The 41,502-nt window shown below is 70.8% G+C and carries 35 protein-coding genes and 1 pseudogene (1 of these 36 only partly in view); 15 read left to right on the top strand and 21 right to left on the bottom strand.

The features are described 5' to 3' along the window. Nucleotides 1-189 precede the first annotated feature (189 nt). Together ACGFIE_RS29725 and ACGFIE_RS29720 are read right to left on the bottom strand one after the other, a co-directional pair. Nucleotides 190-1,140 carry a malate dehydrogenase gene (locus ACGFIE_RS29725; protein WP_393300768.1) on the bottom strand — a complete coding sequence of 317 codons (951 nt, stop codon included), beginning with the start codon at nucleotides 1,138-1,140 and terminating at the stop codon, nucleotides 190-192. Nucleotides 1,141-1,268: 128 nt separating this feature from the next. Beyond that, complete coding sequence (locus ACGFIE_RS29720) at nucleotides 1,269-2,129, bottom strand: bifunctional methylenetetrahydrofolate dehydrogenase/methenyltetrahydrofolate cyclohydrolase (protein ID WP_363680273.1); 861 nt, start codon at nucleotides 2,127-2,129, stop codon at nucleotides 1,269-1,271. Between the two features lie 447 nt (nucleotides 2,130-2,576). Here ACGFIE_RS29720 and ACGFIE_RS29715 point away from each other — a divergent pair, with 447 nt between their 5' ends. From ACGFIE_RS29715 to ACGFIE_RS29695, 5 genes are all read left to right on the top strand, one after another. Continuing rightward, complete coding sequence (locus tag ACGFIE_RS29715; protein WP_393300765.1) at nucleotides 2,577-4,178, top strand: ABC transporter substrate-binding protein; 1,602 nt, start codon at nucleotides 2,577-2,579, stop codon at nucleotides 4,176-4,178. A gap of 200 nt (nucleotides 4,179-4,378) precedes the next feature. Beyond that, nucleotides 4,379-5,317 (top strand): ABC transporter permease, encoded by a 939-nt coding sequence (locus ACGFIE_RS29710; RefSeq protein ID WP_007465003.1) that lies wholly within the window; start codon nucleotides 4,379-4,381, stop codon nucleotides 5,315-5,317. A gap of 72 nt (nucleotides 5,318-5,389) precedes the next feature. Continuing rightward, nucleotides 5,390-6,346: an ABC transporter permease gene (locus ACGFIE_RS29705; protein WP_363680278.1), complete on the top strand. Its 957-nt coding sequence runs from the start codon at nucleotides 5,390-5,392 to the stop codon at nucleotides 6,344-6,346. Nucleotides 6,347-6,414: 68 nt separating this feature from the next. Further along, a complete protein-coding gene (locus ACGFIE_RS29700) occupies nucleotides 6,415-7,443 on the top strand; it encodes an ABC transporter ATP-binding protein (protein ID WP_363680280.1) in 1,029 nt (342 codons plus the stop codon). Further along, entirely contained in the window at nucleotides 7,427-8,461 is a 1,035-nt protein-coding gene (locus ACGFIE_RS29695; RefSeq protein ID WP_393300760.1) for an ABC transporter ATP-binding protein, read from the top strand. The genes ACGFIE_RS29700 and ACGFIE_RS29695 overlap by 17 nt, the downstream gene beginning before the upstream one ends. 101 nt (nucleotides 8,462-8,562) lie before the next feature. Here ACGFIE_RS29695 and purH read toward each other — a convergent pair whose 3' ends face one another. Together purH and purN are read right to left on the bottom strand one after the other, a co-directional pair. Beyond that, nucleotides 8,563-10,134: a bifunctional phosphoribosylaminoimidazolecarboxamide formyltransferase/IMP cyclohydrolase gene (gene purH / locus ACGFIE_RS29690; RefSeq protein ID WP_393300757.1), complete on the bottom strand. Its 1,572-nt coding sequence runs from the start codon at nucleotides 10,132-10,134 to the stop codon at nucleotides 8,563-8,565. Further along, nucleotides 10,131-10,751, bottom strand: coding sequence for a phosphoribosylglycinamide formyltransferase (purN, locus tag ACGFIE_RS29685; RefSeq protein ID WP_393300754.1), 621 nt, complete (start codon nucleotides 10,749-10,751; stop codon nucleotides 10,131-10,133). Before purN ends, purH begins: the two co-directional genes overlap by 4 nt. Nucleotides 10,752-10,958: 207 nt before the next feature. On the opposite strand from purN, the gene ACGFIE_RS29680 reads away from it, so the two are divergent. Further along, entirely contained in the window at nucleotides 10,959-11,546 is a 588-nt protein-coding gene (locus ACGFIE_RS29680) for a DUF4190 domain-containing protein (protein ID WP_344354619.1), read from the top strand. Between the two features lie 143 nt (nucleotides 11,547-11,689). Here ACGFIE_RS29680 and ACGFIE_RS29675 read toward each other — a convergent pair whose 3' ends face one another. Continuing rightward, nucleotides 11,690-13,009 (bottom strand): DUF6350 family protein, encoded by a 1,320-nt coding sequence (locus ACGFIE_RS29675; protein ID WP_393300751.1) that lies wholly within the window; start codon nucleotides 13,007-13,009, stop codon nucleotides 11,690-11,692. Nucleotides 13,010-13,211: 202 nt separating this feature from the next. On the opposite strand from ACGFIE_RS29675, the gene ACGFIE_RS29670 reads away from it, so the two are divergent. Further along, on the top strand, nucleotides 13,212-13,472 hold the full coding sequence (locus tag ACGFIE_RS29670) for a DUF4190 domain-containing protein (RefSeq protein ID WP_363680290.1): 261 nt from the start codon (nucleotides 13,212-13,214) through the stop codon (nucleotides 13,470-13,472). 63 nt (nucleotides 13,473-13,535) lie between these two features. On the opposite strand, the gene sucD is transcribed toward ACGFIE_RS29670, so the two are convergent. The 3 genes from sucD to ACGFIE_RS29655 form a co-directional block, all read right to left on the bottom strand. Further along, the gene (gene sucD, locus ACGFIE_RS29665; RefSeq protein WP_393300748.1) at nucleotides 13,536-14,423 is read right to left on the bottom strand and encodes a succinate--CoA ligase subunit alpha; all 888 of its coding nucleotides are present in this window, start codon (nucleotides 14,421-14,423) and stop codon (nucleotides 13,536-13,538) included. Between the two features lie 2 nt (nucleotides 14,424-14,425). Next, nucleotides 14,426-15,604, bottom strand: coding sequence for an ADP-forming succinate--CoA ligase subunit beta (gene sucC, locus ACGFIE_RS29660; RefSeq protein WP_007465023.1), 1,179 nt, complete (start codon nucleotides 15,602-15,604; stop codon nucleotides 14,426-14,428). Between the two features lie 430 nt (nucleotides 15,605-16,034). After that, the gene (locus ACGFIE_RS29655) at nucleotides 16,035-16,439 is read right to left on the bottom strand and encodes a cobalamin B12-binding domain-containing protein (RefSeq protein ID WP_203178796.1); all 405 of its coding nucleotides are present in this window, start codon (nucleotides 16,437-16,439) and stop codon (nucleotides 16,035-16,037) included. Nucleotides 16,440-16,866: 427 nt separating this feature from the next. Here ACGFIE_RS29655 and ACGFIE_RS29650 point away from each other — a divergent pair, with 427 nt between their 5' ends. Continuing rightward, complete coding sequence (locus ACGFIE_RS29650) at nucleotides 16,867-17,574, top strand: M23 family metallopeptidase (RefSeq protein ID WP_393300743.1); 708 nt, start codon at nucleotides 16,867-16,869, stop codon at nucleotides 17,572-17,574. A 273-nt stretch (nucleotides 17,575-17,847) separates the two neighbouring features. Continuing rightward, nucleotides 17,848-18,615 (top strand): M23 family metallopeptidase, encoded by a 768-nt coding sequence (locus ACGFIE_RS29645; protein WP_393300740.1) that lies wholly within the window; start codon nucleotides 17,848-17,850, stop codon nucleotides 18,613-18,615. An 85-nt stretch (nucleotides 18,616-18,700) separates the two neighbouring features. Here the strand turns inward: ACGFIE_RS29645 and pcrA are convergent, their stop codons facing one another. Then, nucleotides 18,701-21,106 carry a DNA helicase PcrA gene (gene pcrA, locus ACGFIE_RS29640; protein ID WP_363680298.1) on the bottom strand — a complete coding sequence of 802 codons (2,406 nt, stop codon included), beginning with the start codon at nucleotides 21,104-21,106 and terminating at the stop codon, nucleotides 18,701-18,703. A gap of 314 nt (nucleotides 21,107-21,420) precedes the next feature. Between pcrA and ACGFIE_RS29635 the strand changes: the two genes are divergently transcribed. Beyond that, nucleotides 21,421-21,807: a chorismate mutase gene (locus tag ACGFIE_RS29635; protein WP_393300737.1), complete on the top strand. Its 387-nt coding sequence runs from the start codon at nucleotides 21,421-21,423 to the stop codon at nucleotides 21,805-21,807. Nucleotides 21,808-21,941: 134 nt separating this feature from the next. Here ACGFIE_RS29635 and ACGFIE_RS29630 read toward each other — a convergent pair whose 3' ends face one another. The 8 genes from ACGFIE_RS29630 to ACGFIE_RS29595 form a co-directional block, all read right to left on the bottom strand. Further along, on the bottom strand, nucleotides 21,942-22,955 hold the full coding sequence (locus ACGFIE_RS29630) for an ABC transporter ATP-binding protein (RefSeq protein WP_393300734.1): 1,014 nt from the start codon (nucleotides 22,953-22,955) through the stop codon (nucleotides 21,942-21,944). After that, entirely contained in the window at nucleotides 22,948-23,976 is a 1,029-nt protein-coding gene (locus ACGFIE_RS29625) for an ABC transporter ATP-binding protein (protein WP_039909015.1), read from the bottom strand. Before ACGFIE_RS29625 ends, ACGFIE_RS29630 begins: the two co-directional genes overlap by 8 nt. Before the next feature lie 25 nt (nucleotides 23,977-24,001). Continuing rightward, complete coding sequence (locus ACGFIE_RS29620) at nucleotides 24,002-24,961, bottom strand: ABC transporter permease (RefSeq protein WP_393300731.1); 960 nt, start codon at nucleotides 24,959-24,961, stop codon at nucleotides 24,002-24,004. Then, on the bottom strand, nucleotides 24,954-25,880 hold the full coding sequence (locus tag ACGFIE_RS29615; RefSeq protein ID WP_007465043.1) for an ABC transporter permease: 927 nt from the start codon (nucleotides 25,878-25,880) through the stop codon (nucleotides 24,954-24,956). Before ACGFIE_RS29615 ends, ACGFIE_RS29620 begins: the two co-directional genes overlap by 8 nt. A 149-nt stretch (nucleotides 25,881-26,029) precedes the next feature. After that, nucleotides 26,030-27,670 (bottom strand): ABC transporter substrate-binding protein, encoded by a 1,641-nt coding sequence (locus ACGFIE_RS29610; RefSeq protein WP_393300728.1) that lies wholly within the window; start codon nucleotides 27,668-27,670, stop codon nucleotides 26,030-26,032. A 684-nt stretch (nucleotides 27,671-28,354) separates the two neighbouring features. Continuing rightward, complete coding sequence (locus ACGFIE_RS29605) at nucleotides 28,355-29,518, bottom strand: thioester domain-containing protein (RefSeq protein ID WP_393300725.1); 1,164 nt, start codon at nucleotides 29,516-29,518, stop codon at nucleotides 28,355-28,357. A 190-nt stretch (nucleotides 29,519-29,708) separates the two neighbouring features. Next, nucleotides 29,709-30,395, bottom strand: coding sequence for a response regulator transcription factor (locus ACGFIE_RS29600; protein ID WP_363680525.1), 687 nt, complete (start codon nucleotides 30,393-30,395; stop codon nucleotides 29,709-29,711). A gap of 2 nt (nucleotides 30,396-30,397) precedes the next feature. Continuing rightward, nucleotides 30,398-31,636 carry an ATP-binding protein gene (locus tag ACGFIE_RS29595; RefSeq protein ID WP_007465060.1) on the bottom strand — a complete coding sequence of 413 codons (1,239 nt, stop codon included), beginning with the start codon at nucleotides 31,634-31,636 and terminating at the stop codon, nucleotides 30,398-30,400. Between the two features lie 186 nt (nucleotides 31,637-31,822). Here ACGFIE_RS29595 and ACGFIE_RS29590 point away from each other — a divergent pair, with 186 nt between their 5' ends. The 3 genes and pseudogenes from ACGFIE_RS29590 (at nucleotide 31,823) to ACGFIE_RS29580 (ending at nucleotide 35,875) form a co-directional block, all read left to right on the top strand. Beyond that, complete coding sequence (locus ACGFIE_RS29590; protein ID WP_393300722.1) at nucleotides 31,823-33,802, top strand: PspC domain-containing protein; 1,980 nt, start codon at nucleotides 31,823-31,825, stop codon at nucleotides 33,800-33,802. Next, a pseudogene (locus tag ACGFIE_RS29585) lies at nucleotides 33,799-33,982 on the top strand (hypothetical protein); the annotation flags it as partial. The gene ACGFIE_RS29590 and the pseudogene ACGFIE_RS29585, both read left to right, overlap by 4 nt. 639 nt (nucleotides 33,983-34,621) lie before the next feature. Beyond that, complete coding sequence (locus tag ACGFIE_RS29580) at nucleotides 34,622-35,875, top strand: phosphatidylserine decarboxylase (protein ID WP_393300719.1); 1,254 nt, start codon at nucleotides 34,622-34,624, stop codon at nucleotides 35,873-35,875. 57 nt (nucleotides 35,876-35,932) lie between these two features. Here the strand turns inward: ACGFIE_RS29580 and ACGFIE_RS29575 are convergent, their stop codons facing one another. The 3 genes from ACGFIE_RS29575 to ACGFIE_RS29565 all read right to left on the bottom strand — a co-directional run bounded on the left by ACGFIE_RS29575 (nucleotide 35,933) and on the right by ACGFIE_RS29565 (nucleotide 39,210). Next, on the bottom strand, nucleotides 35,933-36,871 hold the full coding sequence (locus ACGFIE_RS29575; protein WP_393300716.1) for a CDP-alcohol phosphatidyltransferase family protein: 939 nt from the start codon (nucleotides 36,869-36,871) through the stop codon (nucleotides 35,933-35,935). A 346-nt stretch (nucleotides 36,872-37,217) separates the two neighbouring features. After that, on the bottom strand, nucleotides 37,218-38,102 hold the full coding sequence (locus ACGFIE_RS29570) for an NUDIX hydrolase (RefSeq protein ID WP_393300713.1): 885 nt from the start codon (nucleotides 38,100-38,102) through the stop codon (nucleotides 37,218-37,220). 157 nt (nucleotides 38,103-38,259) lie between these two features. Then, nucleotides 38,260-39,210 carry an NUDIX hydrolase gene (locus ACGFIE_RS29565; protein WP_393300710.1) on the bottom strand — a complete coding sequence of 317 codons (951 nt, stop codon included), beginning with the start codon at nucleotides 39,208-39,210 and terminating at the stop codon, nucleotides 38,260-38,262. Between the two features lie 144 nt (nucleotides 39,211-39,354). Between ACGFIE_RS29565 and ACGFIE_RS29560 the strand changes: the two genes are divergently transcribed. Further along, a complete protein-coding gene (locus ACGFIE_RS29560; RefSeq protein WP_393300707.1) occupies nucleotides 39,355-39,711 on the top strand; it encodes a PspC domain-containing protein in 357 nt (118 codons plus the stop codon). Between the two features lie 7 nt (nucleotides 39,712-39,718). Here the strand turns inward: ACGFIE_RS29560 and guaA are convergent, their stop codons facing one another. Further along, nucleotides 39,719-41,275: a glutamine-hydrolyzing GMP synthase gene (guaA, locus tag ACGFIE_RS29555; RefSeq protein WP_393300704.1), complete on the bottom strand. Its 1,557-nt coding sequence runs from the start codon at nucleotides 41,273-41,275 to the stop codon at nucleotides 39,719-39,721. Between the two features lie 174 nt (nucleotides 41,276-41,449). On the opposite strand from guaA, the gene ACGFIE_RS29550 reads away from it, so the two are divergent. Further along, nucleotides 41,450-41,502 carry the 5' portion of a GNAT family N-acetyltransferase gene (locus ACGFIE_RS29550; RefSeq protein ID WP_393300701.1) on the top strand. The gene runs 409 nt beyond the window's last position, so only the first 53 of its 462 coding nucleotides appear in the window; it begins with the start codon at nucleotides 41,450-41,452; its stop codon lies off the right edge, out of view.

The raw sequence follows: 41,502 nt of genomic DNA, 5'->3' as shown, positions 1-41,502 counted from the left end.
GAACATCGGTGGCGCCGAGGGCGACGCCTCCGCGGGTGAGCCGTTCTACGTGAACATGTTCCTCAAGAACTGACCTTCCGCATCCCCCGTCGTGGGGGGGGGGGGGGGGGGGGGGGGGGGGGGGGGGGGGGGGGGGGCGCCGCCCCCCCCCCCCCCCCCCCCCCCCCCCCCACGGCGGTGGTTCGGGGACTACATGCTGGCTACGTCGCCCTGCTTGGCGCGGACGGCCTCGGCGGCGGCCAGGAGGCTGGCCCGCTCGTCGGCGTCCAGGTCGGTCTCGATGACCCGACGAACACCCTCGGCGCCGATCTCGGCCTCGACACCCAGGTAGACGCCGGAGATGCCGTACTCGCCGTCGACCCAGGCACAGACCGGCATGACGTCGCCGGAGTCCTCGGCGACAGCCTTCGCCATCCGGGCGGCCGCGGCGGACGGGGCGTAGTACGCCGAACCGGTCTTGAGCAGCGCGACCACCTCGGCGCCACCGTTGCGGGTCTTGACGACCAGTTCCTCGATCTGCTCGGCCGGCATCGCGTCGCGCAGCGGCTTGCCGTTGACGGTGCTCTTGGACGGCACCGGGACCATCGTGTCGCCGTGCGAGCCCAGGGTCAGCGTGCGGACCGACGCCACCGGCACGTTGAGCGCCTCGGCGACGAAGTTGCTGAACCGGGCGGTGTCGAGCATGCCGGCCTGGCCGAGCACCCGGTTCTTGGGGAACTGGGTGGCGATCTGCGCCAGGGCGGTCATCTCGTCGAGCGGGTTGGAGACGACGATGACGACGGCGCTCGGGGCGTACTTGGCGACGTTCTCGGAGACCTGCCGCACGATCTTGGCGTTGGTCTCCAGCAGGTCCATCCGGCTCATGCCCGGCTTACGCGCCAGGCCAGCGGTGATCACGACGACATCGGAGCCCTCGATGGCCTCGTAGCCCTCGCCGTTCGGGCCGGTGGTCACGCCGACGACAGTGGTCTCGAAGCCCTCGATGGCCCGCGACTGGTTGAGGTCGAGTGCGAGGCCCGCGGGCTTGCCCTCCACGATGTCGGTGATCACAACGGTGTCGAAGACGTCGTACTCGGCCAGGCGCTGTGCGGTGGTGGAGCCGTAGAAGCCAGCCCCGACGACAGTGACCTTCTTACCCATGGTCGTCCCACTCCCTGATACCAGTCGGTTTTCCGGACCGTATCAGCCATCCTGGCACCGATCCGGCCAGGGGCGGACAGTTATGACCGGACGGACGCGAACGGCACTCGTGGGACGGCATCGACGCGTCAGCCCCGCTCGGCGCGCTCCACGACGTTGGTGAGAAGCATGGCGCGGGTCATCGGGCCGACGCCGCCGGGCATCGGCACCAGCGCGCCTGCCGTCTCGGCCACCTCGGGGTCGACGTCGCCGGTGTAGCGGCCCTTGCCGTCCGGGCCGACGACCCGGGTGATGCCGACGTCCACGACCACCGCGCCCGGGTTGATCATGTCGGCGGTCAGCAGCCCCGGTACGCCGGCCGCGACGATCACGATGTCGGCGGCCCGCGTGTGCGAGGCGAGGTCGAGCGTGCCGGTGTGGCACAGGGTGACTGTCGCGTTCTCGCTGCGGCGGGTGAGCAGCAGGCCGAGTGGGCGGCCGACCGTGTTGCCCCGGCCGACGACCGCCACGGTGGCACCGCGCAGCGCCACGTCGTGGCGACGGAGCAGCTCGACGATGCCGCGGGGGGTGCAGGGCAGCGGACCGTCGTAGCCGAGGACGAGACGACCCAGGTTGACCGGGTGCAGGCCATCGGCGTCCTTGGCCGGGTCGATCAGCTCCAGCACCCGCTGGGTGTCCAGGTGGGCGGGCAACGGCAGCTGGACGATGTAGCCGTGGCAGGCCGGGTCGGCGTTCAGCTCGGCCAGGACGTCGTCCACCTGCTGCTGCGTGGCGTCGGCCGGCAGTTCCCGGCGGATCGAGGCGATGCCCACCTCGGCGCAGTCACGGTGCTTGCCGTTGACGTACGCCTGGCTGCCCGGATCGGCCCCGACCAGGACCGTGCCGAGCCCGGGGGTGATGCCGCGCTCCGCGAGAGCCTTCACCCGGATCCGCAGCTCGTCCTTGATCTCCGCCGCGGTCGCCTTGCCGTCCAGAACCGTCGCCGTCACCATCAGATCGTCTCATGTCCGGCACCTGCCGATCCGGCGACCTCGCTGCGGCGGGCCACCGAGACCCCCGCCACGCCGTCGACGCTAACGATGAGTTACGTGTCTCTCATCACTGTGCGTGACAATCTGTGCAACTCGTCACCGGAAAAACGGTTGGACGCCCCAAGGTCTGCCGGAACCGGACCACTGGTCCGAGGCGGCCGAATCCATCCCAGTCAGCCACACGCCGCCCCCTCGCCGTCGACGAATGTGCAGCTCAGTGCCGACCGTCCCGTTTGGGGTAGCACGCGCGGCGGCACCCGACAAGGAAGGCGTCCTCGGACCGTTACGCACCCGCAACCGGGTCGTTGTCGACGGCCGGTATCGCGACCTACCGTTACCGCTTGTTGCGCAGCGTAAACCCAGCGTCGGGCCTGACTGCGCAGCGTGAGGAGATGAGGAGGCTCAATGCGAGTTCGTAGACTCGCCGCCTGGACCGCCCTCCCGCTCGCGGTGACGCTGGGCCTCGCGGCCTGCGGCAGCGGCGGAGATGGCGGATCCGGCGGCAGCGGCAATTCGGCGGTCAGCATCCAGATCGGCGAGCCGAAGCACCTGGTTCCCACCAACACCACCGAGACGGCCGGCGCGCAGGTGCTCACCGGCCTGTTCAGCCCGCTCGTCGACTACGACGCCCAGAACAAGCCGTACGAGGTCGCCGCGCAGTCGGTCACCTCGTCCGACAACAAGGTCTGGACGATCAAGCTCAAGGACGGCTTCACCTTCCACAACGGCCAGAAGGTGACCTCCGAGGACTACATCAACGCCTGGAACTACGGCGCTTACGCCCCCAACGGTCAGGACAGCAACTACTTCTTCGAGAAGATCGCTGGCTACCCGGACCTGCAGGGCAAGGAGCCGAAGGCCAAGGAGATGACCGGCCTGAAGAAGGTCGACGACCTCACCTTCACCGTGACGCTGGCCGAGCCGTACATCGACTTCCGGACGATGCTCGGCTACACCGCCTTCTACCCGATGCCGGAGGCCGCGTTCTCGGCCCCGGGCGTGCTCAAGGACTCCTACGAGCAGGCGCCGATCGGGCAGGGCCCCTTCAAGATGAAGGGCACCTGGCAGCACGACAGCAAGATCGATGTCGAGCGCTATGACGCGTACCCGGGCGAGAAGCCCAAGGTGCAGAACATCGAGTTCCGGATCTACCAGCAGCTCACCGCGGCCTACGCGGACGTCCTGGCCGACAACCTGGACGTGCTGCCGACGATCCCGAGCGAGAGCCTGAGCACCGCGCCGACCGACCTGGGCGACCGGTACCAGACCAGCCCGATGTCGTCGTTCCAGTTCCTGGCGTTCCCGACGTTCGACAAGGACTACGCCAACCCGGACGTGCGCAAGGCCATCTCGATGGCGATCGACCGTGACGAGATCACCAAGTCGGTCTTCAAGGGCTCGCAGCAGTCGGCGCGCTCCTTCGTCTCGCCGGTCCTGCCGGGCTACCGGGAGAACACCGCGGGCAAGGCGGGCGAGTTCAACCCGACCGAGGCCAAGAAGCTCTACCAGGCCGCCGGCGGCCCGAAGAAGATCGTCATCTCCTACAACGGCGACGGCGGTCACAAGGACTGGGTCGACGCCACGGTCAACCAGCTCAAGGCCAACCTGGGTGTCGACGCCGTCGGTGTCGCCGAGCCGAAGTTCGCCGACCTGCTGACCAAGGTCGAGAAGAAGACGCCTGTGGGTGCGTTCCGGATGGGTTGGGTCATGGACTACCCGACCATGGAGGACTACCTCGGCCCGCTGTACAGCACCAACGGCTCGTCGAACTACTACGGCTACAGCAACCCGGAGTTCGACAAGCTCGTCAAGGAGGGTTCCGCCGCCAAGACGCAGGACGAGGCGATCGCCAAGTACCAGCAGGCGGAGGACATCCTGGCCAAGGAGATGCCGGTGATCCCGCTCCGCTTCGGCGAGAACGTGTTCGGCCACTCGTCCAAGGTCAAGAACGTGCAGATGGACCTGTTCCAGCGGGTCAACCTCGTCAAGATCGAAGCGGCCAGCTGAGCTGACCAACGGTTGCGGGTCACCCGGGCTACGACGCCCGGGTGGCCCGGACCGCGCTATCCGGCGCGGGCCCGCACCTGGGCCGGGCCGCCGGTAGCGCCGGCCTCCCCCGGGCCGGACGGCACGTCTCGGATATTTCGGGTACGACCAGAGATGCCGTCCTGCGACCCTTTCGCATATTTCCGGAGAGACTGCTAAGCATGTTCCGCTACATCTTGCGGCGCCTACTGCAGATGGTCCTGGCGTTCTTCGGGACCACCCTGATCGTCTACGCGCTGATGTTCGCCGGCCAGGGCGACCCCATTCAGGCCCTCGCGGGCGAACGACCGGTGACCGCGGCCCAGCGGGCCTACCTGACGGAGAAGTACCACCTCGACGCGACAGGCGTCGGCGGCTTCTTCTACCGCTACTTCGACTACGTCAAGAGCCTGCTCCAGGGCGACCTCGGCCAGTCCCTGACCGGCCGTCAGATCGGTGACATCCTGCAGGCGGCCTGGCCGGTCACCCTCAAGCTCGCGCTCATCGCGCTCGCCGTGGCGATCATCTTCGGAGTCAGCGCCGGCGTGGTCGCCGGCATCCGCCGGGCCAGCATCTTCGACAACTCGACGCTGGTGCTGACCCTGCTGGTGCTGGGCATCCCGACCATCGTGCTGGCGCCGCTCGCCCAGTACTTCCTGGGCGTCAAGTGGCAGCTCTTCCCGCCCACCGCCGGATCCCAGCCGACGTTCTACGCGCTGCTGCTGCCGGGCATCGTGCTCGGCTCGCTGTCGCTGGCGACCGCGCTGCGGCTGACCCGTACCTCGGTGGCCGAGAACCTGCGCGCCGACTACGTCCGGACCGCGCGGTCCAAGGGCCTGGTCAAGCGCCGCATCGTCACCGTCCACGTGCTGCGCAACTCGCTCATCCCGGTGGTCACCTTCCTCGGTGTGGAGCTGGGCAACCTGATGAGCGGCGCGATCATCACCGAGGGCGTCTTCAACATCCCCGGCGTGGGCTTCAACCTCTTCCGCGGCATCCGCACCGAGGACGGCCCCCTGGTGGTGGGCATCGTCAGCGTGCTCGTCGTGGTCTACCTGGTCTCGAACCTGGTGGTGGACGTCCTGTACGCCGTACTCGACCCGAGGATCCGCTATGAGTGAGCGCAGCGAACGAATCATCAGCGCAGCGTGCCTGGGCTCTCATGCCGGCGCCGAGCGCAGCGAGGTGCCGGCATGAGTGACTTCGAAACGGTGGCGGCCAGCGAGAACCAGGCCGCCCGGCGTGGCCCCTCGGGTGAGCCGGGCACGCCCAACCAGGTAGGCGCCGCGAACAAGCCGCGCAGCCTGGCCGGCGACGCCTGGCGTGACCTGCGCCGCAACCCGATCTTCTGGATCTCGCTGGCACTTGTCGTCATCTTCACCGCGATGGCGCTGGCCCCCGGTGTGTTCACCGCCAACAGCCCGAACGACTGCCTGCTGTCCCGGCAGCACGCCGGGCCGTCCGGCGGGGCCATCTTCGGGTACGACTTCCAGGGCTGCGACACGTACTCCCGGGCGGTCTACGGCACGCGGGCCTCGCTGCTGGTCGGCGCGCTCGCCGCGCTCGGCACCGGCATCATCGCGCTTGTCGTCGGCATGCTGGCCGGGTACTTCGGCCACTGGGTCGACGCGGTGCTCTCCCGGGTGATCGACGTGGTGCTCGGCATCCCGCTGCTGCTGGCCGCGATCGTGCTGCTCAAGCGCGTGTCCAGCGACAGCGACAACGCGCGCATCGCCGCGGTGATCTTCGTGCTGGCCATCCTGGGCTGGACCACCGCCGCCCGGGTGGTGCGCTCCTCGGTGATCACCGCCAAGGAGCAGGACTACGTGGCGGCGGCCCGGATGCTCGGCGCCGGCAACGGCCGGATCATGTGGCGGCACATCCTGCCGAACTCGCTCGCCCCGGCCATCGTCGTGCTGACCATCGCGCTCGGCTCGTTCATCGCCGCCGAGGCGACGCTCTCCTTCCTGGGCATCGGCCTCAAGGCGCCGACCATCTCGTGGGGTCAGGACATCGACACCGGCCGCATCCACATGCGGGAGGCGGCCACGCCGCTGATCGTCCCGTCGGCCTTCCTCGCGCTGACCGTGCTGGCGTTCATCATGCTCGGCGACGCGATCCGTGACGCCTTCGACCCGAAGCTGCGGTGATCCCCCGTGAGAGCGCGAGGAGTGAGTGAAGCGAGTCCCGCAGTCGCGAGCGAAAGGCAGGCACAGCCATGACCGTTGATCCGACGCCCGCCTCCGCCACGCCCGAGGGCGGCCACCTGCTGGAACTGCGGGACCTGCACGTCGAGTTCCGGACCAACGAGGGCGTGGCCCGGGTCATCAACGGCGTGTCGTACCACCTGGACGCCGGTGAGACCCTCGCGGTGCTCGGCGAGTCCGGCTCCGGCAAGTCGGTCACCGCGCAGGCGATCATGGGCATCCTGGACACGCCGCCCGCGTTCGTCCGCTCCGGCCAGATCCTCTACCGGGGTCAGGACCTGCTCACGGCGTCCGAGGAGCAGCGCCGGCAGGTCCGCGGCAAGGAGATCGCGATGATCTTCCAGGACGCGCTCTCCGCGCTGAACCCGGTCTTCCCGGTCGGTTGGCAGATCGGCGAGACGCTGCGCCAGCGCTCCGGCATGTCCCGGGGTGACGCCCGTCGGCGGGCCGTCGAGCTGATGGACCTGGTCAAGATTCCGGGGGCCGCCAAGCGGATCGGCGACTATCCGCACCAGTTCTCCGGCGGCATGCGGCAGCGCGTCATGATCGCCATGGCGCTGGCGCTGGACCCGAAGGTGCTGATCGCCGACGAGCCCACCACCGCGCTCGACGTCACCGTGCAGGCCCAGATCATGGACCTGCTGGCCGACCTGCGCCGGGACCTCAACATGGCGATGATCCTCATCACCCACGACCTGGGTGTCGTCGCCGGCGTCGCGGACCGGATCGCCGTCATGTACGCGGGCCGGATCGTCGAGCACGCCGACGTCCGCTCGCTCTACCGGGCGCCTGCCCACCCGTACACCAAGGGGTTGTTGGAGTCGATCCCGCGGATGGACGTCCGCGGCCAGGAACTGTCGACGATCAAGGGTTTGCCGCCGAACCTGATGCGCATCCCCTCCGGCTGCCCGTTCCACCCCCGGTGCCCGTACGTCCAGCAGGTCTGCGTGGACGTGGTGCCGCACGACCTGGTCCTCGGCGACGGCCGGACCAGCGCTTGCCACTTCGCGCAGGAGGTTCGTGATGACAGCGCCCGCTAGCTCCACCAAGGTCCGGGGCGAGACCATCCTCTCCGTCGACAACCTGGTGAAGCACTTCCCGATCAGTCAGGGCGTGCTGTTCCGGCGGCAGATCGGCGCGGTCAAGGCCGTCGACGGCGTGAGCTTCGAGCTGCGCCGGGGCGAGACGCTGGGCGTGGTCGGCGAGTCCGGCTGCGGCAAGTCGACACTCGCCCGCCTGCTGATGCGGTTGGAGACGCCTACCTCCGGGCGGGCCACCCTGGAGGGCAAGGACCTGTTCAAGGCCTCCGGGTCGGAGCTACGCCGGCTGCGCCGCAACATGCAGATGGTCATGCAGGACCCGTACACCTCGCTGAACCCCCGGATGACTGTCGGCGACATCATCGGCGAGCCGTTCGAGATCCACCCGGACGCCGCGCCGAAGGGCAGCAAGGCCAGGCGGGTCCAGGAGTTGCTGGACGTGGTCGGGCTCAACCCGGAGCACATCAACAGGTACCCGCACCAGTTCTCCGGCGGTCAGCGTCAGCGCATCGGCATCGCCCGCGCGCTCGCGCTGCGACCCGAGGTGATCGTCTGCGACGAGCCCGTCTCGGCCCTGGACGTCTCCATCCAGGCCCAGGTGATCAACCTGCTGGAGCAGCTTCAGGACGAGTTCGGGCTGTCGTACATCTTCATCGCGCACGACCTGTCCGTGGTCCGGCACATCGCCGACCGGGTGGCGGTCATGTACCTCGGTCGGATCGTCGAGATCGGCACCGAGGACGAGATCTACGAGCGTGCCACCCACCCGTATACCCAGGCGCTGCTGTCGGCCGTGCCGGTGCCGGACCCGGAGGTACGCGACCAGCGCAACATGATCCGGCTGGTCGGCGACGTGCCCAGCCCGGCCGACCCCCCGAGCGGCTGCCACTTCCGGACCCGCTGCTGGAAGGCCCAGGACATCTGCGCCACCCAAGATCCCCAGACGGTCCCGAGAGCGGCAGACCCCCACCCCTCCGCCTGCCACTTCGCCGAACTCCGCCCCACCCCAACGGCCTGACCCCGGCCCGGCCCGGCCGGCCCCAGGCCGTCGATCATGAAGTTATTGCCCCGCACATCGGCGTGTCGGGGCAATAACTTCATGATCGACGGGGTCTGTGGTCAGTGGAAGAAGTGGCGGGTTTTCGTCAGGTACATCGTTACGTTTGCCTTTCGGGCCGCTTCGATCACCTCTTCGTCGCGGATCGAGCCGCCGGGCTGGACGATGGCACGGACGCCCGCGTCGATGAGGATCTGCGGCCCGTCGGCGAACGGGAAGAACGCGTCGGAGGCCGCGACCGAGCCCCGCGCACGGTCGGCGCCGGCGCGGGTGACCGCTAGCTGCGCCGAGTCGACCCGGTTGACCTGACCCATGCCGACCCCGACGGTGGCGCCGTCCTTGGCGAGCAGGATCGCGTTGCTCTTCACCGCGCGGACGGCCCGCCAGGCGAACGCGAGGTCGCGCAGCAGCTCCTCGTCGGCGGCCTCACCTGTCGCCAACTGCCAGTTCGCCGGGTCGTCGCCGGGGGCGTCCACCCGGTCGGCGACCTGGGCCAGCACCCCACCGGTCACCGACCGCAGCTCCACAAGCGCCGGCGTCCAGGCCGGCGCCCGCAGCAGCCGGACGTTCTTCTTGCCCTGCAACACCTCGACCGCGCCCTCGTCGAAGCCGGGGGCGACCACCACCTCGGTGAAGATGTCGGCGACCTGCCGGGCCAGCTCGACCGAGACCGGCCGGTTGACCGCGATGACACCCCCGTACGCAGACACCGGGTCGCAGGCGTGCGCCTTGCGGTGCGCCTCGGCGACGTCCGAGCCCACCGCGATCCCGCACGGGTTCGCGTGCTTGATGATCGCCACGGCCGGCTGATCGGCGAAGTCGTTCGCGGCCCGCCAGGCGGCGTCGGCGTCGACGTAGTTGTTGTACGACATCTCCTTGCCGTGCAACTGCTCGGCCTGGGCCAGCCCCGCCGGGGCGTCCGGGTCGGTGTAGAGCGCGGCCGGCTGGTGCGGGTTCTCCCCGTAGCGCAGCACAGTCGACTTGCGCAGGGCGGACCCGACGAACGTCGGCCAGGAGTCGTCGGCAGGCGCCAGCTCCCGGGCACACCACTGGGCCACCGCGACGTCGTACTCGGCGATGTCGGCGAACGCGCGGGCGGCCAGCGCGCGACGCTGGGCCAGCGTGAAGCCACCCTCGTCGAGCGCGCCGAGCAGCGCCGGGTACGCGGCCGGGTCGGTGAGGACCGCGACCGAGGCGTGGTTCTTGGCGGCGGCCCGCACCATGGCCGGGCCACCGATGTCGATCTGCTCCACGCACTCCTCGACGCCGGCGCCGGAGGCGACTGTCGCCTGGAACGGGTAGAGGTTGGAGACCAGCAGGTCGAACGCGGCCACGCCCAGCTCGTCGAGCTGTGCCACGTGGGTGTCCTTGCGCAGGTCCGCGAGGAGACCTGCGTGCACCTTCGGGTGCAGGGTCTTCACCCGGCCGTCGAGCACCTCGGGGAAGCCGGTCACCGTCTCCACAGGCGTCACCGGAACCCCGGCGGCGGCGATCGTGCCCGCCGTGCTGCCGGTGGACACGATCTCCACACCGGCCGCGTGCAGGGCCTGGGCCAGCTCGACCAGCCCGGTCTTGTCGTAGACGCTGACCAGCGCCCGCCGAATCGGGCGGCGCCCGTCCTGAGTGGGACTCACGGAACCGTGACCTTCCTTCCGGTGATGGTCCAGCCTTGGCGGACCAGGCGGCCGACCTGCTCGACGAGCTGGCGGCGCTCGGCTTCCTTGATGCGCTCGGTGAGCGCGTCGACGTCGTCGTCGTCGAGCACCGGCACCGCGACCTGCGCCACGATCGGCCCGGTGTCCATGCCGGCGTCGACGAAGAAGAGCGTTGCCCCGGTGAGCTTCACGCCGTAGGCGAGGGCGTCACGCGGGCCGTGGATGCCGGGGAACGCCGGCAGCAGGGTGTTGTGGGTGTTCAGGTAGCGGTCGCCGAAGGCGGCGAGGAAGTGCGGGCCGACCAGTTTGAGGAAGCCTGCGGAGATGACCAGGTCGGGTTGGTGCTTGGCCACGTGCGCGGTGAGCGCGACGTCCCAGTCCTCCCGCGTGTCGTGGTCGCGGACCCGCTCGACGAACGTCGGCACCCCCGCCGCGTCGGCCCGGTCCAGGCCCGCGATGCCGTCGCGGTCCGCGCCCACCGCGACGACCTGCGCGCCGTACGCGGGGTCGACTGCGGCGTCCAGCAGGGCCTGCAGGTTGCTCCCGGAGCCGGAGATGAGAACGACGATGCGGGCGACAGACGCGGGCTCGGTCACCGGGCCACCCTATCGGGCAGGTCAGGACGTCCCTCGGTTGGGCGGTTCGCCGATCTGTGACAGTTACCGGCGGACGAAATGAGCGGCCATCAGCAGTATTGCGCGGTATGTCGCCGCGCTGCTGTGCTGTGCCTGGGGAGGTCTGACCGCGATCATGGATGGGAACAACAGCAGCAACTGACGGAACCAGTCCAAGGAGCTTTTCGAATGCAGCCCGGCAACCCCGGTCAGGACCCGTACGGCCAGCAGCCCAACCAGGACCCGACCGCACCCCAGCCGCCGCACGACCCGTACGCCCCGCCGCCGGCCGCCCCGTACGGCCAGCAGCCCACCTCGGGTCAGCCCTACGGCCAGCCCACCTCGGGTCAGCCCTACGGTCAGCCGCCGGCCGCGCCGTACGGCCAGCAGCCCGGCGCCCCGTACGGCCAGCAGCCGCAGGACCCGTACGGCGCCCCGCAGGCCCCGTACGGCCAGCAGCAACCCTACGGCGCCCCGACGTACCCGAACGCCGGCTACCCGCAGCAGCAGGGCCAGAACAACACCCTGGGCCTGGTGTCGATGATCCTCGGCATCGCGTCGATCCCGCTGGTCTGCTGCGTCTTCCTGGGCATTCCAGTCGGCATCGCGGGCGTGGTGACCGGTTACCTCGCCAAGCAGAAGGTCGCCCAGGGCCAGGCCAGCAACGCCGGCCAGGCCAAGGCCGGCCTGATCTGCGGCGCGGTCGGTGTCGGCCTGGGCATCCTGCTGCTCGTCCTGAACATCGTCGGGACCTTCAGCCTGCCGACCGAGCCCTGACAGACCCTGCTTTCGACGGGGCGCTCCGGATCCGTCCGGGGCGCCCCGCGCCGTCTCCGCACCACTGTCGACAAGGCCCGCCGACGGCCGGGCCGCTGTTCGCCGGGCCGCTGTTCGCCGTTGGCCGTCGTGACGGCGGGTGGTCAGGCGCCGGGGCGGACCGGCGGTGTCGGGGCGGGGCGCGGGCTTCGGGCGAGCACCCGGGTGGCGGCGGCGCCGAGCAACGCGCCGGCCGCGACGACACCGGCCGCCACGGCGCCGACCTGCCAGGCCACCGGGCCGAGCTGCGCCAGCCGCCCTCCGCCGAGCGGCCCACCGGAGGCCGCGGCGGCGACGCCGAGCAGCACGCCGGCCACCGGCCCGGCCAGCGCCGCCGGCGCCAGCAGCTCCGCCCAGCGCCGCGGCGGGCGCTCCGGCCCGTCGGACCGGGCCAGCCGGCGAGCGAGCAACCAGCCGGCGACCATTCCGGCCAGCACCGGCACCGCGAGCAGCAGCGCGCCGGGGCCGTCGACCGGGCCGCGCGGCAGGCCGGCGAGCAACGGTACGGCCGGCAGCGCGCCGACCGACACCTCACTGGTACGCACGGCCGTGTCGACGCCGACCGCGAAGCCCGGCCCGAGCAGATAGCTTGTCGACCACACTGCGGCGTTCGGCGCGTACGCCGTGCTGACCAGGGTGATCCCGGCCTGCCCGGCCACCCCGGTCCGGTACGCGCCGATCATGTCCGCCGCGTCACCGCCACCGGTGGCCACGGCCAGGCCGGCCGCCCCGGCGCCCGCCCCGAGCAGGAGGAGCGCGGCCACCAGCCCGGTGCGTACGCCGTCGCGCAGCGGGCCGGGTATCCGGGTGACGAGCAGCCGGGTCACGGCGGTGACCCGGATCGCGCCGACCAGTGCGCCGAGCGTGCCGACCACCGCGAACGTGGCCGCCGCCCGCACCGGGGACACCTGCGGCCCGCCCGCACCGATCAGCACCGCGGCGAGCGCGCCGAGCAGCGCGTACAGCAGGCCTACCGCTCCGGCGGCGAGCAGCGCGCGGCGCGGTGAGCGGGTGTCGCGGGCGCCTATCGCGCGGCTCACGTGCACGCCGGCCCGGGTCAGTCGCCAGATCGCGAGGACGGTAAGCGCCAGCGGGGCGAGCCCGAACGGGCCCGCCTCGGTGTGCAGCGGCACGCCGTGCCCCACCAGCCAACCGGCCAGCGCGGTGCGCAGAGTGCCGCCCAGCGTGGTGGAATCCGCGCCGAGCTGAACCAGGCCGAGCACGATGGCTACCGGCAGGTACGACGTGAGGGCCGCCCCGACGGCTGCCACCCCGGCGGCGACGGGCAGTGGCGCGCGCCCACGCGGCGACTCACCGGCGCGCGGTGCGGGCACCCGCCGGCGCGGCGCGGCGCGGTCGACCGGCCGGTCGTCGGCGCGTACGCCGCCGGCACGGCGGGGTGGGTCAGGGGTGACGGGGGACATCCGCTCTACTCTGGCACGTCGCGCGGGCGGTGGCAGTCCGTTAACCCGCCCCCGACGGCGGCGAGTTGGGCGAACCGGGGTCGGGGTGGCCCCGTCGGGTCTAGCGTCGGGCCAGAGAGGGTGGCCGTCGCCGGCAACCGGTGCTCATTCGCCGATCGCGGCCCGGGTCGGCCCGCCCGCCCACGACCGCCCGGAGGTAGCCGTGACGTCCGCATACCCGCCACCCCCGCCGGCCAGGGGACGCGACCGCACCACGCTCTGGGGCGTGCTGGGCATCGTCCTGGGCCTGATCTGTTGCGGCATCCTGGGCATCATCTTCGGCTACCTGTCGCTGCGCGACGCGCGGCGCAACGGCCAGTCGCCGGTCCTCGGGTACCTCGCCATCGTGTTCGGCGTGATCAACATCATCGGCGGCTCGATCCTGCGTCTCACCGGCAACTACCCGTTCTGGAACAACGACTGACCCGGCGGTACGACGAAGGGGCCGACCAGTTCTGGTCGACCCCTTCGCTGTTGTCGTGCCGGCTCAGCTGCCGGACATGATCTCCCGCATCAGCTTCGCGGTCTCGGTCGGCGTCTTGCCGACCTTGACGCCGACGGCTTCGAGCGCCGCCTGCTTCGCCTCGGCGGTGCCGGCCGAGCCGGAGATGATCGCCCCGGCGTGCCCCATGGTCTTGCCGGGAGGCGCGGTGAAGCCGGCGATGTAGCCGACCACCGGCTTGGTGACGTTGCCCTTGATGAACTCGGCGGCCCGCTCCTCGGCGTCGCCACCGATCTCACCGATCATCACGATGGCGTCGGTCTCCGGGTCGGCCTCGAACGCCTTGAGGGCGTCGATGTGCGTGGTCCCGATGATCGGGTCGCCGCCGATGCCGACGCAGGTGGAGAAGCCGATGTCGCGCAGCTCGTACATCATCTGGTAGGTCAGCGTGCCGCTCTTGCTGACCAGGCCGATCCGGCCGGCGCCGGTGATGTCGGCCGGGATGATGCCGGCGTTGGAGGCGCCCGGCGAGGCGATGCCGGGGCAGTTCGGCCCGATGATCCGGGTCCGCTCGCCCTGCGCGAGGTTGTACGCCCAGAACGCGGCGGTGTCGTGCACCGGCACGCCCTCGGTGATCACCACGGCCAGCGGAATCGCGGCGTCGATCGCCTCGACCACGGCGGCCTTGGTGAACTGCGGCGGTACGAAGATGACAGTGACGTCGGCCCCGGTCTCGGCCATGGCTTCCGCCACGGACGCGAAGACCGGCAGCTCGGTGCCGTCGAAGTCGACCTTCTGGCCCGCCTTGCGCGGGTTGACGCCGCCGACGACGTTGGTGCCGGCGGCGAGCATCCGCCGGGTGTGCTTGGAGCCCTCGGAGCCGGTCATCCCCTGAACGATGACCTTCGAGTCCTTGGTCAGCCAGATAGCCATGATCAGACCCCCGCAGCTGCCAGCTCGGCGGCCCGCTCGGCCGCGCCGTCCATGGTGTCCACCCGCTGTACGAGCGGGTTGTTCGCGCCGTCCAGGATCGCCCGGCCGGCTTCGGCGTTGTTGCCGTCGAGCCGGACGACGAGAGGCTTGGTGACCTTCTCGCCGCGCTGCTCCAGCAGGGCGAGCGCCTGGATGATGCCGTTGGCGACCTCGTCGCAGGCGGTGATGCCGCCGAAGACGTTGACGAAGACGCTCTTCACTGCCGGGTCGGAGAGCACGATCTCCAGCCCGTTCGCCATCACCGCGGCGCTCGCGCCGCCGCCGATGTCGAGGAAGTTGGCCGGCTTGACGTTGCCGTGCCGCTCACCGGCGTACGCGACGACGTCGAGGGTCGACATGACCAGACCCGCGCCGTTGCCGATGATGCCGACCTCGCCGTCGAGCTTGACGTAGTTGAGGTCCTTGGCCTTGGCGGCCTGCTCCAGCGGGTCCACGGCGGCCTGGTCGACCAGGGCCTCGTGGTCCGGGTGCCGGAACGCGGCGTTCTCGTCCAGGGTGATCTTGGCGTCGAGCAGCAGCAGCCGCCCGTCCCCGTTCTTCGCGAGGGGGTTGACCTCGACCAGGGTGGCGTCCTCGGCGACGAACGCCTGCCACAGGCCGACGGCCACCTCGACGACCTGGTCGGCGACCTCGGCCGGGAAGCCGGCGGCGGTGACGATCTCCCGCGCCTTGGCCTCGTCGACGCCGGTGTTGGCGTCGATCGGCGCCTTCACGACCCGGTCCGGGGTGTCGGCGGCGACCTGCTCGATGTCCATACCGCCGGCCACGCTGGCGATGCAGAGGAAGGTGCGGTTCGCTCGGTCGAGCAGGTACGAGAAGTAGTACTCCTCGGCCACGTCGGCGGTCACGGTGATCATGACCTTGTGGACGGTGTGACCCTTGATGTCCATGCCGAGGATGTCGGTGGCGCGGGCCACCGTCTCCTCGGCGCCCTCGGCCAGCTTGACGCCGCCGGCCTTACCTCGGCCGCCGACCTTCACCTGCGCCTTGACGACCACGCGACCGCCGAGGCGTTCGGCGATCGCACGGGCCTCTTCCGGGGTAGTGGCGACGCCGCCGGCCAGCACGGGCAAGCCGTGCCGCTCGAACAGGTCCCGCCCCTGGTACTCGTACAGGTCCACGATTGCGCGTCCCGTCCCGTCTCCGCGGCGCGCCGTCGCGCCGCCACCAGCGTTCAGAAAACAGTTTGACGCCTGTCATCAGTTGAAACAGGCCATTGGCGGCAGCCTAGCGAGGTGGGCACGGCCGGCAACCGAGCGGGTGCACGGTGTGCGGTAATGCACAACCGGGTGCCGACTGCGGCTGATTTCGGCCGCGTCGCGGCCGGCATCAATCGTCCGGGCGATGTTGCCGGGGGTCCGTAACCCGCCCGTCGGGGCGTCGTTGAGTCAGGTGTCGGCGCGCTGAGCAGCGCAAAGACGGGATACGGCCGATGCCCTGTCGGTCGAGGGGTGGCGGCGGGGCATCGTGCATAGAGGGGCCGGACGTGTGAGGGGTGCGTCCGGCCCCTCCCCCGTGCCCAAAATCAGGTAAGCGCGGCAGACCGGCGCCTCAGGCGACCGGCTGCGCCACGTTCTGCCGGACCCACTCGACGATCGCCTGCGTGGTGGCGCCCGGCGTGAAGATCTTCGCGACGCCCAGCTTCTCCAACTCGGGGATGTCGCCGTTGGGGATGATGCCGCCACCGAACACGACGATGTCGCGGGCGTCCCGCTCACCCAGCAGCTCGAGCACGCGACGGAAGAGCGTCATGTGCGCGCCGGACAGTACGGAGAGACCGACGGCGTCGGCGTCCTCCTGGATGGCCGTCTCCACGATCTGCTCGGGCGTCTGGTGCAGGCCGGTGTAGACGACCTCCATCCCCGCGTCGCGCAGTGCACGTGCGACGACCTTCGCGCCACGGTCGTGGCCGTCCAGACCGGGCTTCGCGACGACGACCCGAATACGAGAGCTCATCAGCGCACACCTTTCACCGGCTCCACGGCCTTCACCTGAACGAACGGTAACCCGCCCGACCGACACCGGGAAATCCGGGCCGGAAACACGTCCGACATTCCCCCGACGTCGGGGCATCGCCTGCGGCACCTCCCCACCCGGGTCGCGGCGTCAAGCCGGACGACTCCGCCGGATCGGTCACGCTCGGCGACGAACGGGTGGTTACGGGGGCACCGTTCGACGGCGCGATGCATGACAATCTTGGACGCAAACGGACAGATCGACACGCCAATTCGGCGCTCTGGCTTGTGGCTCGCCTGGTGGTTGGCTAACGTGTCCACGGTTGTCATCAGGTCCATGGACGGGTGACGACGCGGTCGGCAGACGTTCACCTGAGCTTCACGGACGTCCACTGGCCGCCTCGGAACCCCGACAACGGAGGGTGTGCGTGCGCCAGCGCCTGTCGTCTGAGCCCGATCGATATCGCGGTCGCCGCCGCGTACCCACCCCACCGCGTAGTCGTTACGCGGCCGTCGTCACCACCGCCTTCGTCGGCGCGGGCATCGTCGCGCTGGGCGCGTCGGCCCTGCCGGACGCCAAGGACGTCAGCCCGACGGTGCTCGACGAGCTCAAGCAGGCGTCGATCACCAGTCAGGACGTGGCGGCCCGCGCGGACAACGCCGAGCGCCCCTCTCGGGACAGCCGCACCAAGGTAGCGGCCGAGCCCGAGGTCTGGATGCTGCCGCTGCAGGGCTACGACTTCAACTCCCCCTACGGGGTGCGGTGGGGCAAGCTGCACACAGGCGTCGACCTGGTCGTTCCCGAGGGCACGCCGTACGTGGCGGTCCACGACGGGCTGGTCACCAAGGCCGGCTGGTTCGGCGGCTACGGCTACGCGGTGATCGTCCAGCACAGCGACGGCAGCGAGGCCATCTACGGCCACTCCTCCGCGCTCAGCGTCAAGGAGGGCCAGCAGGTCAAGGCGGGCGACCAGCTGGGTCTGGTGGGCCAGACCGGCCACGCCTACGGCACCCACCTGCACCTTGAGCTGCATGTCAAGGGCGCGCCTATCGACCCCGTTCCGTACCTGTTTGACCGCGGAGTGGACATCAAGACGCAAATCGAGGCAATCTACAACGACGTATCGGGATCCTGACGCTGCGTACTGATCGTTGACCGCCCGGATCTGCCGATCCGGGCGGTTTTTCGTTGTCCCCGTCCGACACATGTCTGCTGGATCACAGGACGGACTGTGACCGACGGCACGGCAACACATGATCACTTTTCCGGACGGACCGCTTCAGACCGGCGCATACCCGGTCAGCGAGCCTGCGGCCCCCGATCCCGACGCCCGGTCCCGGGCGGTCGTCCGGCTCGGCCCGACACCAGTATTTCGAGGTCAAGTGCCCCTCGACTGTGAAGGTCCGCCGTGCAGGAAGACAGCCCCGTCCAGAACGAGAACACCCCCGACACCACCGTCGAGCAGCCGCGACGTGGCCGCCGACGGAACCGCCTCATCGTGCTCGGCGCGGCCGCGCTGGTCGCCCTCGGCCTGGGCGGGGTCACCGTCGCCACCTCCGGGCCCGACCGGCCGGCGCCCACCGCCGTCTCGCTCGACGCCCAGTCCCGGGCCGATGCCGCCAGTCGGGCCGACCGCTCGGCCCGCGAGTCGAGTGCGCCGGCCTCCCCGTCCGCCAGCCCGACCGTGAGCCCGTCGACGGCAAGCGCGAGCCCGACACCGACGAAGACGGCCACCGCGAAGCCGAAGCCCAAGCCGAAGAAGACCACCAGGCCAACTGCCGCCTGGGTCGACCCGATGCCGGGCGCCTCGGTCACCTCCTGCTTCGGAGAGCGCTGGGGCACCCTGCACGCCGGGATCGACCTGGCGCTGCCCTCGGGCACCCCCATCCGCGCCGCGGCCGCAGGCACCGTCACCCAGGCCGGTGACGCCGCCGACGGGTACGGCAACTCCGTCTTCATCGACCACGGCAACGGCTACCTGACCCACTACGCCCACCAGGGCCGCATCGCGGTAAGCGTCGGGCAGAAGGTCAAGGCCGGCCAGGTGATCGGCTACGAGGGCGCCACGGGCGATGCCACCGGCCCGCACCTGCACTTCGAGGTGCACCAGGGCATGTGGAACCAGATCGACCCGGCGCCGTTCATGCGCGCGCACGGTGTCGACCTGGGGTGCTGAGCCTGGCGTCAAGTCGCCGATGTGGGGGTGTCCGGAAGTTCGGATGCCCCCACATCGGCGATGTGGATTGGATCGCTTCGGGGTGTCAGAGCTTGTCGACCGGGGCGTGGCGCAGCACCAGCCACATGGTCTGGTCGCCGAAGTCGATCTGCGCGCGGGCACCCGGCCCGTGCCCCTCCACGGCGAGCACGCGCCCCAGCCCGTAGCGCTGATGGTTGACCCGGTCGCCGGCGGCCACCTTCGGCCCCTGCGGCAACTCGCTGGCCGTGGTCAACCGGCTGGCGTCCACGCCGAGCCGCTGGGCCAGTTGCGCCGCCTTCGGCGTACCCCCGGTGAAGGTGCCGCGCCCGCCGGGCACGCGGTCCGCGCGCCCGCCGACGCCGCCGCCCCCACCGGCCCACGAGGTGTACGACCCCTCGGTGCGCTCCCAGCGCACCAGCTCCGGTGGTAGCTCCTCCAGGAACCGCGAGGGCGGGTTGTAGGAGGGCTGTCCCCATGCCGAGCGGGTGACCGCCCGGGAGAGGTAGAGCCGCTGCCGGGCGCGGGTGATGCCGACGTACGCCAGTCGGCGCTCCTCCTCCAGCTCACGAGTGTCGCCCAGCGAGCGCAGGTGCGGGAAGACGCCGTCCTCCAGCCCGGTCAGGAAGACCACCGGGAACTCCAGGCCCTTGGCGGTGTGCAACGTCATGAGCGTGACGACGCCCTGGTGGTCGGGGTCGTCGGAGGGAATCTGGTCGGCGTCGGCGACCAGCGCGACCTGCTCCAGGAAACCCGCCACGGTGGCCCGCTCGCCGTCGGCGCCGGTCGCCTCGATCCGCTCGGTGTACTCCCGGGCGACACTGACCAGCTCCTGGAGGTTGTCCACCCGGCCCGCGTCCTGCGGATCCAGGCTCTCCTCCAGCTCGGTGAGGTAGCCCGAGCGGGTCAGCAATGCCTCCAGCACCTCCTCCGGGGTGCCGGTCTCGGCCAACTCCCGCGCGCCGTCGAGCAGCGCCACGAAGTCGCCGATGCCGTTGGCCGCCCGCGTGGAGATGCCGGGCGCCTCCCGGGCCCGGCGCAGCGCCGCGCCGAAGGAGATCCGATCGCGGCTGGACAGCGCCTCGACGCACGCCTCCGCGCGGTCGCCGATGCCCCGGCGGGGAGTGTTCAGCACCCGCCGCAGGCTCACCGTGTCGTCGTCGTTGACCACCGAGCGCAGGTACGCCAGAGCGTCGCGGACCTCCTTGCGCTCGTAGAAGCGCACCCCGCCGACCACCTTGTACGGCAGGCCGGCGCGGATGAACACCTCCTCGAAGACACGGGACTGGGCGTTGGTGCGGTAGAAGACCGCCACGTCGCCGGGGCGGGTCTCGTCGGCGTCGACCAGCCGGTCGATCTCCCGGCCCACCCAGTCCGCCTCGGCGTGCTCGGTGTCGGCCACGTAGCCGACGATCCGCTCGCCGTCGCCGGCCTCGCTCCACAGCCGCTTCGGCTTGCGGGAGGTGTTCCGGTCGATCACCGCGTTGGCGGCGTTGAGGATGGTCTGGGTGGAGCGGTAGTTCTGCTCCAGCAGGATCGTCCGCGCGTCGGTGAAGTCCCGCTCGAACTCCAGGATGTTGCGGATCGTCGCGCCCCGGAACGCATAGATCGACTGGTCGGCGTCACCGACCACGCACAGCTCGGCCGGCTCCAGCCCGTCGGTGCCGGAGACCAGCTCCTTGATCAGGACGTACTGGGCGTGGTTGGTGTCCTGATATTCGTCCACCAGCACGTGCCGGAACCGCCGCCGGTAGCTCTCCGCGACGTGCGGGTGGGACTGGAGCAGGTGCACCGTCGTCATGATCAGGTCGTCGAAGTCCAGTGCGTGGGCCTCGCGCAGCCGGCGCTGGTAGAGCGTGTACGCCTCGGAGAGCGCCCGCTCATTGGGCCCGCTGGCCCGCGCGGCGAACTGCTCCGGGTCGACCAGCTCGTTCTTGAGGTTGGAGACCTGGGCGGCCAGACCACGCGCCGGGTAGCGCTTCGGGTCGAGATCCAGCTCGCGGGTGACCAGCTGCATCAGTCGCCGGGAGTCGTCCGCGTCGTAGATCGAGAACGTCGACTTGAGGCCGGCGTGCTCGTGCTCGGCGCGCAGGATGCGGACGCACGCCGAGTGGAACGTCGACACCCACATCAGTCGGGCCCGTGGCCCGACCAGCGCGGCGACCCGCTCCTTCATCTCGCCGGCCGCCTTGTTGGTGAAGGTGATGGCGATGATCTCACCGGGGTGCACGTCCCGTGCGGCCAGCAGGTAGGCGATCCGGTGGGTGAGCACCCGCGTCTTACCGGATCCCGCACCGGCAACGATCAGCAACGGGGAACCGGCGTGGCTGACGGCGTCGCGCTGCGGCCCGTTCAGGCCGGCCAGGAGCTGCTGCGGATCGAGGCGGGCGGAGGCCGACCCGGGCCGGTGCGGACGGGCCGGCGCGGACTCCGGCGCGGGCGGGGACGCGGGAATGTCGAAGAGAGGATGCATCGCGCGACAAGTCTATGCCGCCAGCCGGACACTTCCCGACCGCGCCGTCCGCCAGGGCGGGCCGTCTCGCCGGCACCTCCGGGTACGGGGCCGGGCCGCCCTTTTGGGCGTGAATCCTTGCGCGCCGGCCACCGGCGTGGGCATACTCGACGGCGTGATCGCTGCGCGCTACTACTTTTACTACGGCACCGGGAGTCCGGCAGCCGTGGGTCGCGCCTGATCGACAGACCTACGAAAAGCCCCGGGCTCCTGGAGCCCGGGGCTTTTTCGTCCCGGGTTCCGGGCACCGGGCACCACAGCGCGAGAGGTACCCGATGATGACAGACGTGGTGGAGCAGAACGGCGGTCCGGCCGGCCCGAAGGCGGGCCAGCCCTCGGTGAGCGGTGGCGCACCGGAGGTCCCTTCGGCGCAAAGCGACGACCCGGCCGAGGCACGGACCGGCACCGTGGAGCCGACCGCCGCCGCGCGGATCCTGCAGATCAGGGAACGGATCGACGAGATCGACCACGCGTTGATCGCGCTCTGGCAGGAGCGGGCCGCGTTGTCGCAGGAGGTCGGGGCGACGCGAATGGCATCCGGCGGAACCCGCCTGGTGCTCTCCCGGGAACGCGACATCCTGGAGCGCTTCCGGGTTGCCCTGGGCGCCGACGGCACCCAACTGGCGCTGCTGCTGCTGCGCGCGGGCCGCGGACCGCTCTGAGGCCCCGCCGGTGGGCCGCCGGTGTCTCGGGCCGGGCCGACGCGGCGCGGGAGCGTGGCGGCCCGCTCAGGCACCCCGGACAGACGAAACCGCCTGCCGTCGTCGTGGCGACGTCGGCAGGCGGTTCCGGTGACTCACGCCTCGTGGGTGGCGACGATCTCGCGCCGCTCCGCGAAGTGGCAGGCGCTCGGGTGGTCCGAGTCCCGCCGGATCTCCAACAGTGGGACCTGCTCGGCGCAGACTTCCTGCGCCTTCCAGCAGCGGGTCCGGAACCGGCAGCCCGAGGGCGGGCTGATCGGCGACGGCACGTCACCCGTGAGCCGGATGATCGTCTTGTTGTTCCGCTGGGTCGGGTCCGGCACCGGCACCGCCGAGAGCAGCGCCTGGGTGTACGGGTGGGTCGGCCGCTCGTAGATCTCGTCCTCGGTGCCGATCTCGACGATCTTGCCGAGGTACATCACCGCCACCCGGTCCGACAGGTGGCGGACCACCGACAGGTCGTGGGCGATGAAGATGTACGAGAGCCCCAGCTCGGTCTGCAGCTTCTCCAGCAGGTTCATCACCTGCGCCTGGATGGAGACGTCCAGGGCCGAGACGGGCTCGTCGCAGACGATCACCTCGGGCCGCAGCGCGAGCGCGCGGGCGATGCCGATGCGCTGACGCTGACCGCCGGAGAACTGGTGCGGGTACCTGTTGATGTGCTCCGGGTTGAGCCCGACCAGGTCGAGCAGCTCGCGGACCTTGGCCCGACGACTGCCCCGGGGCGCCACCTCCGGGTGGATCTCGAACGGCTCCCCGATGAGGTCACCGACAGTCATCCGCGGGTTGAGCGAGGTGTAGGGGTCCTGCATGACCAGCTGGATCTGCCGACGCAGCCGACGCAGCGCTCCACCGGAGAGCTTGGAGATGTCCTGGCCCTTGTAGACCACCCTGCCGGCGGTCGGCTTCTCCAGGTTCATCAGAACCCGGGCGAGGGTCGACTTGCCGCAGCCGGACTCGCCGACGACGCCCAGCGTCTCGCCGGACCGCAGACCGAACGAGACCCCGTCGACGGCCTTGACCTGACCGACGGTCTTCTTGAACACCACACCCTGGGTGACGGGGTAGTGCTTGACCAGGTCAGTGACCTCGAGGATGTTCTCAGACACGGTTCACCAGCTCCTCGGCGAAGTGGCAGGCGCTGGCCCGGGCGGGGCCCACCTGAAGCAGCGGGGGCACCTTCTCCCGGCACACCGGCTGAGCCATGGGGCAGCGCGGGTTGAACGGGCAGCCCGGCGGAATGTTCATCAGGTTCGGCGGGAGGCCCTTGATCGTCCGGAGCTGCTGCCCCTTCTCGTCAAGACGCGGGATCGAGTCGATCAGACCCAGCGTGTACGGGTGCGCCGGCTTGGCGTACAGGTCGTACACGTCGGCTTCCTCGACGATCCGGCCCGCGTACATGACGGCGATCCGGTCCGCGACGTCGGCGACCACACCGAGGTCGTGGGTGATCAGGATCATGCCCATCTGCCGCTCACGCTGAAGCTCCGCGAGCAGGTCCATGATCTGGGCCTGCACGGTCACGTCGAGCGCGGTGGTCGGCTCGTCCGCGATCAGCACCTCGGGGTCGAGCGCCAGCGACATCGCGATCATCGCGCGCTGCCGCATACCACCGGAGAACTGGTGCGGATAGTTGTTGTACCGGCCCTTGGCGTTCGGGATCTTGACCTGGTCGAGCATCTCGATCGCGCGCTTCTTGGCCTCCGCGCGACCCAGACCGCGCCGAACCCGGAACTGCTCGGCGATCTGGAACCCGACGGTGAAGACCGGGTTCAGGGCGGACAGCGCGTCCTGGAAGATCATCGCGATGCCCTCACCGCGGATGCGGCGGCGCTCCTCGGCGGACATGCGGAGCATGTCCTTTCCGTGGAAGCGGACCTGCCCACCGGTGACGAAGCCGGGGGGCGTGTCGAGGATGCCCATGATCGTCTGCGCCGTGACGCTCTTACCGGAGCCGGACTCGCCGAGCACGGCGAGGGTCTCCCCCGCGTCGACGTGGTACGTGACCCCGTTGATGACCTTTGCGACGCCGTCCCGGGTACGGAACTCCACCCGCAGGTCGTCGACCTCGAGCAGCCGGCCGGAGGGGCGCCCGGACCCGCCGGATCCCGGCGCGGACTGCTCAGACACGAGAATGTCGGACACTGGATCTCCCCTAGCGGAGTTTCGGATCGAGGGCCTCGCGGACCGCTTCACCGAGCATCACGAAGCTCAGCACCGCGGCGACGAGGAATGCGGCCGGGAAGAACACGAGCCCCGGCGCGACCCGGATGAAATCCTTGCCCTCGCTGATCATGATGCCCCAGGACACCACCGGCGACTTCAGGCCGACACCCAGGAACGACAGGGTTGCCTCGGCGCCGATGAACGAGCCGACCATGATCGTGCCGTAGACCAGCAGTGGGGCCAGGCAGTTCGGCAGCAGGTGCTTGAGGATGATCCGGCCGCTGCCGGCACCCAGCGCACGCGCCGCAACGATGTAGTCGGCCTCCTTGGTGGAGAGCACCGAGGAGCGCATCAACCGCATCACGACCGGCCAGCTCAGCACGATCAGCGAGATGATCACCAGGCCCATGATCTCGGCCTTGCTGTTGCTGCTGCCCGAACCGTTGAACGTGGTCAGGATGACGATCGCGCCGAGCACGAACGGCACTCCGAAGAACACATCCGCGACCCGGCTGAGAATCGTGTCGACCCAGCCACCGAGGTAGCCGGAGATGATGCCCATGGCGCCGCCGACCAGCAGGGTGCCGACCACGGAGAGCACGGCGACCACGATGGAGGCACGGGCGCCGTAGATGACTCGGGCGTAGACGTCCCGGCCCTGCAGGTCGTACCCGAACCACGCGTCGCCGGACGCCTTGTTGAGGCTGCGCGAGAGCGCTCCGTTGACCGGGTCGCCCGGGGCGAACAGCGACGGGAAGGCCGCCATCAACAGGAAGATGACGATGATCGTCGCCGAGATCCAGAACAGCGGCTTGCGGCGCAGGTCCCGCCAGGCGTCACCGAGCAGACCACGAGGCTTCTCGTTGCCCTGCGGCCCGGGGGTGGCGGGGGTGTCGGTCGGCTGCGCGGCAGGGGTGCTGACGATCGATGCGGTACTCGGGTCACTCATAACGGATCCTCGGGTCCAGGGCGGCGTAGAGCAGGTCGACCAGCAGGTTCATCAACAGATAGACGACCACCAACACCACCACGATGCCAACCACGGTAGCGCTCTCCTTGGTGACGATCGCGCGGTAGACCTCGCGGCCGATCCCGTTGATGCCGAAGATGCCCTCGGTGACGATCGCGCCGCCCATCAGGGCACCGAGGTCGGTGCCGAGCAGGGTGACGACCGGAATGAGCGAGTTGCGCAGCAGGTGCACACCCACGACCCGGCGCATCGGCAGGCCCTTGGCGATGGCGGTGCGCACGTAGTCGGCACGGCGGTTCTCCGCGATGCTCGTTCGGGCCACCCGGGCGATGTACGCCACCGACGCGCTACCGAGCACGAAGCCCGGCACGATCAGCTCGGAGAACCGCATCTCGGATGAGACGGTCGGCTTGACGATGCCCCACTGCACGCCCAGCAGCCACTGCAGCACGAAGCCGACGACGAACACCGGCAGCGCGAGCAGGAAGAGGGTCGAGACGAGGACGAGGTTGTCCAGGAAGCCGTTGCGGCGCAGACCGGTCAGGATGCCGGCGCCGAGGCCGATCACGGCCTCGATGGCGAGCGCGACCAGAGCCAGCTTCAGGGTGTTCGGGTACGCCGTGGCGATGATGTCGCCGATGTCGCGCTGCGAGAACGTCTGGCCGAAGTCGCCCTGGAGCAGGTTCTTCATGTAGTTGCCGTACTGCACGAAGACGTTCTGGTCCAGGTGGTACTTCTCGGTCATGTACGCGACGTACTGATCGGGGCAGCGGCGCTCGCCACACTTGCCGGCGAACGGATCGCCGGGGACGGACCAGACGAGCCAGTAGATCAGGAAGGTCGAGCCGATGAAGACCGGCACGAGTTGGAGCAGCCGTCTCAACAGATAACGGCCCATGGGGTGGTCCTCCAGACAGGGGGCGCGTCGGACGGCCGACACGGTGGTGACAACGTGGCGAGTGGAGTGTTGTAGCACCCACTCGCGGAACGGCCCCGGGTCGGGCTCACCGGATGTGGCGAGCCCGACCCGGGGTCAGACCGTTCGGATCAGAGCTCGACCGAGGTGATGTCGAGTTCGCCGACGTTGTTCAGCTCGAGCTTCTTGATCTTCTCCGAGTGGCCGGACTGCTGGCCGTAGAAGTAGATCGGGATGCTCGGGACGTCCTGGTCGACCTTCTCGATGGCCTTGGCGAAGGCCTCGTGCGAAGCCTCGAGGCTCGGCGCGGAGCTGGCCTGCTTGGCCAGGGTGTCGACCTCGGGGTTGCTGTACAGGCCGTCGTTGGACGAGCCGTTCTTGACGTAGAGCGGGTTGACCCAGTTCTCCACGTCCGGGTAGTCCTGCTGCCACGCGGCACGGTACGGGCCGGTCATCTTGTGGGCGTTGATGTTCTGACGGAACACCGCGAAGGTCGGGATGCCCTCGGCGCGAGCGTCGATGCCGAGGTTGGTCTTGACCTGCTGCGCAACCGCGTCCATCCAGTCCTTGTGGCTGGAGTCCGAGTTGTAGTAGAAGACCATCTCGCCGGTGAAGCCGCCGGCCTCGGTCAGCAGCTGCCTGGCCGTGGCCGGGTCGAACTTGCAGGCGGTGCAGTTACCCGGCTTGGCGCCCGGGGTCAGCGGGTTCGCCCAGCTGTCGGCCGGCTTGCGGGTACCGAAGAAGATCTTGTCCGAGATCTCCTGCCGGTTGATCGCCAGCGAGACCGCACGACGCAGCTTCGGGTTCTGGAAGCGCTTGTCGTAGATCGGGAAAGCGATAAGCGCGGTCGACGGCGTGACGGTGTTCAGGCCACGCTCACCGAGGTCGGTCTTCCACTTGTCGCCGGCGAGCGCCGAGGTGGGGACGACCTCCATGAAGTCCAGGTTGTTGGCGAGCAGGTCGGCGTAGGCCGCCGTCTCGTCCTGGTACAGCTTGACGTCGACGTCCTTGATCTTCATCTTGTCGCGCAGGCTGTAGTCGTCGAAACGAGTCAGCTTGATGAGGACGTTGTCCTGCCACGAGACGAACTTCACCGGGCCGTTACCGATCGGCTTCTTGCCGAACTCCTCGGGCTTCATGGTGAAGAACGCGTCCGGCAGCGGCATGAACGCGCTGTAGCCGAGCTTGGTCGGGAAGACCGCGGTCGGGGCGGCGAGGGTGACCTCGAAGGTCTGCTCGTCGATGACCTTCAGGCCGGAGAGCTTCTCGGCCGTCGGCTTCGGGGCCTTCTGCGGGCCGTCGGCGCCGTCCGGGTCCTCGGTGTAGGTCTTGTCGAAGCCCGCGATGTCCGAGAAGAAGGAGCCGTTCTGCGCGCCGTTCGGCGAGTACGCGGCCCAGTTCCAGGCGTCGACGAAGTTCTTCGCCTTCACCTCGGTACCGTCGTGGAACTTGGTACCCTTCTTGATCTTGATCGTGAAGACCTTCGAGTCCTTGGTGTCGATGGACTCGGCCAGCGCGTTGCGCGGGGCCCCACCGTCGTTGGGGTACTCGACCAGGCCGGTGAACAGCCAGTCGATGACCTTGCCACCGCCGGTCTCCGTGGTGTTCGACGGAACCAGCGGGTTCTCCGGCTGGACGCCGTGGATGACGATCGCGCCATCCTTGCTGGCGGCGGCGTCGCCGTCGCCGTCACCGCTCGAGCAACCGCTCGCGACAAGCGCGGCAGCCGCGCTGAGCGCGATAGCGCTCGTCGCCCGCTTCGAGACTCTCATTCCGAGGGGCCTCCTCTTTCTAAACCTGGTTCCGTCGTGGGTTTCACGCACGTTTGGGGGGTGACACCGCCCGACCACCCCGGGGCGGGGGTCGCCGGGACCACAGGGAAGTTTGGGGACACCCCTGATGTTCCGATCCGCCGGGCTCCCTCACCCGACGATGCACGACCCTACGCAGGCGGCGCAGCCACGAACCCGCCGGGAAACAGCGAAGGTCGTGGTCGTCGGGCCGTGCGGAGTGCCACACACCAAGGGTGAGGTGCTGCCACTGTGACACCCACTGGCCTCTTTCGTGAAGGTGCCGTTATCAAGCCGTTAGTTGCCCGCCACGTTGCCGATACTTGAAAAATGATCATAAAACGGTCGTGATCAACGTCCCCGACCTGGAAGGACACTGCCTGCTGGCACGCTCCCCGCAGCGCTCAGGCTCGGCTTCTGTGAGCTATTCCGCTTGACGAGCGCATGCAACGAGGTCCAACCCGGGCTCGATTTTCTTTGCCCGTCCGGACGAGGTGGGCGTCGTCTGCACGGGCGTCATCGCCGGCTGGGTGGACGAGGGTGCCGCAGACGGTTCTCTGACCAGCAAAGGGTCGAGTCGGCGCCTGTCGACTCCGGCCGGCGCGACGACGCCGGCCCCGGCGCCGCGCGAGGCGGGGCCGGGGCCGGCGGTGTGGCGGGGATGGATCAGGCGGTGAAGCGGACCTTGCGGCGACGCACCAGAAGGACGGTCACCGCGCCCGCGACGAGCAGCAGCAGACCGGCGGTCGCCGCCATCGCGATCGGCGAACCGGTAAGCGGCAGGGCGCCACCGTTGCTGACCGGCGAGGTGGAGGGCGCCGGGCTGGCCGGCTGCGCCGAGGCCGACGGCGTGGCCGACGGGGTGGTCGGCGACGCGCTCGGGGTCGGCGACGAGGTGGCCGGCGGCGTCGCGGGAGTGGCCGTGAAGGTGGCCGCCGCCCGGGCGGTGACGGTGGCACCGGTGCTGCCGCCGAGGATCAGCTTCTGCGCCTTCTTGGCGCCGGTGAACAGGAACACCCGGCCGAAGGACACCGAGTCCTGCGCCGTCAGGGTCACGTTGACCGTGCCGGCGGCCTCGGCGGCCAGCCAGAACTGCCCGCCGTTGGTGGTCGTGGTGACAGGCTTGCCCTCGGCGTCGACGGCGGTGCCGCCGGTGACCGCGACGGTGATGGCGCCCGCCGGGCCCTTCACAGTGAACGGACCGGCCTTGCCGCCGACCGTCGCGGTGGCGCTGGCCGGGTCGACGGCCAGCTCGGCACGCGGCTCGGGCTGGTCGGTGGCGTTCGCGACCAGGTAGTCACGAACGCCCTGGATCACTGCGTACTGATCGCGGGGCTGCAGGCCCTTTTCCCAGGCACCCAGCTCGATGCCGTCGCTGAAGTGCCAGACGGCGGTCTGGGTGCCGAAGTAGAGCAGCGTGTCCAGCTGCTTCTTACCGATCTTTGCTGGCGGCGTGACATGCGCGGCGGCGAGAAGCGCGGCGGAGTCGGCATTCGGGTAGCCGTGGGTGAGCACCCACTGCACCTTGCCGAGGTTCTGCACCTCGGACTTGTCCCAGGTGCCCTCGTCGTACTTGCCGTCGAGCTTCACGTTCGTGTGGTAGTCGATGCAGAACGCCGGCACCAGCTTGCCGTCGATCTTCAACGCGAGCGCGGACGTGGTGCGCGTCTTGCCGTCGAGCTTCAGGGTGACCTGGCTGCCCTCGACCGCCTTGGCCACACCGGTGGCCGGAGCCGCGGCGGCCGCACCCGCCACGCCGAGCGCCAACGCGCCGCCGGCGACGGCCGCCAGCGCGACCCGCGCCCAGTGTCGTCCTCGTTGTCCCAACATCAAGAGTGTGTACCTCTCCCCCAGGGGTGACCCGCGACCGCGGGCACGCGTGAGCCGCCGCTTCCGCGGGATGCCAACACCCACGCGCGGAAACGGGACCGGGGCAGTATGGGGCGACGGATGATCGTTTGTCAGCCCCGCCAGGCGGCATCCGTGGCATGTGCCCGAAATGCCGGGGCGGAGGAATAGATCACACGAGCCGGCGGTCCGCCGCCCAGCGGGACAACTCGTAGCGGTTGGACATCTGGAGCTTGCGCAGCACGTTCGATACGTGTGTCTCCACCGTCTTGATGGAGATGAACAGCTCCTTGGCGATCTCCTTGTACGCGTATCCCCGGGCCAGCAGACGCAGCACCTCCCGCTCCCGGTTGGTGAGCTGGTCCAGCTCCGGGTCGGCGACCGGGGCGTCCGGTCGGGCCGCGAAGGCGTCCAGCACGAACCCGGCGAGCCGGGGGCTGAACACCGCGTCACCGTCGGCGACCCGACGGACCGCCGCGGCCAGCTCGTCCGGTGAGATGGTCTTGGTGACATAACCCCGCGCGCCGGCTCGGATCAACCCGATCACGTCCTCCGCCGCGTCGGAGACGCTCAGCGCCAGGAACTTGACCTGCGGGTGGGTGCGGCGCATCGCCTCCAGCACGGCGCGACCACCGCCATCGGGCATGTGGACGTCGAGCAGCACCACGTCCGGACCGGTGGCGGCGATCCGGGTGACCGCCTCGGCCACCGTGCTCGCCTCACCCACCACCTCGACGTGGGCGCCCAACTCGGCACGCACCCCCGCCCGGAACATGGCGTGGTCGTCGACGAGGAACACCCGCAGGCGTTCGGGGCGGCTGGTCGCCGGGTCGAGGTGCTCCATCGGCTGCTCGGCCATGGTCATTTGTTCCTCTCCGCTGCGGACGAGTCCCGGGAGATCGGCAGGATCAGCCGGACCTCGGTCCCCTCCCCCGGGCCGGACCGGATCTCGGCCCGTCCGCCGTGCCGCTTCATCCGTCCGATGATCGAACCACGTACGCCGTGCCGGTGGTCCTCCACCGTATCCGGATCGAAGCCCTTGCCCCGGTCCCGGACGAAGACGCTTACCTGATCGGGCTCCACCTCGGCGTAGAGCGACACGGTCTGCACCCCGGCGTGCCGGGCCGCGTTCACCAGCGCCTCCCGCGCGGCGGCGACGAGCGCCCCGACCTTCTCGTCCGTCTCCCGGTCACCCACCACAACGGTCTCCACCGTGATCGCGAAGGTGTCCTCGACCTCGGCGGCGGCCTGCTCCAGAGCGGCGGCGAAGCGCTCACTCGGTGACGCGGTGGGCTTGTACAGCCAGTTGCGCAGCGAACGCTCCTGCCCCCGGGCCAACCGCTGCACCGTCTTGACGTCGCTGGCGTTGCGCTGGATCAGAGCGAGGGTGTGCAGCACCTGGTCGTGCACCATCGCGGCCAGCTCGGCCCGCTCCTGCTCGCGGATGCGCCCCTCGCGCTCCGAGCGGAGCTGGCTGTACGTCCGCCAGAGCACCGGCGCGGCGACCACGCCGACCCCGGCCAGGCCGACCAGCGCGAAGATCACCCCGTTGATCACCGCGTCGAAGTTCTGTGCCGGCGAGTAGACCGCTGCGACACCGATGATGCCGACCGCGACGAGCACCCCGCCTCCGATGAACCGGAGCACGAAGGCCCGCCTGTCGCTCTCCTCCACTACCGCCCCGAGCCACGGCACCGGCATCGTGTCGCCCCAGCGCCGCCGTCGCTCGGGCGCGGACTGGTGCCAGATGACCCCGGCGCCGACGGCGATGATCGCCACCAGCCAGCCGGCGGTGCCCGCCGCGCCGACCGAGTCGAAGACCATCACCTGGATGAGCAGGACACCGAGCCCGATCCCGACGAACGGGAGGAGCTGGGCCACGTCGCGCCGGGGTGGCACGGCGGTGTCACCGGGGCGCAGCGGCACCACCGCCCAGAAGGCCGCGTATAGCAGCAGCCCGAGCCCACTCAGCCCGAGCAGCACCATGAACGCGACCCGCACGCGCAGCACCGAGATGCCGAGATGGTCGGCGATGCCGGCGGCGACACCGGCGGCCATCCGATGCTCGGGGGCGCGATAGAGGCGCGGAGGCGGGGTCACGGTGGTGATCGGAAGCTCCCTGGTCACGGTGGTGGGCGGGGTGCGGTCGGTGAGTTCGATCGTCACACGTTGCGGCGTCCGCCGACCACGGGTGACGCCCCCGACATTCCGGCCGCTCGGATCTCAGGGTGGGGTCAGGGTCGGGTCCTGAGGTCGTTCGGGCGAAGCGGGCAGCAGGATCGAGGCATGACCGAGGAAGCTGCCCCGCCGCCCCGCCCCGGGTCGGCACAGCCGGGCGGTTCAGCGCCGCCCGCACCAGCCGGAACGCCCACCGGCTGGACCGAGCCCACCACGTTCGGCCCGCCCGCCCACACCGGCCCGGCCGCCGGACCGACGCCGGGCGCCTACGAGCCCCCGAGCCCCAGCTACGCGCCCGACGCCGGCTCGGCGGCCGGCACGGACCGCGGGCCCGGAGGGGGTACGACCGCCGCGGACCACGGCCCCGGCGCCGGCTTCGCACCCGGCGCGGGCTACGGACCCGGCGGGGGCTACGGGCCCGGCGGGGGCTACGGACCCGGCGCGGGCTACGGACCCGGCGGGGGCGGGGGTACGCCTCCCGGGCCCGGCGGGCCGGGGCCGTCCGCGGGGCCGCTGGGCGGCACCGGTTTCACGTCGCGGTACGGGCTGGTCCGGCCGCGCGACGGCCGTTACCTGGCGGGGGTCTGCGCGGCGATCGGGCGCGCCACCAACACCGATCCGGTGCTCTGGCGCGTGCTGCTCGCGGTGCTCGGCTTCTTCGGCGGCATCGGCATCCTCGTGTACGTCGCCGCCTGGCTCATCATCCCGAACGAGGGCGACACGGCATCCCCGGTGGAGTCGATGCTGGGGCGCGGCCGTTCCAGCATGTCCCCGGTGACCGTGATCGTGCTGGGCATCCTGGTGGCGGCCAGCTTCGGCTACATCGTCACCGACGCCTTCCGCGCGGTGCTGCTCGGCGCGGCCATCCTGATCGGCGGCGCGTTGCTGCTCAACCGGGACAGCCGTGGGCCACAGCCCGGCGCCCAGGGCGGGCCGGTGCCGCCCACCCCGACCGGTACACCACCCGGGCCGGTCCCGCCGGTCGCCTGGCCCGCTCCGGCGCACGGCGCGGTGCCGTCCACCGGTCCGCTGGCGACCGCGCCGTTGGCGGGCGGCTCTCCGGTGTACGCCGCGACGGCGCCTGGTGAAACGACGAGCGCACCCACGCCCGTCCACGGCACCCAGCCGGCCACCGCCCCGCAGCCACTCGTCGGCGCACAGCCGGTGTCCGGGGCAGCCATGTCGTACGGGCCGGTGTCCGGGCAGCCGGCCGTCGCCACGACGGGGCAGCAGGAGGCCGCCTGGCCGGCACCCGAGCAGGGCTGGACGGCCACCGCCACCGACGGCACGCCCACCGCCAACTGGCCGTCGGCGCCGGTGACCGCAGTGCCCGCCAGTCCGTCCGGTTACCCGGTCGCGGCGACGCCGGGCGGATACCGCCCTCCGTTCGCGCCACACGGCCCGTACGCCGCGCCGGCGCCGGCCGCGTACCCGCCGCCGAAACCGCCGAAGCCACCGAAGCCACCGAAGCGGCCCCGGGAGCGTTCGCCGCTCGGCGCGGTGACCTTCTCGCTGATCTTCCTGGCCCTCGGCCTGGTCGCCCTGCTCGACCTGTTGGACGTCTTCGCCGTCACCGCGTCGGCGTACTTCGCGGCCGCGTTGGCCACGATCGGGCTGGGGCTGCTGGTCGGCACCTGGTTCGGCCGGGCCCGCTGGCTGATCGCGCTCGGCCTGGTGACCGCCGCGGCGCTGGGCACCGCCACCGTCGCCGAGTCCTACGACCGCATCCGCGGCGTGGACGGGGCGGTCACCTGGGCGCCCACCGACTACCGCGACCTCGCCGACAGGTACGAGAACAGCTTCGGTGACGCCGTGCTCGACCTGCGGGGCATCGACTTCACGAAGCGGGACAGCCAGGTGACCGTCGCGATCAACTTCGGTCAGGCGACAGTTGTCGTACCGCCGAACGTGGACGTCACCACAGTGGCCGACGTCAACGCCGGCGACGCCACCGTGTTCGGCAACCGTTCCGGCGGGATCGACGGCCGGCTGCGGGAGTCCACCGACCTGGGCGCGGACGGTCCCGGCGGCGGAAAGCTACGCCTGTACGTCCACGTCAATGCCGGCAACCTGGAGGTGACCCGGTGAAGGCCCACCGCACAGACCTGCTCTCTTTCGCCTTCGGGCTGGTGTTCCTGGCGCTGTCGGCCTGGTGGCTGCTCGCCCAGATTCTCGGGCTCGCGCTGCCACCGGTCGGCTGGTTCCTGGCCGGCGCGCTGATCCTGATCGGCGTCTTCGGTCTGGTCGGCGCGTTGCGCTCCGGCCGCTCCGGCCGCTCGGAGCCGAACGACGTCGCCGATCCCGCCACGATCGCGGCCCAGCAGCCCGGCGCGCCGACCTCGGCGGCCGGGCCGGTGGCGGCCGCCGCCGAACCGGGTGTGCCGACGTCCGGGGTGCCCACCCCGACCTCCGGCGCGGGCCTTCCGACATGGACCGCAGACCACTCCACCTGGGACGCTCCCGTGCCGGGACCGCCGTCAGAGGCACCGACCGTGGCGATGCGGGCACCGGAGGCGTCCACCGCCGAGATGCGGGCACCGGAGGCGTCCACCGCCGAGATGCGGGCACCGGAGGCTTCGACGGACGCGATCCACCCGGCCTGGCTGGCCCACTCGGCGTCGGAGTCGGAGGCCGCGCCGAGCTCCGACGGGGCCGACGCGCCGACCCGACCCGACCCGAGCACCGCGTCGGCGGACAAGGAGGCGGACGAGCAGGCGGACGAGCGGGAGGGCCGACGGCGGGAGTCCTGACCCTGGTTGTCGGTCCGCGCCGGTGCCACAGCGATGCGGGCGGCGCGGGCAGGCGCATATGCTGGCCGGTGGAGATCTCGCCTCCGCCGGCCGGCCCGTCCCGCCGTGGCGGCCCCGCCGCGATTCCCGTCTCTACCCCGTCAGGAGCCCGCCCGACATGACGCAGTCCCCCGCCGTGCGTACCACCGGCCGGTCCGGTCCGGTCCGCATCGGCGAGCGAGCCGCCCGTACCCTCGTCACCGAGCTGGCCCGGATGAACGACCCGAAGGCCACCCTGCTGGTCGGCGCGAGCCCGGAGTCCCCGGTGCTGGCCGCGGCGATCGAGGCGCTGCTCCCCGGTGACCAGCTCACCGTGGTGCCCGCCGAGTCGTCCGGCGCTACCGTGCTCCGCGAGCACATCACCGCCCAGGGCCGGTGGGTCGCCGATCGGGTACGCGTGGTCGACTCGCTCGCCGACGCCGAGGCCGCCGCCGTGGTCATCGCCGGCGAGGCGTTCACCGGCACCGCCGAGGAGACCCGGAGTGCCATCAACGGGCTGTCCAAGCACCTGACCGACGGCGCGGTGCTGAGCGTGGCGACCACCGCGACGCCGGGCCGGACGACAGGCGCGGCCACCGAGCTGGCCCGGCAGGACGCCCTGTACGGCGTCGGCGGGGATCTGGTGCTTCGCAACACGCCGCCGGTGCGGGTCTACCGGCTGCGGTTCACCCCGGCCAGCCCGGCGGCGGCCGACCGGCTGGCCCCGGCGTACCGGCCGTCGAGCGTGCCGCTGACCCGGGGCATGCACATCGACTCCAACGGGGTGGCCGCGGCGGGCATCACGCTGGGCCTGGCGGCGCTGGCCCGGGTGGCGCGTCCGTCGTCGAAGCTGTGGCTGCTGCCGGCGCTGGCCGCCGGGCCGGTCGCCGCGTTCTTCCGTGATCCCCAGCGGGACGTGCCGGAGGATCCGAACGCCGTGGTGGCCAGCGCGGACGGCAAGGTCCTGTCGGTGCAGCGCCTGCAGGACGAGCGTTTCGGCGACGGCGAGTGGCTGCGCGTCGCGGTCTTCCTCTCCGTGCTGGACGTGCACGTCAACAGGGCTCCGGTCGCCGGCAAGGTGGTGGACTACTTCGTCGCCGACGGCGGCTTCGTCAACGCGATGAAGCCGGACGCCGAGCACAACGTCGCCGCGTACACCGTCCTGGACACCAGCCGTGGCACGGTGGTGGTCGCACAGCGGACCGGCCTGATCGCCCGCCGTATCGTGCAGCGTGCGCCGATCGGCGCGCTGCTGGCCAAGGGCGAACGCTTCGGTCTCATCCGGTTCGGCTCGCGGACCGACGTCTACCTTCCGGCCGAGGCCGCGGACCCGCTGGTGGGGCCGGGCGACAAGGTGGTCGGCGGCTCCACGGTCATCGCCCGCTGGCGCTGACACCGGGACGCGAAAACGGGGCGCCGCTGTCCGCGGCGCCCCGTTTCGTGTGTCGGATCAGGCGGTACGACGCTGGCGCAGCCAGAGCACCGGCCCACTGACCAGGTAGCCCACCACGATCAGGGCGAAGGTGAGCCGGATGTCGACGAGCGCGCCGAGCACCGGGGCCAGCCAGAGCCACGGCGGCAGCTTCACCAGGCGGGCGAGCTTGGCGTACGGGAAGCTCGACACCATCGCGAAGGCGAGCAGCGCCACCCCGGCGACAAGCACCAGGCCGGGCACCGGCAGGCCGATCGCCACTGTCACCGCGAGCACGGCCGCGGCCATGGTGGTGGGGACACCGCAGAAGAAGCGGCCGTCCTTCGGCGAGACGTTGAAGCGGGCCAGGCGGATCGCCGCACACGCCGCGACCAGGAAGCAGGCCACCGCCGCCGCAGCCGTCGACACGGAGCCGGCGAGCGAGGCGTAGACCACCACGGGTGCGGCGAGGCCGAACGAGCACATGTCGGCAAGCGAGTCCATCTGGGCGCCGAACGGGCTCGCCACGCCGAGCCGGCGAGCCAGCGCACCGTCGAGGCCGTCGAAGGCGACGCAGGCGATCAGGCAGAGGGCGGCGATCCGCACCTCGCCCTGCATGGCGAGGAAGATGGCAAGCATGCCGAGCATGAGGCTGGCGAGGGTGCAGGCGTTGACCACGCCGAACTTCATCCGACGGGCCATCGTGCGCTCGCCGGGGAGCAGGGGGATCGACCCGGCGGTGGCCTCGTCGGCGTACGCCATCGGCGGCAGCGCCGGGCTGACGGGCATGACCGCGTCGATCTCCGCCCGGGTGGCGTCGATCGGCGGCCGGCTGAGTCGGTCCAGGCCGTAACGACGGCGCTGGCGGTCGGCGTACCGGTGCTCAGGCAGTGTCAGGTCGGTGGTCCGCAGGTCACCGTCACGGCGACCCACCCGGACCAGCAGCACCTGGCGGGCGAACGTGCTGCTGCGGCGCAACGGGCCCGCCCAGCGACGCCCTGCGGGGCGCGGACTGTCAGTCGTACGACGCCGGCGCCATGGGGCTCTCGGCACGTTTCCTCCATCACCGGATCGGCTTTCCGCCGTTGTGGGGCGGGTGTCCGGCTGTCTCGTGCCGGACCTTGCGTGGCCCGGCAGCCGTTTTGCGGAGTACACCATCGCATAGGGGAACGTGGCTTGGCGATAGCTGCCGGCGGTACTTATCTGGTGCAAACCGCGCGAACCGCCTTGTTATTCCCATCCCGGGCTCGATCGCCCGTTTCCTCCACCATTCCCGTCTCCGACTGTACCGGAGGGTCACCATCTCGGCTCGTCGAGCCGGGTGCTATCGACCCAGCTGTCCGATTGCCGAAGCAGCGATGCCGCTCAGTGCCAGGTCAGCCGTCTCGGCGACGGTGAACCAGCCCGCGCGGGCGGTCGAGCCACCGGCGGACTCGGTCACCACCGCGTCGGTGGGTACGTCCACAAGCACCCGATAGATCACCCGGACGCCGTGCCAGTCGAGCGGACGGCCCTCGGGACCGAGCGCGGCCGGGTTGTGCAGGTTGTCCACGCCGAGCAGTTCCACTACCCGGCCCACCTGGCCGCCCTCCTCCACCAACTCGCGGAGCAGTCCGGTGGTCGGCTGTTCGCCGTGATCGGTGCCGCCGCCGGGCAGGTGCCACTTGCCGGCCCCGGGATAGCCGTCCGCGATCTGGGTGAGCAGAACGCGCCCAGCCGGGTCGGTGACCAGCCCGTACGCCCCGAAGCGCAACCGGCGATCCGGATGCGACGGCGGAAGTGGCTCGGCGGACGGCTGCGCGCCGGCCGGGAGCGGGGTGACCGGCAGTCCGAGCAGTTCGGCGCTGAACGGCGTCAGCGGCAGGCCGGCCGCCTCCTCGGGGGTGACCCAGCGGGCCTCGACCCCGTCGCGCAGCGTGCCGCCATGCACGCTCACCTCGAACAGCAACCGGTCGGTGTGCAGCGAGACGTCGCCCTCCGCGAGGTTGGTCACGTCGGCCGCCACCGCCCGCAGCCGACCGACCGTCACGGTCAACCCGGTCTGCTCGGCAACAACACGAACCACCGCACGCTCAGGGTGCTCGGCGTGGGCGACCGATCCCCCCGGCAAACTCCAGAATTCGGAACCCGCACCGCGCTCCAGAACAATCAAAAACCGCCCGGAATCCCGCAAAACGCCGTAAACCCCAACCCGCCGCACCAGTACCATCCCCCGCCCACTCCCCGCAGACCGCGCCGGCCCTGCGCCATTCCTGCGCCGGCACCCGGCCCCGCCCGTCGATCATGAAGTTATCGCCGTCCATCTCGGCGTGTCCTGACAATAACTTCATGATCACCGCGACGGGTGGGGGTGGGGTTGGGCGGGGTTAGGTTAGGTGGGCTGCTTGGACTGCTTCTGCCGTCACCTCGGTCAGGCGGTTGGCGGGGAGGGCGCCCAGCTCCTCGCGGGCGAACCAGCGCGCCTCGCAGGTGGAGCCGCCCACGTCGGTGATCGTCGGCGCGTTGGGCTCGTCGACGACGACCCGGTAGAAGGCGCGTACGCCGTGCCAGTCGATCGGGTAGCCCTCCGGGCCGAGCGAGGCGGCGTCGCGGTGACTCGCCACACCCAGCAGCTCGACCAGGCGGCCGGCCTGGCCGGTCTCCTCGACAAGCTCCCGGATGAGCGCCGCGCCAGGCTGCTCGCCGTAGTCGGTGCCGCCGCCGGGCAGGTGCCAGCAGCCGGCGCCCGGGTAGCCGTCGGAGATGCGCGTGAGCAGCACCCGACCGGCCGGATCGGTGCACACCGCGTACGCGGCGAAGCGTTGCGCCCGGTGCAGCCCGTCCGGGCCGGGCACCGCGTAGAAGGACGGGAACTCGGGCACCTCGTCAGGCACCACGTCGGCCGAGGAGGCGGGCAGGCCGAGGGCACGCGCCGTGAACGAGCGCAGCGGCAACTCGCGTGCCTCGTCGAGCGTGTACCACCGGGCGAGGTCGGTGGAGCGTTCGCCGACCCGGTCGGCGAGGGTGCCGCCGCGCACCCCGACCCGGTAGATCAGCCGGTCGGTGTGGATGGTGATGCCCCGCTCGGGCAGCGCCCGCATGTCGGCGAGCACGTCGGCCAGGCCCGAGACGGCGACCGAGAGGCCCGTCTCGGCGGCGGTCTCGCGGACGACCGTGTGGTGCGGGTCCTCGCCGTGGTCGACCGCCCCGCCGGGCAGCGACCAGGTGCCGGGGGTGCCGGAGCGCTCCGATGCGCGGACCAGCAACACTCGGCCGTCTGAATCAGCACAAACTGCGTATGCCGCGATCCTGCGAAGCGGCTCCAGCAAGGTGGTCACGGGACCAAATTCTCCCCGGGTCGGGTTACCGGGACGGAAAAGAGTCGGATTCCTGACTCTTTGCTACCCGCTCAGGGATCGGTCAGGGTAAGGATCCGGGCGGTCACCGAGGGCGGGCCCAGCGCCGGCGCGGACCGTGGAGACATGACATCCACCGCCGCTCCCCACGCCCCGTACAAGCAGCTCCGGCGACCCACCACCGACCGCATGGTGGCGGGGGTCGCCAGCGGTCTCGGCCGCTACTTCGACGTCGACCCCACACTGGTCCGCGTGGCCTTCGCGGTCACCGCCCTGCTCACCGGCGGGCTCGCGCTGTTCGCGTACCCCATCATGTGGTTCCTGATGCCCGAGGAGCCCGCCGGCGCACCCGCCTGGCCGCACCCGGCGGGCGTCGCGCCGCAGCCCACCGCCGGGTCCGCGCCCGGTGGCCCCCAGCCGGGGTACGCCCCGACGCAGCCCTACCCGCCGACGACCCCGCCCCACCTGCCGCCGGCCGCGTGAGCCGCGGTCACTCCCACTCGATGGTGCCCGGCGGCTTGCTGGTCACGTCCAGCACCACCCGGTTGACCTCGGCGACCTCGTTGGTGATCCGGGTGGAGATCCGGGCCACCACCTCGTAGGGCAGCCGGGACCAGTCGGCGGTCATCGCGTCCTCGCTGGAGACCGGGCGCAGCACCACGGGATGCCCGTAGCTGCGCCCGTCACCCTGCACGCCGACGCTGCGCACGTCGGCGAGCAGCACCACCGGGAACTGCCACACACCCCGATCGAGCCCGGCGGCGGTCAGCTCCTCGCGGGCGATCAGGTCGGCGCGGCGCAGCAGGTCGAGCCGCTCGCGGTCGACGGCGCCGATGATCCGGATGGCCAGGCCGGGACCCGGGAACGGGTGCCGCCAGACCATCGCCTCGGGCAGGCCGAGCTGGAGGCCGAGCGCCCGGACCTCGTCCTTGAACAGGGTGCGCAGCGGCTCGACAAGCGCGAACTTCAGGTCCTCCGGCAGGCCGCCGACGTTGTGGTGGCTCTTGATGTTGGCGGTGCCGGTGCCGCCGCCGGACTCGACCACATCCGGGTAGAGGGTGCCCTGAACGAGGAACTCCACGTCGCCGTGCGAGGCGATCTCGCGGGCCGCGGCCTCGAAGACCCGAATGAACTCCCGGCCAATGATCTTGCGCTTCTGCTCCGGGTCGGTCACCCCGGCCAGCGCGCCGAGGAACCGGTCGGCGGCGTCGACCACCTTCAGCTTGATGCCGGTGGCCGCCACGTAGTCCTTCTCGACCTGCTCGGCCTCGCCCGCGCGCAGCAGACCGTGGTCGACGAACACGCAGGTGAGCTGGTCACCGACCGCCCGGTGCACGAGCGCGGCGGCGACCGCCGAGTCCACCCCGCCGGAGAGGCCGCAGATGACCTCCTTGTCGCCGACCTGGGCGCGGATCCGGGCGATCTGCTCGTCGATGATGTTCTCGGGCGTCCAGGTCGGTTCGATGCCGGCGATGTCGTACAGGAAGCGGGTAAGCATCTCCTGACCGTGCGCGGTGTGCCCGACCTCCGGGTGGAACTGCACGCCGGCCCGCCGCCCTGCCACGTCCTCGAAGGCCGCCACCGGAGCGCCCGCCGACTCGGCGGTCACCGTGAAGCCCTCGGGCGCCTCGGTGACGCAGTCGCCGTGGCTCATCCAGACCGGCAGGTCCGCCGGCAGGTCGCGCAGCAGCACTCCGGGGTCGAGGAGGCGGGGGCGCAGCGGCGTGCCGCCGTACTCGCGGTTGCCCGTCTGCGCGACGGTGCCACCGAGCGCCTGGGCCATCGCCTGGAAGCCGTAACAGATGCCGAAGACCGGCACGTCGGCGGTGAACACGCCGGCGTCGATCTGCGGGGCGTCCGGCGCGTACACGCTGGCCGGACCGCCGGAGAGGATGATCGCGGCCGGGTTCTTCGCCAGCATCTCGGCGACCGGCATCGAGTGCGGCACGATCTCGGAGTAGACCTTCGCCTCGCGGACCCGGCGCGCGATGAGCTGGGCGTACTGGGCTCCGAAGTCCACCACGAGGACGGGGCGAGGCAGGCTCATGTGCGCAAAGCCTACCGACAGTCACCGCCGGCCCGAGCCGCGCCCCACGCAGTTCGCGCCTCGTCGCCGACGTCCACCGGTACGTCCGCGATGTCCGGTGGGGCCGCGACGGCGCTCCGCGCGCCGATACGGTGCCCAGCGAAAACCTCACCCGGACCGAACAGGGGCACGCCGATGACCGAGGTGACCATCCGAGCCTTCCGTCCCGAGGACGGCGAGGTGCTGTC

It is taken from the genome of Micromonospora sp. NPDC049275 (genome assembly GCF_043197115.1).
GTDB lineage: Bacteria > Actinomycetota > Actinomycetes > Mycobacteriales > Micromonosporaceae > Micromonospora.
Note: the sequence above shows the minus strand (reverse complement) of the source record. Positions and strands in the feature narration are given on the sequence as shown.

Bases quoted from the DNA above. Each gene is read 5' to 3' on its own strand.
- ACGFIE_RS29705 (WP_363680278.1), top strand. From the start codon at position 5,390: ATGAGTGACTTCGAAACGGTGGCGGCCAGCGAGAACCAGGCCGCCCGG.
- ACGFIE_RS29570 (WP_393300713.1), bottom strand. From the start codon at position 38,102: ATGGTACTGGTGCGGCGGGTTGGGGTTTACGGCGTTTTGCGGGATTCC.
- ACGFIE_RS29710 (WP_007465003.1), top strand. From the start codon at position 4,379: ATGTTCCGCTACATCTTGCGGCGCCTACTGCAGATGGTCCTGGCGTTC.
- guaA (WP_393300704.1), bottom strand. From the start codon at position 41,275: ATGAGCCTGCCTCGCCCCGTCCTCGTGGTGGACTTCGGAGCCCAGTAC.
- pcrA (WP_363680298.1), bottom strand. From the start codon at position 21,106: ATGCATCCTCTCTTCGACATTCCCGCGTCCCCGCCCGCGCCGGAGTCC.
- ACGFIE_RS29620 (WP_393300731.1), bottom strand. From the start codon at position 24,961: ATGAGTGACCCGAGTACCGCATCGATCGTCAGCACCCCTGCCGCGCAG.
- ACGFIE_RS29635 (WP_393300737.1), top strand. From the start codon at position 21,421: ATGATGACAGACGTGGTGGAGCAGAACGGCGGTCCGGCCGGCCCGAAG.
- ACGFIE_RS29615 (WP_007465043.1), bottom strand. From the start codon at position 25,880: ATGGGCCGTTATCTGTTGAGACGGCTGCTCCAACTCGTGCCGGTCTTC.
- ACGFIE_RS29675 (WP_393300751.1), bottom strand. From the start codon at position 13,009: ATGTCCCCCGTCACCCCTGACCCACCCCGCCGTGCCGGCGGCGTACGC.
- ACGFIE_RS29610 (WP_393300728.1), bottom strand. From the start codon at position 27,670: ATGAGAGTCTCGAAGCGGGCGACGAGCGCTATCGCGCTCAGCGCGGCT.
- ACGFIE_RS29580 (WP_393300719.1), top strand. From the start codon at position 34,622: ATGACGCAGTCCCCCGCCGTGCGTACCACCGGCCGGTCCGGTCCGGTC.
- ACGFIE_RS29695 (WP_393300760.1), top strand. From the start codon at position 7,427: ATGACAGCGCCCGCTAGCTCCACCAAGGTCCGGGGCGAGACCATCCTC.
- ACGFIE_RS29560 (WP_393300707.1), top strand. From the start codon at position 39,355: ATGACATCCACCGCCGCTCCCCACGCCCCGTACAAGCAGCTCCGGCGA.
- ACGFIE_RS29600 (WP_363680525.1), bottom strand. From the start codon at position 30,395: ATGGCCGAGCAGCCGATGGAGCACCTCGACCCGGCGACCAGCCGCCCC.
- sucD (WP_393300748.1), bottom strand. From the start codon at position 14,423: ATGGCTATCTGGCTGACCAAGGACTCGAAGGTCATCGTTCAGGGGATG.
- ACGFIE_RS29725 (WP_393300768.1), bottom strand. From the start codon at position 1,140: ATGGGTAAGAAGGTCACTGTCGTCGGGGCTGGCTTCTACGGCTCCACC.
- ACGFIE_RS29700 (WP_363680280.1), top strand. From the start codon at position 6,415: ATGACCGTTGATCCGACGCCCGCCTCCGCCACGCCCGAGGGCGGCCAC.
- ACGFIE_RS29715 (WP_393300765.1), top strand. From the start codon at position 2,577: ATGCGAGTTCGTAGACTCGCCGCCTGGACCGCCCTCCCGCTCGCGGTG.
- ACGFIE_RS29655 (WP_203178796.1), bottom strand. From the start codon at position 16,439: ATGAGCTCTCGTATTCGGGTCGTCGTCGCGAAGCCCGGTCTGGACGGC.
- ACGFIE_RS29605 (WP_393300725.1), bottom strand. From the start codon at position 29,518: ATGTTGGGACAACGAGGACGACACTGGGCGCGGGTCGCGCTGGCGGCC.
- ACGFIE_RS29590 (WP_393300722.1), top strand. From the start codon at position 31,823: ATGACCGAGGAAGCTGCCCCGCCGCCCCGCCCCGGGTCGGCACAGCCG.
- ACGFIE_RS29680 (WP_344354619.1), top strand. From the start codon at position 10,959: ATGCAGCCCGGCAACCCCGGTCAGGACCCGTACGGCCAGCAGCCCAAC.